Consider the following 56,334-nt stretch of genomic DNA (forward strand, 5'->3'; position numbering starts at 1 on the left):
ACCGTCACCGGGACGAAGAACCAACGCGGCGGCAACAGACATGCCTCATTGTCCCGCACCCACACCGTCAAATCACTTCAGACACGCCACACTAGATGCATATAGATCAATTGGGCAACCCTGGGTGGGCTGCCGTCGATGTCAGGTCGTCCATCGAAGACCGCCGGGCGGCCGATCGGGGGACGAAACCGCAGGCCGGACCATGAGACGCTCCCGCCACGCGACTGCTCGGCCCACCAAGAACAAACCGAACGGGTACAAGGTCTGAAGCCGTTCGGCCGAGGTCCCAGCTTCGAACCGGAAACCTTGAGGCCAGACAGTGGTATGAGTGCTGAGCGGCACGGAGCGCGACGAACTGCACCGGTTGCGGCGCAAGGTCGCCGAACTGGAGCCGGAGGAGGAGATCCGCCGGAAAGCGGTCGCTGCTCAACAGCGTAAGGATCCGCCTGATCAGCCACGGTCGCTCACGGAGGGGTCAAAGCGCAGGTCGGTATCGTGCCGGGGGCACGTCACAGAACTGTGCACAACGACATCGAGTGGCAGTACCTCATCACCGATGGCAAAGGACAACGGAGGAACCGATCGTCACGCCACCCTGAACCACCGTGGGGCCAAACTCACCGAATCATTCTTCCCGGATCAGCCGGTGGCACCAGCACCCCAATGGCGCTTCTTTAGGGTGTTTCCGCTGGTAGGGGTCTCACCCGGTGCAGGGTGATGGTGTGCTCTACCCGGCGGGTCGGGGGTCGATCGCCGCGGGCGGGGTAGCGGTGAGTGTGTCGGGTGGTGGCGCGAGGGCTGGTCCGTCCGGGTCGGTCGTGGACGCGGCGGCCGAGTTCGATCCAGGCGCGTTCACGAGCGTGTCGCAGGTGATGAGGGGAAAAATCCGCCGGGATCCGGGACACGGAGCGGCGGGCGGTGTGTCAAGCCCCGGGTTTGATGGAGAGTTTGTTAGCCGGTTTTCAGGGGTGCGGTGACCGGCTGGGTCATCGCGTGTAGGGCTTCGTGCTCGGCGGGTGGAACGTGCCCGAGCTCGCCGTGCAGACGCCGGTTGTTGTACCAGTCGATGTATTCCACGGTGGCCATCTCCAGGTCGTCGAGCCCGCGCCACGGACCCTTGTTCCGCACGAGTTCGGCCTTGTAAAGGGAGTTGAACGCCTCGGCCATGGCGTTGTCGTAGGAGTCACCCTTCGAGCCGACCGAGGCGAAGGCGCCGGCCTCGGCGAGCCGCTGGCTGTAGCGGATGGCTCGATATTGGACTCCCCGGTCCGAGTGGTGCACGAGTCCTTGCAGTTCAGCGCCCTGATTCTGACGGCGCCAGATCGCCATCTTCAGCGCGTCGAGGGCGAGGTCGGTGTAGAGGCTGGTGGCGACCTGCCAGCCGACGATCATGCGGGAGTACACGTCCAGGACGAACGCGGCGTACACCCAGCCCACGCCGGTGCGTACGTAGGTCAGGTCGGCGACCACAGCTGGTTCGGTCCCATGGCGGTGAAGTCACGTTTCACCAGGTCACGAGGCCGACCGGTCTCCGCGGCCGGGCGGGTCGTGCGCGGTGACTTGTCACGCAGCAGCCCGCGCAGCCCGGCGGCGCGCATCAGCCGTTCGACAGTGCACCGCGCTACCCGCACGCCGCGTCGTAACAGCTCGTGCCAGATCTTGCGGGCTCCGTAGACGCCGTAGTTCTCGGCGTGGATCTGCTTGATCATCGCGGTCAGTTCAGCGTCGCGGCGCCAGCGGGCGCTCGTGGGGCGGGTCTTGGCGGCGTAGTAGGTCGATGGTGCGATCTGTGCCGGCGTGCCTTCAAGTGCCTGCAGGACCGGCTGGACACCGTGTTCGGCCTGTTGGGAGTCGACGAAATCGACTCTCATCGCGACGGACGGTCCAGCTCCGCCGCGAAGAAACTCGCTGCGGACTTCAGGATCTGCTGCCCACCACGGTGCTGCGCCGTGGCCTGCTGGCCGGCGTCGCTGTCACCGCCACGCTGGTGTTGTCCGCCTGCGGCGGCGACTCGCCGTCCGATTCCGGCATGAACCACGGCGGGACGACCCCGGCGACCTCCGCCGCGCCGGCCTCGGCGAACGCGACGTTCAACGACGCCGATGTGACCTTCGCCCAGATGATGATCCCGCACCACCAGCAGGCCGTGGAGATGGCCGCGCTGGCCGACGGCCGCGCCGCCAACACCGAGGTCAAGGACCTCGCGGCCAAGATCAGAGCAGCGCAGCAGCCCGAGATCGACACCATGAACCAGTGGCTGACCGCCTGGGGCAAGCCCACCGCGGCACCGGACATGGGACACGGCACGTCGACGCACGGCATGATGTCGGACGCCGACCTGGCCAAGATCATGGATGCCAAGGGCGCCACCTTCGACAAGCAGTTCCTCACCATGATGATCGCCCACCACGAGGGCGCCATCACCATGGCCGACGACGAGACCGCCACGGGCGCCAGCGCCGACGCCAAGGCCCTCGCCGCGAAGATCATCGCGGATCAGCAGGCCGAGATCACCACCATGCAGGGCCTGCTCGGCAAGCTGTAGTCACAGGTGTGCGCGGCCGGGCCGGATCACGGCCGCGCACCCCTCGCCGATGAAGTCGAGGCCGGCCGGATATCACGGCGAACACCGCGCCCGGCGCGGTGACGCGCACCCCAGCGATTCCGCCGCCGCGGCGATTCGCCCACACGCGATGTCGTAACCTTGTCGGGTGAGCCGACCCCAGCCGTGCACAGCACCGCCATGGCTGCTGCGCGGGCTGCTGGTCCTGTTCACCCTGGCCGGTCTCGGCATCTGGCAGGGCGGGCACTGCATCGACGACACGTCCGCCGATCACCTGGCGAGCGCCGCCGCGCCCGGGTCGGTCACCACCCTGGCAACGGCCGGGTTCGAAGCCACGGTAGCGCCGGCGATGTCCGCGCATCACCGTGACGTGCACGCCTCAGGAGTGTCGAGCACGACCGCGGACGAGTGCTCCATCGCGCCGACCATCGTCACCCGCACCCCGGTGGCGGTTACCTCCGTGTTCCTGGCCGGCGAACGCGCCGCACCCGCAGCGTCATCGTCGCGTCCCTCGACGCCACGTTGCTTCGCGCCCGACGTCGTCCTGACTCGCCTCGGCGTCAGCCGCACGTAGGACACCCCGGCCGGTAGCCGCAGCCTGACCGCTGTGCGTCCGCATCCGGTAGACGGCCGCCTTGCGCGCCGTTTCGCCGCCTTCGCGCGGCGAGTGCCCACGTACGTCTCTCCCCGCGTCGAAGGTCGACCCATCGTCATGAACCTGTACGCCGTCCTGCTCACCGGCCTGTTCGCCGGCGGCGTGTCGTACGCCGCCGCGCCAGTCGGATCGCCCAGCGGTCTCGTCATGCGGCAACGCCACCACAGCACAACCGGCTCCCGCGACACCGACGGCTGCGTACGCGCGTTCGTCATTCCCCGCCGCGACATCCGGTGGATCCTGCCCGCAGGTGGAGACACCGTGATCGAGCTCGGCATCCTGCAACCGGGCCGGCTCGACTACTCCTGCGGCGTCGTCGCGGCGGGGCACACCGCATGAACCCCACCGGATCCGACCAGATGCTCCCTCCCCAGCGGACCACCCACACCTGGCGCAGCCCCGCCGGCGCGTGGTGCTACGACACCTGGGGCAACCACGGCCGGCCGATCGTGCTGATCCCCGCGGTCATGTTCGACCGGTCCATGTGGTGGCCCGTCGCCGCCGAACTGCGCCCGCATGCCACCGTCATCGCCGTGGACCTACCCGGGCACGGCGACTCCCCAGGCCGCGACCAGTACGACCCCGACGACCTGGTCGGCGAGCTCGCCCTGCTGCTGCACACCCTCGGCGTACGGCAGGCCCCGATCGTGGTCGGGCACGCCACTGCGGCACCCCTGGCCGTGTCCTTCGCCGCCCGCTGCGTGGTCCACGCCGTGGTCACCGTCGACCCGCCCCACCCGCACAGCCCGGTGCCGGATCTCGACCAGTACGTCGCAGGATTCGATTTCGACTCCGTCCCACCCCACTACCGGGACCTGATCACACCGTCCACCGACCCGCGGCTGCTCACCGCGTACGGCCCCGTCATGCGCCTCACCGACCCGGCCGGCAACCCACCCGCCGCGGGCCGACCGGCCCAGGTAGCGATCCACAGCCAGCAACCGCCACGATCCCCGGCAGCCGACGACCGGTGGCGCCGGCACGTCTACAACCTGCCGGGCCGATTCGCCCACCTCACCGACCAGCCCCGATTCGCCGACGACATTCGCGCCCTGCTGCGACCCGACCAGCCCGCCGCCCAGCGCCATGGAAGCCACCTGCGATGAGCACCACCACCCACACCTTCACGGTGACCGCATGCACTGCGGCAGCTGCAGCCTGCTCCGCCCACCTCGCCCCGGCCTGACCTCATGAAGGACCGATGAGTCCCGCACATCCCCATCACCACCCACCCAGCGCCCCGCACCCGGCCCGGCGTGGGCTCCTGGATCAGGAGGACTGCGGGCAGGGCTACTCGATCGTGGACTTCCAGAGATCCACACCACTGTGGCTGCTCGGCGCCGTGTTCGCCCTGGCCGTCATCGCGTTCGCCCGGGCGAACCCCGGCTACGGCTTCCGGCACCTGTACGCCGCCGCCACCCGGGTCGGCCGCGCCCACATCGCCTCGGTGATCAACACGATCGTGCTGGCCTACGCCGGAGCGTCTCTGCCGCTGATGCTGCCGTTCACCGCCGGCACCACCCCCACCGGGGAACTCCTCACCGGTGAGCTGATCGCCCAGGAACTGGTCCGCAGCGCGGTCGGCACCATCGGCCTGATCACCGCCGTGCCGATCACCACCGCGCTCGCCGCCGTCGCGGCAGTCCACCACCGCCGGCCGGCAGACGAACAGCACGACCATGACGCCGAAGCCGCCATCGAACCCGCTCAGCCGCCGACGCGACCACCGGCGGAGGACCCCTGGGCCGCGTTCGTCGAACGGCGCCCAGGTTGGCGAAACGAATAACTCCTCGTCGGACCGGACAGCCACACCGCGGCGCTCGAGGACACGGTCCGCCGTTGCCAACCACGGACGTCCCCGAAGAAAGTCACCTCCGAGCCGGTGACCGGACCTTTGATGATCTTCAGGCGCTGCTCACGGCCCGGTTCGTCCACAGCGGCGACGAGATCGTCACGATCGACGAGGACGGCACCCGCCTGGTGCGCGAGCCCGCCGTCGCCGACGGCGGGCTCAAGCTGGCCGAGGCCATCGAGAAGAAGCCGGAACTGCTGGGGAAACTTGCCGAGGCGGCGTTGGCGGATGCCCAGAAGATGGACGGCGACCTCGGGAAGACGATCCGGTTGGACGTGAAGCACCACGCCTACCTGATCCTCTCGCAGCAGTTGCCGGCCAACTCCGAGCTCGCGCGCGATTTCTTCAGCAAGGAGACGGATCCGCAGAAGCAGATGGAGGCGCTGGCCGGCTGCTTCCCCGCGGCCGGGACGTTCGGCCCGGAGGTCAGCCTCGGCTACAGCGGCAAGGTCGTGCCGAGCCACCTCAAGAAGGTCAACCTGGGCAACGGCCGAAGTGCGACGTGCTGCCTGATGACTACCGGCAAGTGGCACGCCCTCGACGGACACCTGATGTGGATCATGTTCCACGACGCGAAAACCAACACGTTCAGCTACGCCGCCTTCGGCACCGGCAAACATCCGATGCCGATCGTGGACACGCTCAACCCCATTCTCGGCGGCGCGATGATGAACACCGTGGCGAAGCGGCTCTCGGTGCTGCTCGACAAGGCGTCCACGCTCGAAGGCATGACCCCCGAGAAGATGCGCAACGTCATCAAGGCGGCCGATTCGACGCTCGACGACCAGAGTCAGGCACTGAGGGTCTTCGACGCGTTCGCCGTGCCGATCTCGGCGTACCGCGAAGAGGTCGGCGGCAACACGGTCGCCACACCGATAACCCAGTGATACGACCGCTGGTTGGGTTGGGCACCGATGGGGTGCCCAACCCACGGGCGGTCCTTGACCTTCACCCGGACCGAGGCTCGGTCCGGCTTATCCCTGGACTTGGTTGGACGCCGTGCCGATGCCGGCGATGTTCGAGGCTTTGAGGTAGAAGCCGTAGGTGTGGGTGGCGTTCGGCACTGTGGTGGTCATGGTCGTGCCGCCGGCTTGGGCGGTGCCGGCGATGGCGTTGGCGGAGGTGCCGCCGGCGGTGATGTCCCAGTAGTACGGGGTGATGTACACGCTCTTCGAGGGAAAGGTGACCTCGTTCCACGCCAGGGTGGCCGAGGTCCCGGAGCGTGCCGTCAGGCGTAGGTTGGCCGGCGCCGAGGGCACCGGAACCCGGACTGCCGCTGTCACGATGGCCGAGGGTCCTCCCCTGCCGCCTCTGGCGGCTGACGAGCAGACGTACCACTTGAAGGTGTGCCCGTTCTGGGCCCCGGCTTGGATCGGTGCCAGGTTGATGGATTGGACGGTGAGCCACAGCCCGCCGAACTGCTTGGTGAAGCCGGCAGCGCCGGAGGTGCAGTCCGGGGTGGTTCCGCAGGTCGACGCGGTGGAGTCGCACTGCCACAGGTAGCTCCACACGTCGCTGCCGGTGACCGTCCAGGACATGTCGACGGTGCCGTTGGATTTGACGGTGGCGCTGAATCCTGACGCGGGGTTGACGGTCGGGCAACTGTTCGCCCCGAGGCCGCCGGGCGACCAGTCCGTGGCTCCGCCGATGTTCGTGGCGACCTCGCGGGCGGGGGTCACGCCCGGGTAGGAGTAGGTGCCGGTCGACATGTAGGCGGCGTCGTAGGTGTTGAACCAACTGGTGGGGATGTTGACGAAGCGCGGACGGTAGATGCGGCCGTCCCAGTTGTTGGCGTCCACGCAACCGGTGTTCCTGGCATCGGTGTTGACGTTGTAGGACAGGACCAGGTTGGCTCCGGACGTCAGCCCGTTCTGGATCCGTGGTTCGTAGACCCAGTGGTAATAGGGGTAGTTGTGAGTGCCCTCAGGCGGGTCGTAGAGCGGGATCTGCCGGTCGGTGAATCCCCAGGGGGTCTGCGACGGGTGGGCTGACAGGGTGCCGACCGAGAAGGAGTTCGGATTGACGTAGTCGTCCTGGATCAGCCAGACCGTGCCGTTGATGTAATTGACGCTTCCACCGGTGGCCCCGGAGCCGATCGGCAGCGGTTTCGCTCCCGCACACGTCGTCCAGGTCGCGGTGCCCGAACCGGTGGCGGTCTTGAGGTCGCTGCCCCCGAAGAACTGCCAGCCGGAGAAGTCCGTCAGGTTCGCAGCCGATGCCCGCGCCAGGTACAGCTGATGGGGCACCGACGCGCCCGTGCCGTAGATGTAGTAGTCGCCGTCGGACCACTTCATGACCATCGTGCCCCACATGGCGTCCGGTCCCCCGGCCGCGCAGGACAGCTTCGTCGGCGTGATGGTCATGGTGGAAGCGGTGGACAGGCTCGCGGCGGACAACGTGGCCACAGCGGCGTAGTCGTTGACCCAGGCGACGTCGGTCGGTCGGCCGTGGTAGTAGAACTTCACCACGTCGGTGCCGGACACCACCTGGTCACCGGTCCAGAAGAAGCCGCCGCCGGCATCCGCCGCCGGGGTCTTGGCGTAGCGGGAGAAGAAGTCGAGGTCCTGGTTCGACTCCTGGCAGGTGTTGCCGCCGGTGATGGTCCGCATCGTCGACCCGTCCTGCACCACGATCGAGTTGCGGATCGCGGACGTCGCGAACAGATTGCGGCGGTCGGACGGTGCGCCGAGGAAGGAGTCGGAGAAGAACCACGCCCGCTTCGAGGTACCCGGGATCTGCACGGAGTTGGTCGCGTCGCCGCCGCTCCAGTCCGCGCACCCGGCGTTGTCGCCGTACGACGTGAATTGGCTGTTCAGGGTGGAATTCGAGGCGGGGGATCCGCTGCGGGTCGAACTGACCTTCGCGACCACGTAGTACGAGTCATCGACGTTGATGCGGTCCTTGAGGATGCTGTCGCTGAGGATGCTTCCCTGTTTGCTGTTGGCTTCCTTGGGGACCGGCATCGCCGAAAACGCTGACGTGCTGCTCTGCGAGGTCGTGGAGAAGGGATATTCGTCGCACTCGGTGCCGGCCCCGTCGTAGCGGAATGCCGCGTTGTTGGTGCAGGAGCGCTTGCGGTTGTCGTCGGCCTCTGTGGTGCCCGCGGCTACGCGCCTGAAGGGTGTGTCGCCCGGGCGGCCGGGGTGATCGGGTAGCCGGTCCTGGGCAAGCCGCATGTGGTGGGTGACCGGGGCCAGCTCCGGGAACTCGGCGTCGTCGAAGGTCACCGTCGGCGCGAACCGCGGGTTGACGCAGCCCGCACTTCGCACGTTCGTCAGGTTGTCGCAGCGGAACTCATCGGTGCCGTCGAACGTGAGCGAATTCGTGTTCGTCGCCGCGGGGTGAGTCAACGTGACGCGCAGGAAATCGGCGAACAGAAGGCGTTGTTGCGCCTGGTCGCTGCCGGCCAGAACCATCGTCTCGGTCCATTCGAAGGCACGGGCGATACCACGCGGCAACTCTGCGACGCTCACCGCGAGGCCGGCGCCGCTGACCTCGCATCCGTTCTGGCCGATCGGGACGGACAGTGCACACGGGTAGGGCGCGCTCAGGCTGACCCCGCGGGCCGCGCCGGCCTCCGTGGCTGCCACGCCCTCGAACATGACCCCGTGCGTGAGCGTCATGGAGTTGTACGAGGTGGCGAACCACTCGTTGACGTTGATCGTCTCGGTGCCGAGGATCTCCCGCACCCCGTTCCGGACCTGCTCGATGTAGTAGAGGGTCGAGATCGAACGGCAGCTCATCATCCGGTTCGGGTTGTACCGCCAGTACCCGACGTGGATGTCGGGCGGGAAAGCGCATTCCGGCGGCCCATAAGTGGGCGCGGCCGCCGTCCGGCTGTCTGTCGACTGCGCGCGGACTGATGCCTTGGTGTTCCGAGGAATGCGGGTCTGCGAAGCGTCAGCCGTGGTCACCGGCCGCATCTGCAGACACGTGCCGCTTGTGCAGGTCTCCGAGGTCAGATCGGCCGTGGTCGCCGGATCCAGGGGCTCGGTCGTGGGTGGTGCTGCCGGCTGGTCCCGCAACGCCTCCGGCGGCGTCAGCACGGGCTTCTCCGCCGCCGGTGCCGCCACCTCGTCCGCGGAGTTCAGTCCGCTCGGCGTGGTCACCGAACCCGGCCCGGGCGGAACATCGGCGGCCGCCGCCGCGGTCACCGGACCCGACGCACCGACCAGCAGTGCCGCCAGCACCGCAGTGACTGTTAGCCTGACGCGTACCCGACGACGACCCATGGTTTCCCCCGAATGCAGTCGTGATCGCAACCTGCTGGTGCCATTGATCGTTGTGCCCGGCGATCGGGCTCAAGCTAGCAGATCACCGGGTCGAGGAGGGGTGACACGATGACCCAGATGTACACGCTGGACCACCAGTACGTGATCACCGACGTCATGGGCGAGTACGACGCCCTGGCCATCAGCGACCTGGGCGACGGAGTCATTGCTCCACTGGGGACGGCCGTGTGCGTCTTCGCCGGCACTCCGGCAGGCATGGTCGACGTGATCCTCCGCGTCCTGGGTAACGGCGAGGAACCGCCCGAGCAGCCCGCGACGGCAGTCGCCGCGGCGTGCGACATCGACGTACCGTCTGGAACCCTCGACCTGCGGACCTCGGACAACGAGCTCGTCGAACGCCACGACTTCGGCTCGCCACAACGGTGCCGGGTCCTTGTCGCGGTGACCGGGCGCGACGAGGCATCCGATCCGGCAAACCCACCCGAGGTGCACCACGTCTGGGTCCAGGTGGTCCAGCGGCCCACCCCCCGATGGCGCAGCCAAACCTCCGACGCCACCTCGGGATACCTCAGCGGTACGGCGTGAGCTACGCCCAGTGACACGCCGGACGAATCCGCTGTCCGGACTGGGAGTACGTCACGTCGATGACGCCGCTACTACCATGCTCTCGTGCTGTTGGCCGATCAACCCAACCCCGTCGAGTACCTGTCATGGTGGGGATCTCTCGTCAGTACTCTTCTCACTGGCCTCGGTACAGTCGTTTCGATCTTCGCGGCGTATTGGACGTGGAAGCAGCAACGCGGCGATGCCGGATCGGCAAAGCCCGCTACGAGCCAGCCAGCATCAAAGAAGCCACCCATCCATGCCGCCGACGCCAAGGCCCCCGCGGTGAGGGTGCCTGTGCGCCCAGCACTCAACCGCGCCGAAGGCGCGGCGCCGGCCGCGTCCACGGCCGCGGTCGCCTCTCGCAGGCGACATTCATCGCGGCCTCGTCTCACTGCTCTTCGCGTGCTGATCGTCGTGTCCGTCACGCTGACACTGGCCTTCGTCAGCTCGATCGTCGGATTTGTGCAGGCCGCGCGGATGATCCGTGCGGTCAGCTACGGTCAATTGGCTGCCGTGTCGGGTGATCTGCCGGGACATCGCAGTGTCGATGCGTGCGGCAATGGATTCTGTCCGACAAGCGATCATTGGGTGCTGACCGACGGCCGTCGGCACATCGAGGTCGGCTTCGCCGGCCTCGACAGCGTCGATACCACCAAGGCGGGTAAGGCGACGCTCACGCTTTCGGCGCGAGGTTGCCGTCCCGGCCTGCAGATTGCCTGGCAGGCAATACTCGACGGACAGGTGTCCGCCAGCGGAACCGCAGGTCCTGAGGCCGTAACAGCAGTCCTGGACGTGAAACCGCGCCAGCGAATGACGATGATCATCGACAGCATCGCCTACCGTGGCTGCACCGTCGACGTTCAATCGTCATGGACCGTAATGTTCGCCCCGGACGAGCTGTGGAACATGCTGAAAGGCAAGTTGCCGCACGCCCCTGCCTTCCCTGAGTAACCCTCTGTTAGCGAGTTTCAGACCCAGACTGCGGCGCTCGCTATCGCCGGAACTGCGCCGGCGTGCGGTGCGGTTGTATCGGGAGTCGGATCCCAAAGCCGGTGATCCGTCGTCTGGCCGAGCAACTCGGGGTACATCCTGAGGCGTTGCGGCGACACCCGCATCGGGGAAAGTATCTGCCGCCGTGCGTGCGGGCGGCGGTCAAGTCGTGTGTCGAGCCGGGCAGCGCAGGTGAAGCCCAGTCCAGAACTCCGGCAGCACCGGGAACACGCGAACGACCGGCAGGTCACCGGGAGTGCCGTCCGGCACTTGACTCGTGACCGGAGGCCCTCGTCGGCGGCGTTCCGGCGGGTGATGGTTGGAGGCGAAGCGGGCACAGTCGCCTGGCACCGGCCGGCGCAGACATGCTGACAGCCATGGCGGTGCCCGGGCAGGCGCGGTGATCGAGGTGGCACTGGGTGCACATCACTGACAACGAGGAGCAAGGGAGCACACCGTGACAACCATGCCTGGCCATGTGTCACTTCAATTCCTCGGCGCCACCGGCACGGTGACCGGCAGCCGCTTCCTCGTCACGGCGGGCCGGGCCCGCTTGCTCGTCGACTGCGGGATGTTCCAGGGCGAACGCGCGCTGCGCCGACGCAACTGGGCACCGTTTCCCCTGCCGGCGACGGACATCGACGCGATCGTGCTCACCCACTCGCACCTGGACCACGTCGGGTGGCTGCCCCGGTTGGTGCGGCAAGGCTTCGCCGGGTCGGTGTACTGCTCGCCCTGGACGGCCAGGGTCGCGCCGATCGTGCTTCGCGACGCCGCCCACCTCCAAGAGGAGGACGCCCGGTACGCCGCGACAAATGGTCACAGCCGGCACCGCGACCCGTTGCCCCTGTTCGACAGCACCGACGCCGAACACGCCATCGGCCTGCTCCGACCGGTGCCGTTCCACCACGAGCAGCTCGTCGCTCCCGGAATCGCCGTACGCCTGAACCCCGCCGGCCACATCCTCGGCTCCTCGATCGTGCAGGTACACGCCGGGACCCGCACCCTCGGCTTCAGCGGCGACCTCGGCCGCGACGATCATCCGCTGCTCACCGGCCCGGAGCCCGCCCCCGCCGTCGACGCCCTGGTCGTGGAATCGACCTACGGCAACCGCTCACACCCACCCCGCGACCTGGAACGCCTCGCCGCTCCCATCCGGCGCGCCCTCGCCCGCGGCGGCGTCGTCGTCATCCCGGCCTTCGCGATAGACCGCACCGAAGTCTTCCTGATGGCGCTCCGCGAGCTCATGTCCGCCGGCCGGTTGCCGCAGGTACCGGTGTTCGTCGACAGCCCGATGGCACTGGCGGCGATGGAGGTGTACCGCCAGGCCGTCCGAGAAGGCGCCCCCGAGATCCGCCCGGAGATCCGCGCACGGTCGACCGATCCCTTCGACCCCGGCGATCTGCGGCTGGTCACCACCGCGCAGGAATCGATGCGGCTCAACGACCCGTCAAGCCCCTGCATCATGCTGTCCGCCTCCGGCATGGCGACCGGCGGCCGGGTGGTACACCACCTGGCGCACCTGGCCCCGGAACCACGCAACCTGATCCTGCTGCCGGGCTTCCAGGTCGCCGGGACACGCGGCCGCGCCCTGCTCGACGGCGCGCGATCCCTGAAGATGTACGGCGAGTACGTCCCGGTACGCGCAGAGGTCGCCGCGGTCGACGACATGTCCGCACACGCCGACGCGGACGGGCTCGTCGCCTGGCTGAAAAGCGCACCGACCCCGCCGCGGACCTGCTACGTGATCCACGGCGAACCGGCCGCCTCAGCCGCCCTGGCCTCCCGCATCGACGGCGAACTGGGCTGGTGCGCGGTCACACCACGAGAAACGGAACGCGTGCTGGTGTGACCCCGCAGGATCAGCGGCCTCACTCGCGCGCGATTCTCCGCCGGTGAGCATCCTGGGACGTCGACGAGGACTGGCTATCGCGAGTCGGCGTAGGCGTCGAGGACTCTGGTGGCCATGAGGGTGATCCACTGACTTGGTTGCCCGGACTTGTCCGGTGGCACGTGGGTGGCTCCCGGGTATGCCCTCGTCGCCCGCCATCGGCCGTCGGCATGTCGACGGGAGGTTAGCAGGCTCAGCGCGTCGTCGAGGCGATCGTCGTAGGTGACTCCCGGCCGGGCGGGAGCGTCGAGGCCGCGCAAGATGTCGTAGTGCCATCGCGCCGGGTGGTGCAGCCGGGTGAACTCCGGGTGGATAGCTTCGCCGGACCGCTCACCGCGATGCATGCGATGACGCAACAGGAACTCGGCCGCCTCGGCCCGGGCGGTGACGAGGTGGTCGAGCCGGTACCGGTAGCCGCTGCGCTGGTACTCGGTGATGCCCTCGATCACCGAGACCGTCGTGTGGACCGACGAGTGGCGGGCACCCGATCGATTTGCTCGGCAGTTGAACCCTCCGTCGGGCAGCTGCCACCGCAACAAGAAGTCGACGATGCTGACCAACTGCTGTTCGTCCGCGCCGAAGTAGGCGGTGTAGGTCAGCGCCATGCCGTTCACGCATACGTCGCTCTGGTTGATGCTATTGGACGGGTTCAGGCCGCCGTCTCGACCCTTCTCCGTGCCGAGGATGAGCGTGACAGTGGCACGGGGCGTACGGGGCATGGCACGACCCGGCCGTGGACCGGTGGCCCGTTCTACCTGGCCGCCGACGACGAGCAACCAGCGGCGCCCTGGGCAGGGCTGTCCACAGGTAGGCATGGCGTTTGCGGCGTAGCCGCGGTTCGCTGCGTGCGAGGGGAGGACGTTGATCGACCCTGGCGACCTCCCCGGACGCGAGTATCGACGGACGGTGCTCTGCGCGGTTCAGGCGTGGACGCTGTGGTCCCTGTCCCGGTTGACGCCGGACTCCCCCGCGGTGCGGTCGGCCCGCCCGGTCGTCATGTACTCGACGACACTCCGCCGATCGAACGCGGTCACCGAATCCTGGGCCACCAGCCGCCCCAGGTTCAGAACCGCGATGCGGTCCGCGACCGCGAACACGTCGTTCAGGTCATGCGAAATGATGAGCACGGCAAGCCCGTGTGTGCGAAGCGTCCGCACGAGCTCGAGCACCATCGCGGTCTGCGCGACGCCGAGCGCCGCGGTCGGCTCGTCCATGATCACCAGCTTGGAGTGCCACATGACGGCCTTGGCCACCGCGACCGACTGTCGCTGCCCGCCCGAGAGCGACGCGACGCGCTGCCGGATGGAGCGCACACTCGTCACGCCCAAGCCGCCAAGCGTGCCCGCGGCGGCCACCTCCATCTCGTCCTCGTCGAGCAGCCAGTGCCGCAGCTTCTCCCGGCCGAGAAACATGTTCTGCACGATGTCGAGGTTGTCGGCGAGTGCCAGATCCTGGTACACCGTCTCGATCCCGAGCTCGGCGGCGGCGCGAGCGCTGCGGATGTGCACCGGCTTGCCGTCCCAGAGGATCTGCCCACGATCGGGTTCGTAGATCCCGGCCACACACTTGATGAGGACCGACTTGCCGGCGCCGTTGTCGCCGCACAATGCGGTCACCTGGGCGGCCGGCACGTCCAGGTCGACGTCGGTCAGCGCCTCGACCGGCCCGAAGCTCTTGCAGATGCCGCGCAGACGAAGCAGCGGCACGGTGGTGTCCATTGCGACCTCTCATCCACGTCCGGATCGTTGCCGCCGCCGGGCAACGCCCGCGGCCGAGTACCTGCTCATTCAGACCTCTCTCCTTGCTATTCCCGGCGTGCGCGCGGCGCCAGAGGACAATGGCCCGACGAAAGGTGCCGACAAACCGATGGACTCGGACCGCGACCGGCGCTCGGCCCGATCCTCGACCCGGGATGCCGGTCGGCCTCAGCCGCGAAACCGGCCGCCGGCGAGTCCGGGGCCACGCGGACGTACAGTCGCGTCGGCCGAGCTATCCGGACGTGCTGCTCGAGGACAACGCCGGCTTCGTCGGGGCCTACCTCCCGGACGGCGCCGCCGGTGCTGTGGCTGCCTCAGAGCTCTCTCCGGCGCGGCAGCCCTCGGTCAACCAAAACGTGCGTCCCATGGTGAAAAGAGGACCACGGCACCGTCCGGTGTCAGTCACGCATGCCAGCTGCACCGACGATCCTTGGGTCAGGACGGCCGGCGAGGTCGCTGCGGATCCCGGGTGCGCCGCCGGGGCGCACGAGATCCTCATCGAGCGCCTGCACCAACTGCCTTCGCGCACCGCCCGTGATGCGCTCATTCATGATCGAATCCAGCGAGCGGCTCGGCGCGGACGGCCGTGCCGCCGCCGGGACGTCCCCGATGACAGCCGGCTACTTCCTGTGACGCGGCCGCTTGGTCGAGTGCCCAGCCAGATCAGGGCGATTCCCCCGGTCCTTCAGCCAGAAGCGGCGGGCATCTACGCCGAAACGAATACGACCATGCGGCTGACCTGCCTGGACGGGATGGTTGGCCCCGCAGGGTCAGTACGCCCCGGTCGCGCGGAACATCGCCGTCGGCGTCCTCAACAGGATCGACAGGTCCATCGCCAGGGTGCCTGAATCGACATAGGCCAGATCCAAGTTGATCGACTGCTCCCACGACAGGTCCGATCGCCCCATGACCTGCCAGAGCCCGGTCATACCCGGCTTGACCAGCAGCCGCCGCCGCATCGTGTCGGAGTAGTGGACGACCTCCCTCGGCAACGGGGGGCGCGGCCCGACCAGCGACATGTCACCGCGGATCACGTTGAACAATTGCGGCAACTCGTCGAGCGAGTAGCGGCGCAGGAACTGCCCGAACGGTGTGACCCGGGGGTCCGCACGCAACTTGAACAGCACCCCATCGTAGTCGTTCAGGTGTCGCAGGGCCGCCAGCCGCGCTTCGGCATCCCCGTACATCGTCCGGAACTTGTAGATCGTGAACGGGCGACCATCCAACCCGACACGCGATTGACGGAACAACGCGCGCCCCGGCGAACCGAGCCGAACAATCGACGCGATGACCAGCATCAGCGGCGCCGACAGCACAAGCAAGGCGACGCCGGCGAGGTAGTCGAACGCGGGCTTCGCCTTACGCCAGAGCGTTCTCGGAACGGCTTCGGCTTGCTGAAGGAGGCGGTCGTTCTCCGAGAAGAACTCCTCCTCCGGCTGGCGCACGTACAGGATGGACTCCGCGGGCATCAGCTCGCCGGCCAGCCTGGCTTCGAGCAGCACGAGATCGACATAGGTTCCGATGAAGGCGTGGGCCAGGGCGGCGAGCACGACGGTCGGCTCGCGACTCGGGTTGGGGGTTCGGAAGGTTGGTCTCGGCACCCACCCGGGTGCCGGGAACTGGGAGCCACCGCCGTGATCGCCGAACAGCGCCATACACGAAACGGCAGCCCGCAAGGCCGACTGTCGCGCACCGCGCCGCATCAGGACAAACTCCGCGCTCCCGCGCTGCGCGTATCTCGACCTGTCGAGCACATCCGGAAGTACCGCACAGATGCGCTGCGAACTATCGCGTAGGTCCGATTGTGCGCCGTGGTCGTACACAAATTGGCGCTGGGTTTCGGAGTATTGACGGACGAGAGCGTCGGACAGGTTCGCATGGACCAGCAGTTGACCCCCGTCCCATCCCGCCGTGTTCTCCCAGCAGTCGACTGCCAGACCACGAAGACGGCCGAGCATCTTCGCGCTTTGCGGGTCCTGCCAGAGCTCCGCAGCGGCGACGTCGGCGTTCAGCACCTGCTCCAGCGCCTGCCGGGCCATCGGCGGGGCTCCGCCCGTCCGGTACGGTTCGCGGCGCCGGCCCGCGCCACCGTCACGCAACAGCTGGGCGAACCCGACGTCCCGACCGCTGTGAGGCGGAAGGGTGGTCCAGTATGCGAGCAAGTTCCCGTTCTCACGGATTGTGGCCGAGTCAATCTCGTCGGTGTGCGGCGGTCGGTACATGAGCAACGAGGCGGTCTCGACCCGCATCCAGTCACAGAATGCGACGGCGTCGTCGAAGCGGATTCCTGTCGCGCACTCGTCCTCGGAGCCGCGCGGAAAGACCCCCTCATGCCAATGGTCGGGAATGCGAGAACGGACCTGCATCGTCGAGTCCAGGAAGTACTGGTATTCGATCCAGGTGATGCCGGTGCGGGCGATGTACCGGGAAGCCGGCAGTGCCTGGTCCTGAAAGGCTCTCAGCAGCAGGCGCACGCGTGCGGCCAGGTGCCGGCTGTCCACGTTCGTCCGAGCGTCGGGCGGGTTCAGGTAGCGGTCGAGGCGGTCACGAGTGGGCCGGCTGACCTCGTGCGCCTCCTCGACGCATTGCAGGCCGAGAGCCAGGAGCGCCGGATCGTCCCGCCGGTCGAGGCAGGCTTCCACGATGGGCGTGGCGTCGGCGATCGCCGCGTAGAGCCGCATCGTCTCGCGCCACCACGAGGTGTCCAGCCCAGCCAGGAGGACATCGACACCGCCGTGCTCGCGCAGGTGATCCGCAGCGAGGTATTCCTGGAAGGTCAGGTGCGCGAAAGCGTAGACGCCGCGTTCCTTCTCGATCAGCAGGCCGGACGAGTCCTCGGCGCTCTTGAGAAAGTCGGCGGTGCTCAGATCCGTCGAGATCCGGGCAAGCGCCTCCGCAATCCACTCTCCGGCGTCGTGTTCCCGGACCTCGGTGACCTTGTGGACCATCATCTCGAAGGCGAGCGCTCTCAGTACGGCCTGTCGCTGCCGGCCGGGCATTTCCACTACGACACCGCGCGCCTGGTGACGCTTGCCCAGGAAGACGTCACAGATCTCCTGATAGAGCTCGGCTCTGCCGCCCGGCAGGGCTCCCCGATGTCGATGCACGTTGACGACCATTGTCAACAGCAACGGGTTCACCGTCAGCTCGGACAACGCGGGCGTCTCGGCAAGCCGAGCGATGAGCTCCGCGGCACCGGTCTTCGCCGCGAATCGAGCAGACTCGTTGTCCCCGCCGTACGAGCGGATCGACACCGCCCGGTACCACTGCCGGACGAAGGCTGCGATCTGCGGCTCGGTGAACCGTTGCACCTCGACGACCATCGCACCGGCCACCGGGTTGTACCGATAGCCGAACGGGCGGCTGGTCACCACGAACGAATTCCCCGGGTGACTGCCCACCTGGCGCTCCAGCCAGTCGGACACCGATCGGCGGACGGACGACTCCGGCACCTCGTCGAGCCCGTCCAGGAGGACGAGGAAGTTGCCGCGCCGGAGATTGTGCTCGACCCAACCCGGAGGCTCAGGACGCTCGACGAAGGACAGGCTCGACCGAATGAGATCCGCCATCGTGAACGTGTGGTCGAAGAGCTTGCTGCTGTGCTCCCGCAGACTCACCAGAATCGGAAGCTTGCGCGGGGCGCCGACCGATCGAGCGGTCCGGCCGCCGCGGGCCATCGTGTACGCGACGTGCCGCAGAAGCGTCGTCTTCCCGCTCCCCGGCGGGCCGATGACTGACAGCACCGCCTGCTCATGTCGCGCACGCCGCAGCCAGATCCAGATCGATGCCACCTGCTCGCCGCCGGCGTCCTCGCCTCGGCGATCCGACGCACCGACGGGATCCGCGGAGACCTCGTGCACCAGTCTCGGCACCAGGGCCAGACGGACAAGGACGTCACGCATCTCCAGCGAGTACTCCGCATGGCTGAGGCCCTTGAGGTCCAGGTAACGGGTCGCCGCGCGGACGTAACGAACGTACGCGTTCGAGAACCGTGACATCCGGCGCCGCAGCCAGGCGTCCGTGGCGTCGGCGAGCCGGGCAGCCCAACGATGGCTCAGGTCACGCCACACCGTCGCGACGAAACCGAACGTCACCAGGGTGATCTCGTAAAGCACCACGGCGAGGGCGGTGACCCATGGCCGGTCCAGCAATTGTGGCAACTCGATGACGGCAAGCACCGGAATGCCGACGGAGATGGCGACGACAAGGACGGCAAGGCCGAACCTGACACGGCGCGCCGGAGACACCTCGGCGGCTTCCCCCGCCGATGTCGACATGGCCTGGTCACGACTGCGACCGAGCTCGATAACAGCCGACGTCACGACAAGCGCGGCGGCAAGGCTCCACACCGCCGGCGGCCACCAACTGGCCTCGATCTCCACTGTGTTGGTCGCAAGGTTGCCGACCAGCGCGAAAGCGGCACCGACCACAACCGGCGTCGCGGGAGAAGGCCTCCAGCGCAATCCACTTCCTCCCGTTGCCGGTCACTACGGCGACCGCGCACACCGTATCGTCACCCTCGCATCAGTGACCATCGGCGCGAGCGCCATCCGAGGTGCCCCGTTCGGCTGATACTTGTCACGAGACGGCGTAGTCAGGCGGCGCAGGCCGTAGGCTTGGTCCACGTCGTACCATCCGGTGCCGGCCACGCGCAGCCGGCCCGACGCCAATGCGGCCTGGAGCTGGACATGTACCCAGCTTCGCCAGCCTGCAGAAACTGCGCATGCCGATGGCGACTGGACCGGGTCGCGTGGCTCCGGCTCGGTGAGGTGGGTGAATGCCTGCTCGAACTGGTCCACCACGGCGGTGCCGCGGTGTTGCAGGGCCGCGATGGCCTCAACCTTGATGTCGCCGTCACCCCGGAGGGCCGGAATGAGACCGGCGCACAGCGACGGCGATCATCGCGGCGATGCCCAGAGCACTCAGGAAAACACGCAGGGGGCGCGCGTGTAGCCCCGCACGGCGTACGCCGCTTCCCGGTGGCCGCTACCCCGTGACAGTCATGCGGTCGGCGGGGCAGTCCCCGTCGGTGGTCGCGAACATGTCATAGCAGAAATCGGGGCGGAAGGCCGGCAGGCCGCCCTGGTACGGCCCGCGGAAAGTGTTGGCGACAAGGCTGTTGCCGTACGAGGGGGACTCCTTGGGTGTGCAGGAGCCGGCGGGAACGCAGTACCAGTCACCCAGGTAGCCGTAGTTTCCGGTGCTGGTGAACGTGTTCCGCTCAACGCCGTTGGAGTCGCTGCCGTTGCGGACCCTGATGGCGTCACCCGAGATCGAGCTGAAGTTGTTGTGGTGGATCTGATTGTTGTCCGAGTCGTGTGACAGATACACGCCGTGGATCGCCCAGGGCTCGTGCTGGCCGCCCTCGGCGTTGCGCAGGTCGACGAAGTGGTTGTTGGCGATGTCGTTCTGGCGGGAGTTGCGCAGGCTGATGCCCGCGTAGCCGAAGGGAGCGGCCGGGGCGCTGTAGTTGCCGATGTCGGTGAACATGTTGCCGTAGAAGCTGTTCCCGTCGGCGGTTCGCGGCCCTGGGCGGACGACGTCGGTGTTGAGGACCTGTCCCTCGATGCTGATCCCGCCCTGGGCGTACCCCTGGAACTGCAGGTAGGTGAAGCGGAGGTTGGTGCGCCCGGTGGAGCTGACCCGCGCGGGCCGGAAGTTGACGCCGTAGCCGGGCCGGTGCCGGCCGTCGAAGGTCGGCCGCCCACCGTGCGCGGCCACGTCGGCCCAGGCCCAGCCGGCCTGGTACTCGGCCGGCAGGAAGGTGGTCGGCTGCTGGTCGTCGAAGTAGGTCCAGTAACTGCCGGCCTCGTCGGCTGGAGAGACGTACGTGCCGGGCACGATCCGGACCTCGACCGGGCGGCCTTTGCCGGTGCAGGGTGTGCCCGGGCAGAGGATCTGCTGCACCCGCCGGAGCGTGACCACGCCGTCAGCGGCGCTGGTGCCACCGTTGCGGTCACTGCCGGCGCTGTTCATCCAGACCCGCAGCGGGGTGACCGCCGCGGCCGAAGCGGCTCCTGCCCTGACTCCGGCCGCGGCGGTCATGGTCACGGTGACCATGAGGAAGGCAGCGATCACCCGTAGAAGCCTGTGCATGACTGCCTCCTCATCCTTCATGGTGGTTACGGGTGCAGGTTTCCGATGAGCGAACCCCAGTCGCTCCAGCCCCCGGGGCTGGAGGACGTGTCACCGTCCACCGCGGGCGCCCAATACCGGTACTTGAGTTGCTTGCTGCCGTTGGGGCCGTCGCCGACACCGAAGACGAAGCGGTTGCCGCCCCGCAAGCCGGTGAACAGCGTTGAGGTCACGGCGCCGTCGAGCTTGCGCCAGTCCGTCCAGGTGGAGCCGTTGAGATACCGGTACTCCACCGTGTTGTCGCCCTTGCGGGCGAAGAGGTGCAGCTGGCCGCCCGAGGCGACCGCTTCAGGATCGGCGATCGTGTCACCACCGATGGAGAGGTTCTCCACCCACGAGCCGCCCACGGTCAGCGAGTACCGGATGGTCGCTCCCGCGCTGTTGCGGGCGAAGACCCACAACGTCTTGTTCTGCACCGCGACCGTCGGTCGTCCCACCACCGAGCCGGCCAGGCTGTGCCAAGAGGACCAGCCGTTGGCCGAGGTCCAGTTGCGGTACCGGACGTTACCCGCCGTGGACCGGTCGAAGACGTACATGGCGCCGTTGAACACCGTCACCGTCGGATCGGACGCGGCCGACTCGCCCAGCGTCTTCCAGATGCCGTCGGCGTTCCAGCCTGCCGTCGTGTGGTAACGGTATTTCACCGAGCCGTCGGCCAGCCGGACGTAGACGTACAGCGTCCCGTTCATCTCGATCAGCGCGGGCTTACCGGCCACCGCGCCCGGCAGGCTCCGCCACTCGGTCCAGCCCTCGTCCTCGCGGATCCGGTATTTCACCAGGCCGTCAGCACCCCGGGTGGTGACCCACAACGAGTCGAGGTGCTCCACGGCGGTGGGCTGGGTGGTCACACTCCCGCCGATGTCGTTGTTCTGGTCCCAGCCTGTCCCCGGCACGAAGTAGTTCAGCCGCAGTTCGTCGGAGACACCCCGAGCGAACACGTAGAACAGGCCATTGTACTCCAGCGCCGACGCGCCGACCCGGTTCACCACAGCCGGAGTCGGCGTGCCCACGTTGGACGGTTCGACATAGCCGGAGATGCGCAAACCGTCGGCTCCGGCGGTCTGGGTGACCGGATCGATCGTGCGCTTGGCCACCCGCACACCGAGGTTGCCGTCGATGGTGGTGATCGTGCCGTCGGAGTTCACCGACGCGACCACGCTCACGTGGCCACCGGTCGCGTCGGAAGGCGAGCCATAGACGGCGAGGTCGCCGGGGAGCGGGTTACCGCGCCCGCCGGAGGGACGCGCCTTCCACAGGCCGTTCTCCTGGGCCCACTGTCCCACGTCGCGCGCGACCCAGGTGGAGGGCACCTTCCGCACGCCGGCGGTCCGCCACACCCACTCCACGAACATGGCACACCACGGCAGGGACGTGCACGGTCCGTACTTCTCACAGCTGCCGTCGGTCTCCGAGTTGCCGATCTCGCCTTCGGCGACGTCGACGATGGACGCCCGCGTCACGGTTGCGGCGTTCGCGGAGGTGCCGACCGCGACGTCATAGCCGAGGGCCCCGGTGAGGGCGGTGCCGGCCAGCAGCGCCAGCAACCACACGGCGATCAGCAGCCGGGTCACGACCGGCCGTCGGACAGGAAGTTCCATGTCTCTCCTCAACTGAAGGCGCAGACGAACTTGCCGGCGCCCGCCCACTGGCCCCAGGTGCCAGTGCTCCCGAGCTTCATCCGGACGATCGGAAAGTAGATGTGTCCCAACGTGCATTTGTGCGCGAACCCGATCTCGATGGTGTCGTCCGGCCACGGCCACGTTCCGACGCCGCCGTACGGGTCGAGCTGGGATTTGCCCTCGTGGATGTAGTAGCTTCGCTGCGCCAGGATGTTGTCCTTGCCGTCGATCTGCAGGTTCACCTGGGTGTAGACGGTCTCGGCCGCGCCGTGGTTGTTTTCCATGTAGGCCCGCGAACTCCAGCCGCTGAACCCGAGCTCGGAGCCCTGCCAGTCGCAGTACGTGTAGTAGATGCTGACCCCCGGGATGTACTTCCGCACGGAGCATCCGGTGTCGGCGCGGGCCGCCCCCGGCACCAGGGCCACCGAGGCCACCACGGCCGCACCCACCGCCAGTAGTCGCTTGAGAATCTTCATTTCCCGGCCTCCTCAGGTCACACCGAATAGGGATACAGATAGGCGTTGCAGTTGTTGTTGCCGCCCCAGACCCGCATGTGGATGGTAGGAAGCAGAAAGGTGTCGTAGATGTCGATACGGGTCACCTGGTCGGGGTTCGTCAGCGGCCCGGTGCCGCCGAGGACGTTGCCGTGGCTGTCCAGGACGGTCAGCTGCAACTGCCGGATCGGTCCGGGCGAGTTCATCACGGCGTAGCGGACGTACGAGGAATTGCCGGGCTGGTCGTAGGCCGCGGAGAACTTGACCTGCCAGTTCGCGGACAGCTTGCAACTGGCGCCGGTCGTGGCGGCCTGCGCGGGGATTGCGGTGGCCGCGGTGAGCCCGGCCGTGAGCACGCTGCTCATTGCCACGGCGCTCACTGCACGCGTGAGATTCGGCACGGGATCGGCTCCTTCGTGTCGCGTACTGGTGACCTGTGACGCTACGAAGAGGCGATTACTGGACGATTACCCGACGGGTGCCGGTCCCGGTACGGCTGTGCGATGCTGGCGATCAAGCGCCCGCCGATCAGACCCGGCCCGGCTCCGTTGGGTTGGCTGATTGCAGGATCGAGGCATCGCGCAACGCAACAGAGCCCTCGGTCTGCACGAACTCGAACTGCCGGCCCGGATCGGCCACCACGGCCAGGAAGAGCAACCCGCGTTCCTAGCCGTCGTCCTCCGCGCCTGGCGGCAGGTACGGGCCGTAGGGCACGCACCGTGAAGAAGTCCTGAGCCGGGACGGGGCCGCGCCGACGCCGGCACGGCCCTGGCTCCCGGCGCCAGCCGCTCCGCAAAGGGGGTACCCGATGGGCATCGAAGATCACCCAGGATGCCGCCATGCCCGCCGCTGCCGCACCGCCACGCCCCGAATTCGACGTGACTGCCGCGTACCCCGAGTTCGGCCGGGTGCGGAACGCGCTGGCCGCCCGGGACTGGGCCGGCGTGCCCAGCGCCTGCCGGGCGTACGCCCTGGACGACGGCTGGTCGGTCGCGAAGATCGGGCCGAGCGGGCCACAGCTCTCCAGTGGCACCGGCTCGACCGGCAGTCCCCGTCGGCGACCGATGACCGCGGCGATGTCTCACCGGATCCCCCTCGTCGGCCACGGCGTGCCACGCGGTCCCGGCCTGCGCCTGCTCCAGCGCGAGTCGGAAGAGGACCACGGCGTCACGCGCGTGCACGGCCGGCCACCGCTGGGCCTCGTCGAACAACCCTCAGCCGTACGAGCGCGTTGCGGCGCCCGGCGCGGTCAGCAGATCCGCGGGAGTTGTTCCCCGACGAGCATGTCGATGATGCGCTTGCCGCCCATGAGCGTGTTCATCAGTACCCGGCCGGGATGCTCGCCGACGACCGCACCGAGGCGCACGGCGCCGACCCCTTCGGGCTGGGATCGCATCGTGGCCAGCAGGGCCTCGGCCGCGTCCGGTGCGGTGATGGCCACGAGGCAGCCTTCGTTGGCGACGTGCAGCGGATCCAGCCCGAGCAGTTCGCACGCGGCGGCGGCGGTGGGCGGTACGGGTATCGCCTGCTCGTCGATCTCGATGCCGACCCGCGACGCGGCGGCGATCTCGTTCAGCGCCGAGGCCACTCCCCCGCGGGTGGGGTCGCGCATGACGTGGAGGTCGGTACCCGCCTCGGCCAGCATCGCCGCGACGAGCCGGTGCAGGGCACGGGTGTCGGAGGCGATCTCGGTCTCGAACCCGAGCGACTCGCGGGTGCTCAGCACGGTGGTGCCGTGCGCGCCGATCGGCCCGGACAGCAGCACGACGTCTCCGGGGCGGGCGAACGCGGCCGAGATGCGGGCCGTTGGTAGGCGGCGACCGATCCCGGTGGTGGTCACGAAGATCCCGTCGGCGGCGCCCCGTCCGACGACCTTGGTGTCCCCGGTGACAACCTGCACACCGGCGGCGGCTGCGGCGGCGCCGACCGAGGCCGTGACGCGGCGCAGATCGGCGATCGGGAAGCCCTCCTCGATGACATAGGCGACGGCCAGCGCCACCGGCATGGCGCCCATCATGGCGAGGTCGTTGACGGTGCCGTGCACGGCCAGGGCGCCGATGTCACCGCCGGGGAAGAACAGGGGACTGACCACGAACGAATCGGTGCTGACGACGAGGTCGACGCCGTCGATGTCGAGGACGGCGGCGTCCTCGGGCACGCCGGCGCCGGCGCCGGCGTGCCCGAGGGCGGGGATCAGAATGTCGCGGAGCAGTTCCGCGGAGAGCTGGCCGCCGCTGCCGTGGCCGAGCAGCACCTTCTCGGTCTCCGCAGCCGGGACAGGGCAGACACCGAGCGTCGGGTCGACGGTCGTCACGATGACCTCACAGGGGTCGCAGGGAAAGGAGGCGACTGCCGTCCGGCGGTGTGGAAGGCGGCGCAGGTCCCCTCGGTGGAGACCATCGGGGCGCCGAGCGGGTTGCGCGGCGTGCACAGCGTCCCGTACGCGGTGCAGTCGGTGGGCAGGCGCGTTCCCTTGAGGATGTCACCGGCGATGCATGCGGGATGCTCCCGTGCGGTCAGGTCCGCCACGGCGAAGCGGCGCTCGGCGTCGTAGCGGGAGAACTCGTCGGTGAGGGTGAGGCCGCTGGCGGGAATGACGCCGATCCCGCGCCACGCGCGGTCGCCGATGCGGAAGACGCGCCGGATGGCGTCCTGCGCGTCGGTGTTGCCGGAGCGCAGGACCGTACGGGCGTACTGGTTCTCGACCTCGGCGCGGCCGGCCTCGAGCTGGCGGACGGCCATGAGGATGCCCTCGAGCAGGTCAAGGGGCTCGAAGCCGGTCACGACGATCGGGACGTGGTAGCGAGCGGCGATCGGCTCGTATTCGGTCCAGCCCATGACGGCGCAGACGTGCCCGGCGGCGAGGAACGCCTGGACCTGGCAGTCCGGCGCGTCGAGGATCGCGGTCATCGCCGGCGGCACGAGCACGTGGCTGACCAGCATGCTGAAGTTGGGCAGGCCGAGTTGGTGGGCGCGCAGCACCGCCATGGCGTTGGCCGGCGCGGTGGTCTCGAAACCGACCGCGAAGAAGACGACCTCCCGGTCGGGTCGTTCGGCGGCGATGCGGACCGCGTCGAGCGGCGAGTAGACCACGCGGACGTCGGCGCCGCGGGCGCGCAGCGCCAGCAGGTCGGTCGTCGACCCGGGTACGCGCAGCATGTCGCCGTACGAGGTGAAGATGACGTTGTCGCGCTGCGTGATCGCGAGGGCCTTGTCGATGAGCTCCAGCGGGGTCACGCAGACGGGGCAGCCGGGTCCGTGGATCATCCGTATCCCGGCCGGCAGGAGTTCGTCGATGCCCTGCCGGACGAGGGTGTGTGTCTGGCCGCCACACACCTCCATCAGCGCCCACGGCTGCGAGGCGACCGCCCGGATCTGGTCCAGCAGGCGGCGGGCCAGCGCGGGGTCCCGGTACTCGTCGAGGTATTTCATGCCGGTGTCCGGTTCGGTGGTGCCGGCCGGTTGGCGTCCTCGGGGGACAGCTCCTGCTGCAGAGCGTCGCCCATCGCACGCAGAACCTCCAGTGTCCGCTGAGCTTCGGCCTCGTCCACGAGGCTGATGGCGAAGCCGACGTGGACGATCACGTAGTCGCCCACCCGCGCCTGCGGTACGTAGGCGAGGCAGACCTCGCGGGAGACGCCGCCGAAGTCGGCCGTGCCCATGAGCATGCCGGCGACGTCGGTCGTCCGGGTGATTCGTCCCGGAATCCCAAGGCACATCAGGCTTCCCCTCTCTGCAGCCGGGCGGCCGCGACCGCTGCCTGGCCGTAGCTGATGCCGCCGTCGTTGGCCGGCACCCGCTCGTTGATCAACGGGTGGAGGCCGGCTCCGGACAGGCCGGCCAGCAGGCCGCCGGCGAGGAGCTGGTTCTGCATCACCCCGCCGGACAGGCAAACCGTGCGCGTCCCGTGCCGCTCGGCGATGTCGGTGCAGATGGTCACGGTGACCGCCGTGATCGTGCTGTGGAACCGGGCGGCGAGCGTCGCGACGCCGGCGCGTTCGTGCAGCCCGTGCAGCAGCGCGCGCAGCGTGGGCCACGGGTCGTAGACCAGGATGTCGTCGCGGCTGATCAGTCGCCAGGGCAGCTCGGCGTGACCGGGTCGCGCGCCGCCTGCGGCGGCTTCGAGGGCGACCGCGGCCTCGCCCTCGTAGGTGGCGTCGTCGCCCAGGCCGAGCAGCGCGGCGGCGGCGTCGAACAGCCGCCCGGCGCTGGACGCGACCGGACAGTTGACCCCACGCGCCACCATGCGCGAGACGACGGCGACCTCCCGGTCCGGGAGCCGCCGCAGGAACGGGGCGGCCAGCCGCATCCGGGCAGCGCGGGAGTCGTCCGTGAGCGGTTCGTGGTCGAGCGTCTCCGCGCCGAACAGGTAGCCCAGCGCCATGCGGGCCGGGCGGCGCACGGCGGCGGCACCGCCGGGCAGCGGCGCCCGGCCGAAGCGGGCCACCCGCCGGTACGAGGCGAGGTCGGCGACGAACACCTCGCCGCCCCACAGCGTCCCGTCGTCGCCCAGGCCCAGCCCGTCGTAGGCGACACCGATGAACGGCCCGTCGACGGCATGCTCCGCGGCGCAGGAGGCCACGTGGGCGTGATGGTGCTGAACCCCGATCCGCCGGTTCATCGACAGGCCGGCGGCGTACTGGGTCGACAGGTAGCCGGGGTGCAGATCGTGGGCGACGGCGCTCGGCTCGATGCCCACGACGCCGGACAGATGCGCGAGGTTCGCCGTGAACGCGGCCATCGTGGGCTCTTGCTCGAGGTCGCCGGTGTGCGGCCCGACGATCGCCGTGCCGCCGTGCGCGAGGGTGAAGGTGTGCTTGAGCTGGGCGCCGACGGCGAGCAGCGGCTCGGGCGCCGGGATCGGCAGGCCGATGGGTGCCGGGGCGTAGCCGCGCGCCCGCCGCACGACCGACGGGCGTCCGGCGACGACGCGGGTGACCGAGTCGTCGTAGCGGGAACGGATGCTCCGGTCGTGGCTGAGGAACCCGTCGGCCAGCGCCGCCAGGCGCTCCCGCGCGTCGGCGTCGGCGATCGTAATCGGCTCCTCCGCGAGGTTTCCGCTGGTGACGACGAGTGGCCGGGCGAGGTCGGCGAGCAGCAGGTGGTGCAGCGGCGTGCCGGGCAGGAACAGCCCCAGGCGCGGGGCGCCCCCGGCCACCGCGCCGGTCACTTCGTGGCCGGGTGCCGGTTCGAGCAGGACGACCGGCCGCGCGACCGAGGTGAGCAGCGCCGCCTCGACGTGGTCGACGCGGCAGATCCGGCCCACCGTGGCCAGGTCGGGCACCATGACCGCGAACGGCTTCGACGGACGGCGCTTGCGGGCGCGCAACCGGTCGACGGCACCCGCGTCGGCGGCGTCGCAGACTAGCTGATAGCCGCCGAGCCCCTTGACTGCGACGATGCCGCCGGCCAGGAGCAGCTCCTCGGCGGCGCGCAAGGCGTCCTCGCCGGGTACGCCCGGCGCGTCCCGCCCGGACGGCGCCCAGGCCAGCCGGGGCCCGCAGGCGGGACACGCGACTGGTTCGGCGTGAAAGCGGCGGTTGGCCGGGTCGGCGTACTCGCGCGCACAGTCGCGGCACATGCCGAACATCCACATTGTCGTGCGTTCCCGGTCGTACGGGAGCGTGTCGATGATCGTGGCGCGCGGGCCGCAGTCGGTGCAGTTGAGGAAGGGGTACCGGTACCGGCGGTCGGCCGGGTCGAACAACTCGGACCGGCACGGGTCGCACGTCGCGAGGTCGGGCGGTATCTCCCGGATCGCCGGCCCGGCCGTGACCGCGCGTCCCCGTGACCACTCGACGTGGAAACCGCAGCCGCGCCGCGGCGCGGGGCCAGACACCGCCCCGACCCGCACGTCGACGACCCGGGCGTGCGGCGGGGCTTCGGTGCGGAGCCGTGTGGCCAGCGCGGCGACCGCCTCCGGGGAACCGGCCGCCTCGATCACGACGAGGCCGTCGTCGTTGCGGACCCATCCGTCCAGGTCGAGGCTGCGGGCCAGGCGGTAGACGAAGGGTCGGAACCCGACGCCCTGCACCGTCCCGTGCACTTCGAGGCGACCCACGGTGCGCGCCGCTGCGGCGCTCAGCATCGTGCCGGCCCTTCGTCCGGGGTGCCCGCCGGGGACGGCGGGCCGGATCGGCCGCCCAGAGCCGGCGCCGCGAGCGCGGTCCGGATCGCCTGGTGCAGGGGCGGGACCCAGGACCGGGCGAGGGTCCGCGCCTGCGCCATGCTGCGCAGGGCCGCGGTATCGACCGGCAGATTGACCGATCGGAACGTGGCCAGACCGGTCAGTTCGACCCGGAAGACTGGGCGACGGCGTCCAGCGATCTCCAACGCCTCGGGAAAGGCGTCGTCCGGGGTAAAGATCAACCCGTTCACCGTCCACGGTGTCACGAGCACGAGCACGAGGGTCGGGGCGTCGTGCACGACGTCGACGTCGACGACGTCCACCGAGAGGCGGGCGTTGGCCACCGGATCGCCGAGAAACACCGCACGATGGACGCGTTCGAACGCCGCGCGCACCTGCGCCACGAGCACGTCGGTCCTCATGCCGCGCAAGTCTCGTCCGGCGCCGGCAGGCTGACCAGGGCCCTTTGGCACATACCCCCGGACGTATCGCCCCTGGGGCGTGGCGCGAAGACGTGCTTACTGTGATGGGCGTCCTCGGGTGCCGCGGCGGTTCCCGGGTCGTCGCCCTCAGGAGGCGGTGTGGTCATGACAGGCCACCACAGGCAAGAGACGTACGCCGTGCCCGAGGTCCTCTCCGGGCCCGGCGGCCGGGCAGTCGCCCCGTCACTCGCGGCCCGGCTGGCCCTGGCCGGGGTCGACCGGCGGACCTTTCTGAGGTTCTGCGCCGGGGTGACCGCCACGCTGGCGCTGCCGCCCATGTTCGCTCCGCGGGTGGCATACGCGTTGGCGAAGGTGGACCGTCCGGTGGTGCTGTGGCTGGAGTTCCAGGACTGCGCGGGCGACACCGAGGCGTTCCTGCGCTCCCGCAACCCGTCGGCCGGCGACCTCATCCTCGACCTGATCTCCCTGGACTACCACGAAACGATCATGGCCGCGGCCGGGGCCGGGGCGGAGAAGGCCCGCGACGACGCGGCCGCCAAGGGCAAGCACCTCGTGATCGTCGAGGGTTCGGTGCCCACCGGCATCGCCGGGTCCTGCACGATCGGCGGCCGCTCGGCCGAGGACATCCTACGCCGCTGCACCCGCGGCGCTGCCGGGATCATCAACGTCGGCACCTGTTCGGCGTTCGGCGGCATCCCGGCGGCCGGACCCAACCCGACCGGCGCCGTCCGGGTGCAGGACGTCGTCGACGACATCCCGGTGATCAATCTGTCCGGCTGCCCGGTCAACCCCGACAACCTCACCGCCACCATCGTGCACTACCTCACCTTCGGACACCTTCCCGCCACCGACGGCCTCGGCCGGCCGCTGTTCGCCTACGGCGAGCGCATCCACGACACCTGTCCTCGGCGCGGGCACTTCGACGCCGGGCAGTTCGCCCTGGCGTGGGGCGACGAGGGCCACCGCAAGGGCTGGTGCCTGTACCGGATGGGCTGCAAGGGACCGAGCACCTTCCACAACTGCCCCAGCATCCGCTACAACGACGGCACCTCCTGGCCGATCGCGGCCGGGCACGGCTGTGTGGGCTGCTCCGAGCCGGACTTCTGGGACACGATGTCGCCGTTCTACGACCGCCTGCCGCACGTGCGGACCGCCGGCGCCGACCTCACCGCCGACAAGATCGGCCTGGGCGTCCTCGCCGCCACCGCCACCGGTTTCGCGCTGCACGGCGCCGGAAAGCTGATCCAGCACCGGGTCGGCAATGCCCGCGACGCCCGCGCCCGGGAAGCCGGCGACACCGCCACCACCGACGAACGGAACGAGGGTTAGCAATGGCCCGTCTGGTGATCGACCCGGTGACCCGCATCGAAGGACATCTGCGGGTCGAGGTGCAGGTGGACGGTGGCGCCGTCACCGAGGCGTACTCGTCCGCCACGATGTGGCGCGGCATCGAGACCATCCTGCGCGGGCGGGACCCCCGTGACGCCTGGCTGTTCGCCCAGCGGATCTGCGGCGTCTGCACCACCGTGCACGCCCTCGCCTCCGTACGGGCGGTCGAGGACGCCATCGGCGCGACACCGCCGCTGAACGCCCGGCTCCTGCGAGACCTCATCGCGGCGTCGCAGTTCGTCCACGACCACGTCGTGCACTTCTACCATCTGCAGGCACTGGACTGGGTCGACCCGACCGCCGCGGTGAAAGCGAATCCCGCCCGTACGGCGTCCCTGGCCCAGTCCATCTCGGGCTACCCACGCGCCACCGCCGGTCTGTTCACCACCGTGCAGAACAGGTTGAAGGCGTTCCTCGCCGGCGGGAACATCGGCCCGTTCACCAACGGCTACTGGGGACACCCCGCCTACCGGCTCACCCCCGAACTGAACCTGCTCGCGTTCAGCCACTACCTGGACGCCCTGGACTTCCAGCGCGACTACGCCCGCATCCACGCCCTTCTCGGCGGGAAGAACCCGCACCCCCAGACCTACGTCGTCGGCGGCATGGCCTCGCCCATCGACCTGAACAGCCAGGACGCGATCAACAACAACACCCTGCAGGAACTCACCCAACTGCTGCGCCGCGGACTCGACTTCGTCGAGCAGGTCTACCTGCCCGACCTGTACGCGATCGGCCACGCCTACGCCGACTGGACCGGTCACGGCAAGGGCCTCGGCGCGTACCTGGTGTTCGGCGACTACACCCCGTCGCCGGCACGCAAGGGCCGTCCCCCGGAGGGCGGCCTGTTTCCCGGCGGCGTGATCCGCGGCGGCGGCCTGACCGTCGAGCCGTTCGACCCGGCCCGGATAGCCGAGTCGGTCGCCCACTCGTGGTTGAGGTACGACAGCGGCGACGCGGCGCTCCCGCCGTGGAAGGGCGAGACCACCCCGGACTACACCGGGCCGCAGCCCCCCTTCGAGCAGCTCGACGTGGACGGCAAGTACTCCTGGCTCAAGGCACCTCGCTACGACGGGATCGCCGTCGAGGTCGGCCCGCTCGCCCGGATGCTCGTCGGGTACGCCACCGACGACGCCCGGATCCGGCCGCTCGTCCAGGGCGCGCTCGACCGGCTCCGCGTCCCGCCCGCCGCCCTGATGTCCACCCTCGGCCGGGTCGTCGCCCGCGGGCTGGAGACCAAGCTGATGGCGGACTACACCCTGGAACTGGTCGACCGGCTCCGGGCCAACATCGCCGGAGGCGACCTCGCCATCGCCGACACCGAGAAGTGGGACCCTTCGACCTGGCCGCCGGGGCAGGCTCTCGGCGTGGGCTTCCACGAGGCGCCCCGCGGATCGCTGTCGCACTGGGTCAGCATCGACAACCGGCGGATCAGCAACTACCAGGCCGTCGTGCCGACGACCTGGAACGCCAGTCCCCGCGACGCCGACGGCCATCCCGGCGCGTACGAAGCCGCCCTCGTCGGCACGCCGGTCGCCGACCCGCAGCGTCCGCTGGAGATCCTGCGGACCCTGCACTCCTTCGATCCCTGCATGGCCTGCGCCGCGCACCTCTACGACGCCGACGGCCGCGACATCGTGCAGGTGCGGGTCCAATGAGCGCCCCGAGAACCACCGGACCCTCCCCCGCCCCGCCGGCCCCGGCCCGGCCCGCAGACCCGGTGCCGGCCGAGGAGACCCTCGTCCGCGTGCGAGTCTGGGACCTCCCGGTGCGGCTCGTCCACTGGCTGATCGTCCTGGCCCTGGTCGTGCTCAGCGTCACCGGCTTCCTCATCGGCAACCCCCTGCTCGACCCGGGCCACACCGCGCCCTGGGTCGCCTGGATCAAGACGGCCCACAAGGTCACGGCGTACCTGTTCATCGCCTTGGTCCTGGCCCGGCTGGCGTGGCTGTTCCTGTCGCCCAACCGCTGGTCGCGGTGGAGCGAGTGGATTCCCGCCGGCCGCGCCCGGCTCCGCCAGATCGTCCCCTCGCTGCGCTTCTACCTCTTCCTCGACCGGGAGGCGCCGCCGGTCGCCGGGCACAACCCGCTCGCCGGCCTGACCTACACCGTGCTCTACGCCATGCTGCTCGTGGAGATCCTCACCGGGCTCGCCCTGTGGGGCGTCGAGGGCACCGCCTGGGCGGCCTGGCTCACCGGATGGCTCACCGGCCTGTTCTCGCTGCCGACCATCCGCTTCCTCCACCATCTGATCATGTGGCTCGTCTGGGGATTCATGATCCACCACGTGTACAGCGCGCTGCTCGTCGACCGGGTGGAGAGATCCGGCCTGGTCTCCTCGATCTTCTCCGGGTACAAGTTCCTGCCCAGGGACCGGCGATGACCGCCGCCGGCCGGGCGCCCGTCCTGGTCCTGGGCGTCGGCAACGAACTCCTCGGCGACGACGGCGTCGGCGTGGTCGCCGCCCGCCGCCTGGCCGATCCGCCCCTACCCGGCGTGGAGGTCGTCGACGGCGGCACCCTCGGGCTCATGCTCATGCCCTACCTCGCCGGGCGGCGCGCGGTGCTCATCCTCGACGCGGTGTCGCAGGCCGGCCGGGCACCCGGCGACCTGGTCGTCCTGCACGACCACGACGTGCGCCGCGGGCACGGCGTACGAGCCACCGCGCACGACATCGGCCTCGTCGACGCCCTGTCCGCCGCCGAACTGGCCGGCTGCGCCCCACACCGGATCACGCTGGTCGGCATCGTGCCCGTATCCGTCGCCGATCGCTGGGGTCTCAGCCCTCTCCTGACCGCCCGCCTGGACGCCATGGTGACCACCGCGCGGAGCATCCTGACCGACTGGGGCGTGGAGGTGCCCACCCATGCATGAGACCGGTCTGCTCCGGACCGCGGTCGCCGCGCTCGTCGAGGCCAGCGCCGGACGACCCGTCCGGACCGTCGTCCTCGCCATCGGTCCCGGCGTCGACCCCGACACCGCTGCCGCCGCATGGCAGACCGCCGCCACCGGCACCTGCCTCGCCGGCAGCCGCGTCGACTGGCAACGCGCCACGGACCGCCTCCGCTGCTTCACCTGCGGCGACGAGTACAGCGGCGAGCCCCTCGACCCGTGCCGGGCCTGCGGCGGCAACGGCATCGTCGTCGCACCGGCCGACGAGCTGGCCGTCATCGACTGGACAACCTAGAACCGACCCGTGCGCCGTCACGGCCACCGGCGACCGAGGCGTTCGGACGTCCGTTGCGGACGTGACTTTGGGCTCTGCCGGCCGAGGGGCGGCATTCGTACGCCTGGCGGCATCTTCCGCGGAGGTGTGCCATGTCGGTGATCCGCTCACAAGACCTGCAGAACGTTGCCCGGCTGCGCGACCCGCTCGGGGTGTTGTCGGTCTATGTCACGGTCGATCCGCACCAGGACAGCCTCGGTCCGCCGCCCGGGCCGGTGCTCCTGCCGCAGCTGATGGCCGGGCTGCGTCGCCGGATCTCCGACTCCGCCGACCACGAAGTCACCGATCGCCCCGTCCGGGCTGATCCAGGTCTCCCAGGGTGTGGTGCAGGTGAGCTTGGCCGGCCCGTCGCTGGTGCAGTCCGAGAACTCGTCCGCCATGCCGAGGCTGACGCCGTCCAGGTCGCCGGACAGCTGGTAGACCGCCGTGGCGCCGGTGACGATTGTCTCCTTGTCGGAGAACAGGATCGGGGCGATCTGGGTACTGCCGCCGGCGGCGACCGTGACGTCCGGCAGGGCAATGTCGATGGCCGGAGCAGCGGCGTAGGCAGGGGTGGTGAGCGCGGCTGCGACGGCGACGGCGACACCGACGAGCACGTGCCGGCCGAGGGAGCGGTGCATGAGGGGTGTCCTCCCGGAGGGTCCTGTAAGGCGGAGCGAGGGGAGCCTAGAAGGCTGTCGCGCGCGCCACCGCCCCGCTGGGACGAACCCGTACCGCCGTTGCCAAAACGAGATCAGCCTTAGTGCCGCCCACCCGCACGACCGCCGGCTTGCGGCGCTGCGCACCACCTCGGCGTGGTGCCGTGCTGGTCCCCCGGCGCTCACCTGTTCCCACGTGGCGCGTTCGCCGAGCCGCGGACGCCCACTCCGGTGCTGGGGGGCAGCGAGCAGTGCGCCGCCGTGTTCAGCTTCGGGCCGGGCGCCGTGTCGAGCCCGTTGCGGTACGTCGTTCCCCCGTACCCGCTGGTGCATGGAAGCGGCTTGAAGAACGTGGTGACCAGCCCCATGTCGATGCCGTCCGCGGTGATGGCCGTCGATCCGGCCGCCGTCACGGCGGGGAGCGTCACCAGCGCCTGCTCCAGCCCGTCGCGGCGGATCAGCGCGATGTCCGAGGTGGTGAGCAGATTGCTCAGCAGCACGCCGAGGCCCGGATCGGTGTCGTTCAGCAGCCCGCTCACCTGATCCGCAGCCGCGGGGGCTGCGAGGATGAGGCGCCGCAGGTCCTCATCGGAGCTGTCCAGTTGGGTGGCGAGCAGGTTCAGGTCACGACTGAACGAGCGCAGCGCGTCGCTCGACTCCTGCTGCGTGCGGAGCACCACCTGACCGTTGTCGAGAAGCTGGGTCGTGGAACCGATGTTGTCCGACGCGGCCCGGGTCAGTTCCCCGCCGGTGTCCAGCAGGATCTGCAGGTTCGGGCCCTGGCCGGCCAGGGCCCGGTCCAGTTCGTCGACCACGGTGCGCAGGTCGTCCTTGGGTACGGAGGCGGCCAGGCTGTCCACCGAGGTCAGCACCGTGGTGACCGGCAGGGGAAGCCGGGTGTCCGCGTGCTCGATACGCGATCCGGCGGCCAGGTACGGTCCGCTGTCGCTCTTCGGACGCAGGTCGACGTACTGTTCTCCCACTGCCGACCGGTTGGCCACCACGGCCTGCACCGCGGCCGGGACGCGCGGCGCGGATTGGTCGATCTTGAGGTCGGCCTCGATGCCGTCGGCGGTCAGCCGCATGGCGCCGACGCGTCCGACCGTCACCCCCCGGTAGGTCACCTCCGCGTTGGTGAAGATGCCGCCGGACTCGCCCAGTTCGAGGCGGACCACGTAGTAGCCGCTGTGGCCGACGTAGCGGCCCAGGTCGGCATAGCGCAGCCCGATGAAGCCGACCACGAGCGCACCGAGGACGGCGAACAGGACGATCTTGAGCTTTGCGCCGGGCCTGAGCATCAGCCGGCACCTCCGGGGGATGGGTCCGACGGCGTCGAGGGTGTCGACGACTCGGGCGGCGAGGAACCGGTGGGCGGCGATGTCGGCGCGGACGCTGAGGGAGGGGTGGCCTGCGAAGGAGGGACGGCCTGCGAGGGCGGGCCGATCTGCGACGGTGAGGTGGCCTGCGAGGGCGTCGTGCCCCACGGTGGCGTCGAACTCACGATGGGCAGGGGCAGGGGCGGAACGCCGGCTCCGGGTGCGCTCGGCCTGGTCGAGGCCGGCGCGCGGCGACCCTGTTGCTCCCGCGCTGCGGCAGCGATGGCATCGCCGGGAGTCAGCGGCGGGATCACGGTCGTGCCGGGCGCGGCGACCAGCGACAGATACACGTTGAGGTAGTCACCCTTGATCGTGTCGAGGGCGGCGTCGGTGAAGGGGTAGGTCAGCAGGATCTGCAGCGCCTGCGGGAGGGCCTGCCCGGCGTTGCTGAGCTGGCGCAGCACCGGGTCCAGCAACTTCAGGTCGGCCACCAGGTCGGCCTGGCTCCGCTCGATGGTGTCGACCGCCGTGTGGGACAGGGAGTCGAGCGATTGCAGCATCGTGACCAGCTCACCGCGCTGCTGTTCCAGTACCCGCAACCCCGGAGAGAGGTCGTCCAGAATGGTGCCGATCTGCTGGTCTCGCTGGGCCAGCTCGCCCGCGAAGCGGTTCAGCGCGTCGATCGCGGCGGTGATGTCCGCCCGATTGTCGTCCAGACTGGACATGAGGGTGTCGATGTTCTTCAGCAGCGCCTTGATCTCGGGCTCGTTGCCGTCCAGAGCGTTGTTCAGCTCCACGGTGATGGTGCGCAGCTGGGCGATCCCGCCGCCGTTCAGGAGCATGGAGAGGGCGCCGAGGACCTCCTCGACCTCCGGGTTGCGGTTCGTTCGGGCCAACGGAATCTCGGCGCCGTCGCTGAGCGTCCCGGCGCCGGAGCCGTCGGCGGGTGCGGCCAGCTGAATGTACTTCTCGCCCAGCAGGCTGGACTGATGCAGGCGGGCCACGGCGTTGGCCGGCAGGTGGACGGATCCGTTGACTTCCATGGTGACCCGCGCGGTCCAGCTCCCGTCGGGCAGCTCGACCTTCGAAACCCGGCCGACCGGCACGTTGTTCACCCGTACCGCCGCGTGCGGCACCAGATCAAGGACATCGGCGAAGTCGGCGACGACCCGGTACGGGTGCGGTCCGAGGTCGGCGCCGCCGGGCAGCGGCAGATCGGCGGCGCCGGAGAAGGTGATCGGGCCGCAGCCGCCGAGCAGCACCGCCACGGCGGGGAGGATGAGCAGGCGGGGCCAGCGATTCATCAGCGGCCTCCCGGGGTGCCTACGGGAGGCAGAGGCAGGGCGGGCGCCGCGGCGGGCGCCTGATCCGGACCGAGCTCTCTCAGGTTTCCCCTTCCCTCGAAGGAGCCGGTGGCCGGGTTGTAGGCACCGACCACGTTGGTGAGCGCCAGCGGCACCACGTCCAGCGCCTCCTCGAGCGAGGCGCGCTGCCGCAGCAGGGTGTCCGTGATCGAAGCCAGTTTGTCGACATTGGACGTGATCCGGCCGCGGTTGTCCCGGATGAAGTCGCGCACCTGGAGCAGGGCGGTGGCGAGTTCAGTGAGCGCGGCGGCGAGTTCCTGCCGGTCGTCGGCGAGGAAGCCGGCCACGTCGCGCAGCTGGATCTCCGCCTTCCGCACCTGGTCGTCGCTGTCCCTCAGCATGGCCGTGAAGCGCTCGAGGTTGGCGATGGTGCCGAACAGGTCGTCCTGGGAACCCGAGAGCGTCCGGGTTGCCTTGCCGAGGTCGGCGATGCTGCTGCCCAGCGCTCTACCGTTTCCGTCCAGGTTGGCGGCGCCGGTGTCCAGCAGATCGGACAGTGCACCGGTGCGGTTGGCGCCGTCCGGTCCCAGCGCCGTGGCCAGCCGGTTGAGGCTCTCGTAGAGCTGATCGAGCTCGACCGGCGTGGCGGTGCGGTCGATCGGTATCTCGTCGCCGTCGGCCATCTTCGCGCCGCCGGTGTAGGCCGGGCTGAGCTGGACGTACCGGTCGCTGACGATGCTGGGCGCGACGACCGCGGCCAGCGCGCCGGCCGGCACGTCGACATCGCGGTCGATCGTGATCCCCACCCGTACCCGCGTGCCCTGCGGGCTGACCGAGGTGATGGTACCGACCGGCACGCCGAGCACCCGCACGTCCGAGCCGGCGTACACGCCGACCGCCTCGCCGAAGTACGCGACGATCTGCCTGGTGCCGAAGTCGCGCATCACGAGCCAGGCCAGCGAGCCGGTGAAGACGACCAGCACCGCGAGGGTAGCCGCGAGGATCCGGCCCGCCCGGTACGACGTCGGGCTCATCGCGTGCTCCCTGTCCTCGGTGGCATGCATCCGCTCGGCGGCGCGGTGCCGGCCGGCAGGTACGAGTCGGGCACGAGGCCGCACAGGTACGCGTCGAACCAGCGCCCGTTGCCGATGGCATTGCCCACCATCCGGTAGTACGGGCCGGCCAGGGCAAGTGCCCGGGTGAGGTTGTCCTGGTTGCGCTGCAGCACGTCGGTGACCCGGTCCAGCGCCGCCAGCGTCGGGCCCAGGGTCGCGGTGTTGTCGGCGACCAGCCCGGAGATCTGCGCGGCCAGTTGCTGAGTGCCGGTCAGCAGCGCGCCGATCGCGTCGCGCCGTCGCTGGACCTCGGCCAGCAGCAGGTTGCCGTCGGCCAGCAGCGCCTGGAACTGCGCGTTGTCGTCGGCCAGTCGCCCGGTGATCTGCCTGGTCGCCGTGAGCAGCTGGGCCAGTTGGGTGTCCCGGGAGGAGATGGTGCGCGAGAGGTCGGACAGCCCTCGCAACGCCCCCTGCACCGAATCGGGCGTGTTGCGGAAGGTCTGCGCCATCGTGGAGAAGCTGCGGGCCAGCGCGTCCGTGTCGATCTGGCTGACGGTGTCCGACAGCTGCCCGAACGCCGCGGTGACGTCGTACGGCGAGGTCGTCCGGCTGACCGGGATGGTGGTCCGCGGGTCCTGCGATGCCCCGCCGAGCGGGTCGAGGGCGAGCACCTTGTCGCCGAGCAGCGTCTTGATCCGGATGGCCACGGTGCTGGTGTCGCCGACCCAGGTGTCCTTGACCCGGAAGTCGACCCGCACCAGGCCGTCGTGCAGCGCCACGCGCGTGACGGTGCCCACCTTCACGCCGGCGACCCGCACCTCGTTGCCCGTGCGCAGTCCGGCCGCCTCGGTGAAGTCGGCGGTGTACGTGGTGCCACCGCCGACGATCGGGAGGTGATCGGCGTTGAACGCGACCAGCGCGAGCACGGCGGCCAGCACGAGGCCGAGCACGCCGGCGAGGGCGGGATGACGGCTGGGGCGGCTCATCGGCATCTCGTCTCGGTCACCGGAAGCCCGGTCGGCGGCGGGCTGCCGTCCGCGGCGGTGACCCCGCTGACCGTCGCTGAGCAGAGGTAGAAGTTCAGCCAGGAGCCGTACGAGGCGGTCCGACCGATGTTCTCCATCTTCACCGGCAGGCGCTGGAGGAACGTGTCCAGCTCGGAGCCTTCCGACAGGGTGGCCGAGACCTTGCCGAGCGACACGATGTCCCGGCGGAGCGGCTCCCGTCCGCTTCGGAGCAGGCCGGCCGTGGTGGTGGTCAGATCGCCGATCGCATCGATCGCCTGGCCGATGGGTTTCCGGTCCCGGGCCAACCCGGAGACCAGCTCCTGGAGTGTGCCGATCAGCGCGGAGAGCTTGTCGCCGCGCGCGTTGACGGTCGTCAGGACCGCGTTGAGGTTGTCGATGACCTTGCCGATCACCTCGTCCTTGGCGGCCAGGGTGGAGGTCAGTGACGCCGTGTGGGCCAGCAGGCTGTCGACGGTGCCGTCCTCCCCCTGCAGGACCTGAACGACCTCGTTGGCCAGCTGGTTGACGTCCTCGGGGGCCAGCGCCTGGAACAGCGGCTGGAAGCCGTTGAACAGCGCGGTGAGGTCCAGCGCCGGCGTGGTGCGCCCGAGCGGGATGGTCTGTCCGGGCACCAGGACCTGACCGACCGGGCCCACGCCCTGGGCCAGCGTGATGTAGCGCTGCCCCACCAGGTTGCGGTATTTGATGGTGGCGGTCACCGAGCCCGGCAGGGTACGCGCGGCATCGACGGTGAACCTCACCTCGGCCACCCGGCGGTCGACCACCCGGACGCCGGTCACCTGGCCCACCCGCACCCCGGCGATGCGGATGTCATCACCATCGGACAGGCCGGTCACATCGGTGAACTGGGCACGGTAGGTCCGGGTCTCGCCGACGCTGGTGTTGGTGATACTCAGACCGAGAACTGCCGTGGCGACCACGGTCACGACGGCGAACACGGTGCCCTTGACGGCCGGGCCGGCGATACTCCTCGTCATGGCGTCAGCGTCACCTCCTTGCCGCGGAAGACCGGGCCGACCAGCAGGCTGCTCCAGGGCGGCAGCGACCGCGGTGCCACACCGAGCGAGGCTGCCATCAGTTCGTTGAGGTACGCATTCTCCTGCGGCGTATTGGCCAGGCTGTCCGGCGTGGGATAGCAGGCGGGTCCGCTCTTGTCCCGGTACACGGGGTCGTCCTTTCCGGGCCGGTACTCCCCGCGTGAGGGGCTGACGTGCAGCCGCACGTGCAGCCCCGGCTCCGCCGTACCTTTCCCCAGGGCTTTGTCCATGTCGGACGCTGTGTCGGTCAGCTGTTGCAGGACACACGGAAACTCGGGCGCGTACTTGGCCAGCACGGTCAGCGTCGGCCGGCTGTTGGCGGACAGCCGGATGATGGTGTCCCGGTTGTCCAGCAGGAATGAGTTCAGGTCGCCTCCGGCCGAGGTCACCGAGGCGAACAGCGTGCGGAGATTGCTCTGCTGCTCGACCAGGGTCCGGCTGGTCACGCTCAGGTGGGTCAGCGCGTCGGTCAGGTCGGGTGCCGCGTCCGTGTAGCTGTTCACCACCTCCACCAGCCGGCTGATGTCCTCGTTCAGCCGTGGCAGCGACGGTTCCAGCTCCGTCAGATACGCGTTGAGATCACGCAGCGTCGTGCCGAGCTGGGCGCCACGGCCGTCCAGCGCCTGGGCGATGGCGGTGAGCGTCACGGACAACTTGTGCGGTTGCACCGCCTGCAACAGGGGCAGCAGATCCGCGAGGACCCGCTCCAGCTCGATCGCGTTGGCCGAGCGGTCCTGCTGGATGACCGCGTGTTCGGCCAGCCGGGCCGGACCGGGGCGGCGGGGCAGGACCAGGGCGACGTACCGCTCGCCGAACAGGGTGGTCGGCAGCAGCTGGGCCGAGACGTCGGCCGGCAGCAGCCGGAACTGGTCGGGCCGCAGCGCCAGTTCCAGCCGGGCGCCGTCGCCGGTCGACGTGATCCGGCGGACCTCGCCCACCACGACGCCGCGCGCCTTCACCTCGGCACGGGGGTGCAGGTTGTTGCCGGCGTTGTCGGTCTCCACGACGACCATGGCCGCCGGGGTGAACCGCCCCTGGTAGCGGGCGACGACGAACCACACCAGCAGCAGGAGGACCGCGAGGAACGCGAACCCGGCCAGGCGGCGGCTCAGCGTGGCCATCAACCGGTCACCTTCACCGTCGTCGTGGATCCCCAGATCGCCAGGCTGAGCAGGAAGTCGGTCAGGCTGATCAGCACGATGGCATTGCGGACGGCGCGACCCACGGCAACTCCCACGCCGGCCGGGCCGCCGCTGGCCCGGTAGCCGTAGTAGCAGTGGGTCAGGATCACCATGACGCTGAAGACGAGCACCTTGCCGACCGACCACAGGACGTCCTGCGGCGGCAGGAACAGCGCGAAGTAGTGGTCGTAGGTGCCGGCGGACTGCCCGTTGAACAGGATGGTCGTCCACCGGGAGGCGGCATACGAGCTGATCAGCCCCATGGCATACAGCGGGATGATGGCGACGAACCCGGCCAGTACCCGGGTGGTGACCAGGAAGGGCAGGCTGGGCACCCCCATCACCTCCAGCGCGTCCACCTCCTCCGAGATGCGCATCGACCCGAGCTGAGCGGTGAAGCCGGCGCCGACCGTTGCGGACAGGGCCAGGCCGGCCACCAGCGGAGCGATCTCCCGCGTGTTGAAGTACGCCGAGATGAAGCCGGTGAAGGCGGAGGTGCCGATCTGATCCATCGCGGCGTACCCCTGAAGTCCGACGACCGTGCCGGTGAACATGGTCATCGCGACCATCACGCCGACCGTGCCGCCGATCACGCCCAGGCCGCCACTGCCGAAGGCGACCTCGGCCAGCAGCCGCAGGATCTCCCTCGAGTAGCGGAACAGCGCCCGGGGCACCCACAGCGCCACGCGCACGTAGAAGATGAGCGAGTCGCCCAGGGTGTCCACAGGGGAGAGAAGCACCTCAGGCCCCCTTCGGTGGCACGACGCGCAGATAGATGGCCGTGATGATCAGGTTGACGAAGAACAGCAGCAGGAACGCCACCACGACGGACTGGTTCACCGCGTCACCCACCCCCTTGGGGCCGCCCTTGGCGGAGATTCCCCGGTTGGCCGCGACCACCCCGGCGATGAAGCCGAAGATGAGCGCCTTGATCTCGCTGACCCACAGGTCGGGCAGGTGCGCCAGGGCGGAGAAGCTGGCCAGGTACGCCCCCGGCGTGCCGTTCTGCATGATGACGTTGAAGAAGTACCCGCCGACGACACCGACGGTGGAGACCAGCCCGTTGAGCAGCACGGCGACGCCCATAGCGGCGTGCACCCGGGGCACGACCAGGCGCTGGACCGGCGAGATGCCCATCACCTCCATCGCATCCATCTCCTCGCGGATGGTGCGAGCGCCCAGGTCGGCGCAGATGGCCGAGCCGCCGGCGCCGGCCACGAGCAGCGCCGTCACCAGCGGGCTGGCCTGCTGGACGATGGCCAGCACACTGGCCGCCCCGGTGAACGACTCCGCGCCCAGCTGCCGGGTCAGCGAACCGACCTGGAGGGCGATGACCGCGCCGAACGGGATCGAGACCAGCGCCGCCGGCAGGATCGTCACGCTGGCGATGAACCAGAACTGCTCGACGGTCTCGCGGACCTGCGGCCGGGTGCTGAACGACAGGCGGACCACCTGAGCCGCCAGCGTGAAAACCCGGCCGGTGTCGGCGAGTGCGTTCACGGGGACACCTCGTCGAGGCCGGCCAGGATGCCCTGCTGGGCCGCGGGTGGCAGCTGGTGCAGGATCCGCAGCACGCGCTCCCGGCGACGCGCGGCCGCCTGCCGGTGCGGCTGGCCCGGGGTCGGCGTCAGCTGCGGTACGACGCCGCGGACCTCGTCCAGGTCGGTGTTGATCATTCCTTCCGCGGCGGTGGCGGCCTCGTCCTTCTCCTCGGACATCCCGATGGGTCCGCTGCGCCGGCCGTTGAGGAACTGCGCCACCACCGGTTCGTCGCTGGTGAGCAGCACCTCGCGAGGGCCGAAGGAGACCAGTTGCCGGCGGTACAGCATGCCGATGTTGTCCGGCACGGTCCGGGCCATCTGAATGTTGTGGGTGACGATCAGAATGGTCGCGTCGATCTGCGCGTTGAGGTCGATCAGCAGCTGGGACAGGTACGCGGTGCGCACCGGATCCAGCCCGGAGTCGGGTTCGTCGCACAGGATGAACTCGGGATCGAGGACCAGCGCACGGGCCAGGCCGGCGCGCTTGCGCATGCCGCCGGAGATCTCGCCGGGCAGCTTGGACTCGGCTCCGCTCAGGCCGACCATCGCCATCTTCTCCTCGACGATGGACCGGATCTCCCGCTCGTTGCGGCGGGTGTGTTCGCGCAGCGGGAAGGCGATGTTGTCGTACAGGTTCATCGAGCCGAACAGCGCACCGTCCTGGAACATCACGCCCATCAGCCGCCGGGTGCGATAGAGCTGGCGCTCCTGGCAGGAGACGATGTCCACGCCGTTGATCACGACCCGGCCGCGCTCGGGCCGGACCAGGCCGACGAGGGTCTTGAGGAAGACCGTCTTCCCGGTGCCGGAAGGACCGAGCATGACCGAGATCTCGCCGGCCGGCAGGGTCAGGGAGACGTCTCGCCACACCGTGTGCCGGCCGAAGGACTTGGTCAGACCGTCAGCCTCCACTTCGATGCCCATCGTTGTCTCCGGCCTGTCGGGAAAGGAGGTTACTCGGCGGTACGTTGCTGTCCGGCACGTTACTTCCGGCAACATCACGACACAAGAAGTCGACCACCGGACGGCTTTTGCCTGGTCAAAATTGTTAAGTATTGACAAGAGCCAATGGCTTGATTGTCACTCGACGACAAAACCTCATCGTTGCGGCGCCGGTATCTCGGGCGGGCAGCCGTTGGCGCCACCGGTACCCGGGGAGCAGAGGTTTCCCTGGATCATCTTCACGTAGTTGTTCGGCCCGGACAGCGGCGCGGTGAACAGCGGGTTCAGATCCTCCCCGTCGGCGCCCCGGCACCCGGCGAACGCACCGATGGTGGTGGTGCCGGTGAGCGGTCCACCGCGGGCGACGGTGTAGCCGGTCGGCGGGATGGTGCTGTTGTCGCCCGATCCGACGAGGGTGAAGTTGTCGGCCTCCGGCTCGGTCGTGCGGCAGTCCGCGCCGGCCGCGAGCGGCACGCCGTTCACCCTGACGTCGCTGAGCCGGATCGAGATCCGGCCGGACAGCGTGGTCGAGACGAGGGTGTGCCGGCCGTTGGCCTGCGTCGTCTCCGCCGAGCCGGCGATCGGACCGAGCAGCGAGAGGTGCATGGTCGCGCTGACCGGCACGAAGCCGAACGTCAGGAACGTCGCGGTGGCCGGCGGGAACTCCCCCTCGGACAGGCCCGGGGTGCTGCCGTTCGGCTCCAGCATGAATCGGTAGTCGGTCACGGTGTGCCGAACGCCGCCGCGGATGACGCACAGTCCGATCGGGATCGTGGCCGGCACGCAGAAGCTCCGGTTCGCGATGATGACCACGCTGGCCAGAGCCGGGTCGGGCGAGCCGAGCAGAGCCGCGCCACCGAGCTTGGTGACGTTGGAGTACCCGACCACGTACGCGCATCCCAGCGACTGGAGCTGGCCCGGAACCTGGAATGCGCTGCACGCGGCCGGGGTGGCCGGCGCGGCCCGGGCCGCCATGGGCGGACGCGCCGGGGCTGGGCGACCGGTCCGGCGATCGCTGGCCGGTGCGGCCGAGGTCAGCATGCCCGCTGCTGCGAGTAGCACCGCGACTGTGGCCGTGCGGGTCAGCCAGCGGATGCGGTTATCCAGCAAGGAATCCCCTGTCGGTGGGGCCGCGCCCCGGTCGCCGGGCGACCGGGGCGCGGCGGAGCTTCCGATCCGGACTACGGCGCCGTGATCTGCAGGGCAGTGTCGAGCACGTACGGCGTGTCGTTGCCGAACGGGTTCTCGGCGTCAGCGGTGGCGTAGTAGGCGCCGATGTCACCGTTCCGCACCTCACCGAGGCAGCCGCTGACGTTGCTGATCGTCAACGGGCCGTCCGGCAGCGTGACGTCGCCGGTGGTGGAGGTGCCGTACTCCGGCGCGATGTCCGGGGTGACGTTCAACGACTGAGTCGCGTTGTCGTAGTACACCGGCGCGTCGCCCGAGACGGTGAACGAGCAGGCCGGCATGGACACGTTGACGTTCTTGATGTGGATGTAGCCGTCCCCGTTCGCCGGGGTGACGCCGTCGGACTTCACGCCTGGGTAGTTCTGGATGACGATCTCGTACGGCGTGTCCGTCGCGATCGAGGTCACCGATCCGAGCAGGCTGGTGCAGCCGCCCGCGGTGTTGAACAGCAGGCTCTCGATGCCGGTGGCGAACGTGGCGGGCAGGCCGACGCCCGTCTGGCTGGGCAGCACACCGGCGCCCCGAGATCCGTAGTTCTGGCCGCCGCCGCTCGTACAGGTCAGCGAGATGCCGGTGCTGAGATCCAGGAACGAACTGTGCGAGGTGACGGCGCTGTACGAGCCGCCCTCCGACGGACTGCTGACGGTGATGGTGGCCGCGGCGTCCGCAGCGCGGACACCGCCGGCGCCGATCAGGACCGCCGCGCTGGTCGCGGCGGCACACGAGAACAGGATGCGGGTCACGCGGGTGCGCGTACTCATCGTTGCCTCCTCAGTGGGGGATGCATTGCCGGCTCAGCCGAGGACAGCCGGGCCGAGGGTCAGGGTGAGCGTGTTGCCCGGCCCCGGGATGGTCAGGTTGATCAACCCGGTGTTCAGCAGGCAGTGCTCGAACGGGGGGATGGTGTACGTCCCGGAGACGTCACCACCGCGAAGCACGCTGAACCCGGGCTGCGAGGTCAAGGGGATCTCGGCCGGGCGGACGGTCTGGCAGCGGCTGCCGACCGGAGCGGGTAGGCCGGCGATGGTGAGGCGAGTCAGCCGCAGGGTCATGTGCGACGTGCTCTGCATCGCGCCGGTGTTGAGGTTCAGCGACCCCGTGGTCGGCTCCGCCTCGGTGAGCTCGACCGTCGCGGTAACCGGGATGAAGCCGAGTTCCTTGAAGTTCCCGGTGGCCGGTGGCAGGGAGACACTGGCCGTGAGGGCTCCGCTGGCCAGGTTGACCGTCGCGTGCAGGCTGCCCGGACCCAGCGGCAGGTCGGAGTCGTTGGAGTTGATGTGGCTGACGCCGTTGATCGGATAGGTGGCACTGAGGTCGGCCGCGGCGGCGGCTGGTGAGGCGGTGACGCCGACTGCCGTCGCGGCCATCGCCGCGATGAGAACACTTGCTGTCCGTACGCGCATTGACACTCTCCTGTGGGAAAACCCGCGACCGGATGGCCGCCGGGCCCGGCTGTAGCCCGCTCCGCTGGTCCCTTCCCGAGCCTGCCGGCGCCGTACGCAGGACCTGGGATCGATGGCCGTCAGTCGCTCGGAGTCGGCCTCGGCGGTATGTTACTGACGGGTTACATACGGCCACAAGAAGAGACGTCGATGAATTGCTTCGGCGCCCGGCAGGCCGTAATTTCTTATCATTTACCGCAGAACGCGCCGGGGCCGATTGTCACGACTCGCGAAATTCGGCCCCGGGACCGGCCCGCCGCCGCATGTCGGATTTGTCGGCTCTGGCCGGCCCGGAGCCCACCCTGGGCCAAGTCGGTCGACATGGACTATGTTCGATGCCACGTCGAACCGGCCGCAGGGCTGTCAGGAAGGGGCAGACCTCGATGACCCGTCCACCGCAGGTCGACAGCAACGCCACGAGGAACGGCCGGGCGAAGCCGGCAGAGGTGTTCCCCCGCCACATGGCCGTCATCATGCGGGCCGAACTGCCCAGCCTGGCTGCCGAGATCATCACCGAGATCCGCGAGACCATCCCCGAGTACGCCCGCCCCATGGACGGCCCGTACGGCCAGGCCATCCGGCTGGGCGTCGAGCACGCGCTCGAGTCCTTCATCGACCAGATCGCGGACCCGTCCGCGTCCCACGACGGCTGGGACGGGGTGTTCCGGCGGCTCGGCCGGTACGAGGCGAACGAGGATCGCAGCCTGGACAGCCTCCAGGCGGCATACCGGGTCGGCGCCCGGGTGTCCTGGCAACGGGCCGTGAAGGTGGGACGGCGAGAAGGTCTGCTGTCCTCGACCATGTTCCAGCTCGCCGACACGTTGCTCGGCTACATCGACCAGTTGGCCACGCTGTCCGTCGAGGGGTACATGGAGGCGAAGGCACACACCGCCGACGCGCTGAACCAATGGCGCCGCCGGCTGCTGCGGCTGATTCTGGAGTCCCCGCCCGCCCCCGAGAGCGCGGTGAAGGACCTGGCCAACCTGGCCGGCTGGACCGTGCCCGACGAGGTGACCATGATCGCCATGGGCCACGGCACCCCGGATGCGCGGCCGCCCCTGGATGACGTGTTGTCCGATCTGGACACCGTCGAGCCATGCCTGCTGGTGCCCGGCCGGCTTTCGGCGGACCGCCGGACCCGCCTGGCCGCCGTGTTCCCCGGCAGTCGCTTGGCGGTCGGTCCCACCGTGCGGGTGAACGCGGCAGCGGACTCGCTGCGCTGGGCCCGGCAGGCGCTTGCCCTGGCCGAGTCCGGCGCGATCGAAACCGGACCGGTGATTCTGTGCGAGCAGTACCTCTGCGAGATGCTGCTGTTCTCCGACCGGGCGCTCGTCGAGCAACTCGCCGACCGCGAGTTCGCCGCGGTGCGGGAGATGACCCCCCACCGGCGGAACCGGCTGATCGAGACGCTCGAGGCCTGGCTGGAGGCGCGCGGCTCGGCGGCCAAGATCGCCGAGCGACTGCGCGTGCATCCGCAGACCGTCCGCTACCGCATGCGTCAGCTCGAGCAGAGTCTCGGCGAGCAACTCGACGATCCGGACTCCCGCTTCGCCATGGAGCTGGTGCTGCGGGCCCGGCGGCTGCACGAGCGGTCCGGCGGAGCTGCCCGATGACCCGGGCCCGCCGCCTGCTGGTTCTGTCGGCTCTCGTGCTCGCTCTGGTCGCCGCCGGCGCCGCGGGGTGGACCGGCTGGTCGTGGTGGTCGGCCGCGCACGACGACTCGCTGCGGTATTCGCAGACCCGCGACGAGGTCATGCGCACCGCCGGGCAGGCGATTCAGAATCTCAACACCCTGGACTACCGTACGGCCGAGAGCGGCATCGATCTGTGGATCGAGTCCACCACCGGCACTCTGCGCGACCAGCTCAACCAGGGCCGCCAGAACTTCCTCACGCAGATCCAGAAGGCGAAGACCAGCACCACGGCGAAGATCCTCGACGGCGCGGTGACCGAGCTGGACGATCGCGCCGGCAAGGCGAGCGTCATCGTGGCCATCGAGCTGACGGTGACTCCGGCGACCGGCCGGCCGACCACCAAGCGGGAACGGCTGGCGGGCCAGCTCACCCGCACCGGGTCGACCTGGAAGCTCAGCTCCATCGGACAGGTACCGGTATCCGCGGCCTGAGCCCGCGCACGGAAGGAACCAGCGCGCATGCCGACACCCACCCGCCCAACCCGCCGAACCTTTACCCGGCGCATGGTGCGGCGCCGGACGCTCACCAATGCCACCCCGCCGGAACCCCCGGTTGCCGGGCCTTCCCTCCGGCGGCCCGTGGCGCTTGTCCTGTCCGCCGTGGTCCTGAGTGGACTGGCCGCGTGGTTCGCTCAGCAGGCAGACCAGGTGCGCGCCGCGGCGGGCACCAACATCGCACTGACCGACAACGCCGCCACCAGCGAGGCGAACGGTCAGGTCGCCAACGCGGTCAACACGCTCTTCTCATACCGCTACAACGACCTCGACAAGACCCAGCACGCCGCCCGGAGCCTGCTGACCGGCAAGGCCGTCTGCCAGTACGACCAACTGTTCGCGGTGGTCCGGCAACATGCGCCCCGGCAACGTCTGGTCGTCACGGTCACGGTCACCAACAGCGGGGTGCAGATGTTGACCGGCAATCGCGCGCGGGTGCTCGTCTTCGCCACCCAGAGCGACACCAGCACCGCCACGAAACAGACAGCCACCGCGGGCGCGATGTTCGCCGTCAACGCGGTGCGCCAGGACGGATCCTGGAAGGTGGAGAACATCGACACCTTCAACGGGGAGGCACGCACCTCCAGCTGCGGTTGACCCCGCCGGGCGGGTCAGCGCTCCAGGATGGCGACCAGGCCCTGGCCGCCGGCGGCGCAGATGGAGATGAGGCCACGGCCGGAACCCTTCTCGGCGAGCAGCTTGGCCAGGTTCGCCACGATCCGGCCGCCGGTCGCGGCGAACGGGTGGCCGGCCGCCAGCGAGGATCCGTTGACGTTGAGCCGGTCCCGGTCGATCGCGCCGAGCTTGTCGAACTCGGGCGACTCCCAGGCCGCCAGGGTCGCCAGCACCTGTGCGGCGAATGCCTCGTGGATCTCGTAGAAGTCGAAGTCCTGCAACGTCAGGCCACGACGGGCGAGCATCCGGGGTACGGCGTACGCGGGCGCCATCAGCAGGCCCTCGTCGCCGTGCACGAAGTCGACGGCGGCGGTCTCGCAGTCGGTGAACCAGGCCAGGACCGGCAGCGAGTGCGCCCGCGCCCATTCCTCGGAGGCCAGCAGCACGGTGGACGCGCCGTCGGTCAGCGGCGACGAGTTGCCCGCGGTCATGGTGGCCCGTCCGGCGTCCCGGCCGCGGGTGCCGAAGACCGGCTTGAGCGCGGCAAGGCGGTCCAGGCTGGTGTCGGGGCGCAGGTTCTCGTCCCGGGTCAACCCCAGGTACGGCGTGACCAGGTCGTCGAAGAAGCCCCGGTCGTACGCGGCGGCGAGGCGCTGGTGCGAGGCGAGGGCCAGGGCGTCCTGCGACTCGCGATCGACGTGCCAGCGCTCGGCGGTGACGGCGGCATGCTCGCCCATCGACAGCCCGGTGCGCGGCTCGGCGTTGCGCGGAATCTCCGGGCGGAAGGCCTGCTGGGGACGGAGTTTGGCGACGGCCCGGAGCCGGGCGCCGAGGCTGCGGGCCCGGTTGAGCTCCAGCAACGCCCGCCGCATGTCCTCGTTGAGCTGCAGCGGCGCGTCCGAGGTGGTGTCCACCCCGCCGGCGATACCGACCTCCAGCTGACCCAGCGCGATCTTGTTGGCGACCAGGATGACGGCTTCCAGCCCGGTGCCGCAGGCCTGCTGGATGTCGTACGCCGGGGTGTGCGGGTCCAGCCGGGAGCCGAGGACGGCCTCGCGGGTGAGGTTGAAGTCGCGGGAGTGCTTGAGCACCGCGCCGGCGACCACCTCGCCGATCCGCTGCCCGGCAAGCCCGTACCGGGCGACCAGCCCGTCCAGGGCGGCGGTCAGCATGTCCTGATTGGTGGCGAGGGCATACCGGCTGCCGGACCGGGCGAACGGGATCCGGTTCCCGCCCAGGACGGCCACGCGGCGCGTGTTCTGCACGGCATTCCTCCAGGAGCTTCATCGGTAACCTACTGGCGAGTAGGTTACTCGCATGGGTGACAGATACGCGAGTTTCGCGAATACCGATCTTGGCCGAACCGTGGTGCGGCGGCTGGGGCTTCCCGATCCGCCCCGGTTGCGCCGCCACGAACCGGGTGCGCCACTCGCGCCCGGACTGGTGCTGCTGGGTGCGGCGCCCGGCGGGCGGCTGGGCTGCCCGGTCCGCGATCTGCTCGACCGGATCGGCGTCGACGTGAGCGGCGCCGTCGAGGGCGGCACCCGCTACGGCGCGCTGATCTTCGACGCCACCGGGATCCTCGACTCGACCGGGTTGCGGGCGCTCTACGACTTCTTCCACCCGACGGCCCGCTCGGTACTCGGCTCCGGCCGGGTGGTGGTGCTGGGCACCGCGCCCGAGATGTGCGGCTCGGCGCGGGAGGCGACCGCGCAGCGTGCGCTGGAAGGGCTGGTCCGCAGCATCGGCAAGGAGTTCGGCCGCGGTATCACCGCGCAACTCGTCTACGTGGCGCCGGGCGGCGAGGACGCCATCGAGTCGACGCTGCGCTTCCTGCTCAGCGGTCGTTCGGCGTACGTCTCGGGCCAGGTGATCCGGGTCGGCACCGGCTCGGCGACCGCGCCGGCCGACTGGGACCGGCCACTGGCCGGCAAGGTCGCGCTGATCACGGGTGCGGCGCGGGGCATCGGAGCGGCCACCGCCCGGGTCCTCGCCCGCGACGGCGCCGAGGTGATCGCGCTGGACGTGCCGGACGCCGGCGACGCTCTCGCCGGGGTGGCCAACGAGGTACGCGGCCGGGCGCTGCAACTGAACCTGACCGCGCCGGACGCCGGCGAGCGACTGGCCGCCTATCTGCCCGGCGGAGTGGACGTGGTGGTGCACAACGCGGGGATCACCCGCGACAAGACGATCGCCCGGATGGACGTCACCCGGTGGAACTCGGTGCTCGACGTGAACCTGTCCAGCCAGGAGCGGATCAACGACGTCCTGGTGGAGCGCGGGGTGCTCGGCGACGGCGGCCGGATCGTCGGCGTGGCCTCGATCGCCGGTATCGCCGGCAACCGGGGGCAGACCAACTACGCCACGTCCAAGGCGGGCGTGATCGGCCTGGTGCAGTCGTGCGCCCCGGACCTGGCCGGTCGTGGGATCACCATCAACGCGGTCGCGCCGGGCTTCATCGAGACCGCGATGACCGCCCGGATGCCGGTCCTGCTGCGCGAGGCCGGCCGGCGGATGAACAGCATGGCGCAGGGTGGCCTGCCGATCGACGTGGCGGAGACCATCGCCTGGTACGCCTCGCCCGGCTCCGGCACGGTCACCGGCACCGTGGTCAGAGTCTGCGGCCAGAGCCTGGTGGGGGCCTGAGATGGCGGTCGACCTGACGGGACGGCCCGGCCCCTCGTACGCCCGGATCGCGCTCGGCCTGCTTTCCCGCCGGCGCGGCACCTCGCTGCCCGACCGGACGGTGATCCGCCGGGCGGCGGTCATCGACCGCGAGCACCTCGCCCGCTACGACCGGGTCTGCGGCTTCCGGCTCGCCGACGCGCTGCCGGCCACCTATCCGCACGTGCTGGCCGCGCCGCTCGCGATGCGGCTGATGTCCACCCCGGACTTCCCGTTCCCGCTCGCCGGGCTGGTGCACGTCGCGAACCGCATCACGGTGCGCCGGCCGATCGACGCCGGCAGCCGGCTCGACCTGTCCGTGCGGGCGGCCGGCCTGCGCCCGCACGACCGGGGACAGCAGTTCGACGTCATCAGCTCGGCGGCTGTCGACGGGGAGGAGGCGTGGCGTGGCGTCTCCACGTACCTCCGCAAGGACCGTCCGGGCGCCGCCCGGGGCGACCGACCGCCCGGGCCGGCCGCCACCGCGCGTTGGCGGGTCCCGGTCCGGGTGGGTCGCGACTACGCCGCCGTCTCCGGCGACCACAACCCGATCCACACCTCGCGGCTGGGCGCGTACCTGTTCGGCTTCTCCCGCCCGATCGCGCACGGGATGTGGAGCAAGGCACACTGCCTGGCCGCCCTCAACGGGCGGCTGCCGGCGGCCTACCGCGTGGATGTCGCCTTCAAGCTGCCCGTCCTGCTGCCGGCGACCGTCTCCTTCGCCGCGGCGCGGGCCACCGACGGCTGGGCCTTCACCCTGCACGCGGCGGGCTCCGGGCGCCCCCACCTGGCCGGCTCGGTCACCGGGGTCACGCCGCGTCCCGGGACGTGACCGGTGGTTCGGCGCCGCCCGGGACCCAGACGTCGCCGCGGAGCAGCTGCGCGGCGCCCAGCCAGGCGACGTTCATCAGCCGTCCGGCGGTCCGGTCCGGGTCCGCGTCCGGGTGCTCGGCCAGCCAGTCGGCAAGCGATTCCCCGGCGCCGACCAGGGCGTACGCGCTGACCTCGAGATCGGTGCCGGAGATCTGGCGGCCCTCGGCCCGTACGGCCCGGTCGAGCATGCCGGCGATCACGTCGACGATGCGCCGGCGCATGGCGGCCAGTTCGGCGGCGAACGGCTCCTGCCCGCGGGCCTGCCGGTAGAGCACGGACCAGCCGTCGCGGTGTGCGCCGACGAAGGTGAAGAACGCCCGCAGGCCCGACCACAGCTGATCGCTCAGGCCGAGGGCCGGGTCGACCACGTCGGCGATCGCCGCCAGCAGCCGGGCGGCCTCGCGGCGCAGGCAGGCGATGAACAGCTCCTCCTTGGTGCCCAGGTAGGCGTAGACCATGGGCTTGGAGACGCCGGCGACCTCGGCGATCTCGTCCATCGACGCGGCGTGGAAGCCGTGCTGGGAGAAGACCCGCACCGCGGCGTCGAGCACCTGCTGCTCACGGACCTCACGGGGCAGTCGCTTGAAGGTGCGATTGGTCGACACCCTTGGCAGACTACCCATCCTCCCCGTAACTTAACGCGTGAGTAGGTTTCTCCGAGGAAAGGCTGGCTCTACCGTGGAGTTCTGGCTCGATCTGAACGAGGAACAGCGTGACCTGCGCGAGTGGGTGCACGGCTTCGCCGAAGGAGTCGTCCGCCCGGCCGCTGCCGAGTGGGACGAGCGCGAGGAGACGCCGTGGCCGGTGATCCAGGAGGCGGCGAAGATCGGCCTCTACGGATTCGAGTTCCTCGCCAACACCTGGTCCGACCCGACCGGGCTGTCGCTGCCGCTGGCCAACGAGGAGCTGTTCTGGGGCGACGGCGGGATCGCCATGGCGATCTCCGGCACCTCCCTCGCGGTCGCCGCGATCTACGGCTCCGGCACTCCCGAGCAACTCGTCGAGTGGGTCCCGCAGTGCTTCGGCGACGCCGCTGATCCCAAGATCGGCGCGTTCTGCACCAGCGAGCCGGAGGCCGGCTCGGACGTCGCCGCGATGCGCACCCGGGCCGGCTACGACCAGGCGAAGGACGAGTGGGTCCTCAACGGGCAGAAGGCGTACGCCACCAACGGCGGCATCGCCAACGTGCACGTGGTCACCGCCTCGATCGACCCGGAACTCGGCGCGCGCGGCCAGGCCGCCTTCATCGTCCCGCCCGGCACCCCCGGCCTGGCGAGCACCCGGAAACTCAGGAAACTCGGCCTGCGGGCCTCGCACACCGCGGACATCTTCCTCGACGACGTACGGGTGCCCGGCAGCTGCCTGCTCGGCGGCAAGGAGGCGCTCGACGAACGACTGGCCCGCGCCCGCTCGGGACAGCGCGCCAGCCGCCAGGCCGCCATGCGCACGTTCGAACTGTCCCGCCCGGCCGTCGGCGCCCAGGCCATCGGCATCGCCCGCGCCGCCTACGAATACGCCCTCGACTACGCCAAGACCCGGGTGCAGTTCGGCCGGCCGATCATCGAGAACCAGGCGATCGCGTTCGCCCTGGCCGACATGCGCACCGAGATCGACGCCGCCCGGCTGCTGGTCTGGCGGGCCGCCTGGATGGGCCGCAACGACCGGCCGTTCACCGCCGGCGAGGGCTCCATGTCGAAACTCAAAGCCGGCGAGGTGGCCGTGGCCGCCACCGAGAAGGCGGTGCAGATCCTCGGCGGCGCCGGCTACCTGCGCGACCACCCGGTCGAGCGGATGTACCGGGACGCCAAGATCTACACCATCTTCGAGGGCACCTCCGAGATCCAGCGGCTGGTCATCTCCCGGGCGATCTCCGGGATGCCGATCCGCTGATTCTCTCCCCCTGGAGACACACCACCGCCATCAAGATCACGCCGTTCGCCACGCCGCTACGGCCGACGCAGCCCAAGGCGTTGCGGGGCGTCACGAAGGGCACAGGTGCCACGCCGACGTGGCCTACCTGGCGGAGTTCGGCTGCAACGTCTCCCTCGACGCGGCCGACAACGTCTCCGGCGTGATCGACCGCGGCCGGTTCGACGGCCAGTTCCTGTCGACCACGACGCCGCAGAGCTACAGGCAGACCTACTACGGGACGACCCAGGGTGGCGTCCGCATCCCCGGCGAGTTGCTCGACGGCGGCCGCTCCGTCGAGACCGTGTTCGAGCTCTATCTGCTGGCACCGGCCGGTGCCTACTGGCGTGGCTGCCTCCAGATCCCCGGTCTGCGCTACCTGGCATGAGAGGGGCTCGGCACAAACCTGGTGCACATCGTGATGATCCGGTACGCCGCTCTGGGTGACTCATCGTCGGCCTCGACGCCCCGACCTCCGGCGACGTGCTGGTCAACGGCAAGCCGTACGCCTCATCGAAAGCCCCGTTTGCGCGAGATCGGCGTGCTGCTCCAGGCCAAGGCCATGCACCCTGGCCGCGCCACGGTCAGCCACCTGCTCGCCCTACCGGTACCTCAGGACGGCCGGGTGCACCGCTACCAACCCACCGGCCTGCTCATCTGCGGGCGACGCCCGTAGGGCCACTGGGTCAACCAGCGCCCGGGATACCGCTGCCGGCACGGACACGCCACCGCCCACCCGGCCGACCCCGACAGGTGTACTGGTCGCAGACACGCATCGTCGAGCAAATCTTCGACATCGCGAACTCCGAGTTGACCCGATGCGCCGACGCCGGACAACACGCCGCTTGTCTGCGCGCCCGGGACGCACTGATCGTCTCCAGTCCCGACACGGTCGCGGTCGAAGACACCATCCATGACGACACCGAACCGACGCGCGACCAGCAAACGAGATGCTGGCCAACGGCCAGCTCATCCTGCCGATAGCGACCACAACGCATCAGCCGGCCTCACCACGCCGGAAGTCCGTCAGCGCGTCAAAGGCCGAGCCTCGACAGCAAAGAACCCCCATCGAGATCCATGCATAACATGAATGATCTTTTGGGGGTCAACGTGTCCGGACGAGGACCTATTTCTGCCTTGACCCCAACCGCGGAAAGCCCCATCTGCGCACGGAGAATCAAATCGTAGCCCGGCACCCGGCAATGTGATAATTACTTGGGACTCGAACCCCGGTGAGGTCCGGCGAGACTCGAACGCCACGAGGCCGAGCCAGCACCTTATGAAAGACGGAGGCCATCAGCGATGGCCGAGATTCGGCGGACGATCCCCTCGCCCTGATGGTCGATCCGGGAAGGGTGCCCCGGGCCCCCTGCCGCGTGAGAGCTTGGGGCTGGTTCAAAACGGCGTTCGACAACCTCTTAACCTCCGTGAACAA

General features: G+C 69.7%; 54 protein-coding genes and 1 pseudogene. 22 read left to right on the top strand and 33 right to left on the bottom strand.

The features are described from left to right. Positions 1–951: 951 nt before the first annotated feature. Positions 952–1,470, bottom strand: coding sequence for an IS3 family transposase (locus ACIBQZ_RS28245; protein ID WP_396091826.1), 519 nt, complete (start codon positions 1,468–1,470; stop codon positions 952–954). After that, a complete protein-coding gene (locus ACIBQZ_RS28250) occupies positions 1,455–1,871 on the bottom strand; it encodes an IS3 family transposase (RefSeq protein ID WP_396091827.1) in 417 nt (138 codons plus the stop codon). The genes ACIBQZ_RS28245 and ACIBQZ_RS28250 overlap by 16 nt, the downstream gene beginning before the upstream one ends. A gap of 56 nt (positions 1,872–1,927) precedes the next feature. Between ACIBQZ_RS28250 and ACIBQZ_RS28255 the strand changes: the two genes are divergently transcribed. The 6 genes from ACIBQZ_RS28255 to ACIBQZ_RS28280 all read left to right on the top strand — a co-directional run bounded on the left by ACIBQZ_RS28255 (position 1,928) and on the right by ACIBQZ_RS28280 (position 5,957). Continuing rightward, positions 1,928–2,545 carry a DUF305 domain-containing protein gene (locus ACIBQZ_RS28255; protein ID WP_396091988.1) on the top strand — a complete coding sequence of 206 codons (618 nt, stop codon included), beginning with the start codon at positions 1,928–1,930 and terminating at the stop codon, positions 2,543–2,545. Positions 2,546–2,711: 166 nt separating this feature from the next. Beyond that, entirely contained in the window at positions 2,712–3,137 is a 426-nt protein-coding gene (locus ACIBQZ_RS28260; RefSeq protein WP_396091828.1) for a hypothetical protein, read from the top strand. Positions 3,138–3,275: 138 nt separating this feature from the next. Next, positions 3,276–3,557 carry a hypothetical protein gene (locus ACIBQZ_RS28265; RefSeq protein ID WP_396091829.1) on the top strand — a complete coding sequence of 94 codons (282 nt, stop codon included), beginning with the start codon at positions 3,276–3,278 and terminating at the stop codon, positions 3,555–3,557. Positions 3,558–3,577: 20 nt separating this feature from the next. Then, on the top strand, positions 3,578–4,324 hold the full coding sequence (locus ACIBQZ_RS28270) for an alpha/beta fold hydrolase (protein WP_396091830.1): 747 nt from the start codon (positions 3,578–3,580) through the stop codon (positions 4,322–4,324). 95 nt (positions 4,325–4,419) lie between these two features. Beyond that, on the top strand, positions 4,420–5,004 hold the full coding sequence (locus ACIBQZ_RS28275; protein WP_396091831.1) for a YibE/F family protein: 585 nt from the start codon (positions 4,420–4,422) through the stop codon (positions 5,002–5,004). 194 nt (positions 5,005–5,198) lie between these two features. Continuing rightward, positions 5,199–5,957 carry a hypothetical protein gene (locus ACIBQZ_RS28280; RefSeq protein WP_396091832.1) on the top strand — a complete coding sequence of 253 codons (759 nt, stop codon included), beginning with the start codon at positions 5,199–5,201 and terminating at the stop codon, positions 5,955–5,957. An 87-nt stretch (positions 5,958–6,044) separates the two neighbouring features. On the opposite strand, the gene ACIBQZ_RS28285 is transcribed toward ACIBQZ_RS28280, so the two are convergent. Further along, positions 6,045–9,302, bottom strand: a complete 3,258-nt coding sequence (locus ACIBQZ_RS28285) for a NucA/NucB deoxyribonuclease domain-containing protein (RefSeq protein WP_396091833.1) — start codon at positions 9,300–9,302, stop codon at positions 6,045–6,047. 108 nt (positions 9,303–9,410) lie between these two features. Between ACIBQZ_RS28285 and ACIBQZ_RS28290 the strand changes: the two genes are divergently transcribed. Further along, a complete protein-coding gene (locus ACIBQZ_RS28290) occupies positions 9,411–9,887 on the top strand; it encodes a hypothetical protein (RefSeq protein ID WP_396091834.1) in 477 nt (158 codons plus the stop codon). Positions 9,888–9,971: 84 nt separating this feature from the next. Continuing rightward, positions 9,972–10,859: a hypothetical protein gene (locus ACIBQZ_RS28295; RefSeq protein WP_396091835.1), complete on the top strand. Its 888-nt coding sequence runs from the start codon at positions 9,972–9,974 to the stop codon at positions 10,857–10,859. Between the two features lie 181 nt (positions 10,860–11,040). Here the strand turns inward: ACIBQZ_RS28295 and ACIBQZ_RS28300 are convergent. Continuing rightward, positions 11,041–11,127: pseudogene (locus ACIBQZ_RS28300) on the bottom strand (IS5/IS1182 family transposase); the annotation flags it as partial. A 237-nt stretch (positions 11,128–11,364) separates the two neighbouring features. Between ACIBQZ_RS28300 and ACIBQZ_RS28305 the strand changes: the two are divergent. Continuing rightward, positions 11,365–12,750: an MBL fold metallo-hydrolase gene (locus ACIBQZ_RS28305; protein ID WP_396091989.1), complete on the top strand. Its 1,386-nt coding sequence runs from the start codon at positions 11,365–11,367 to the stop codon at positions 12,748–12,750. A gap of 74 nt (positions 12,751–12,824) precedes the next feature. Here the strand turns inward: ACIBQZ_RS28305 and ACIBQZ_RS28310 are convergent, their stop codons facing one another. From ACIBQZ_RS28310 to hybE, 14 genes are all read right to left on the bottom strand, one after another. After that, positions 12,825–13,565, bottom strand: a complete 741-nt coding sequence (locus tag ACIBQZ_RS28310) for a hypothetical protein (RefSeq protein WP_396091836.1) — start codon at positions 13,563–13,565, stop codon at positions 12,825–12,827. Positions 13,566–13,709: 144 nt separating this feature from the next. After that, positions 13,710–14,507 carry an ATP-binding cassette domain-containing protein gene (locus tag ACIBQZ_RS28315; protein WP_396091837.1) on the bottom strand — a complete coding sequence of 266 codons (798 nt, stop codon included), beginning with the start codon at positions 14,505–14,507 and terminating at the stop codon, positions 13,710–13,712. A gap of 437 nt (positions 14,508–14,944) precedes the next feature. Beyond that, on the bottom strand, positions 14,945–15,097 hold the full coding sequence (locus ACIBQZ_RS28320) for a hypothetical protein (RefSeq protein WP_396091838.1): 153 nt from the start codon (positions 15,095–15,097) through the stop codon (positions 14,945–14,947). A gap of 219 nt (positions 15,098–15,316) precedes the next feature. Further along, positions 15,317–19,009, bottom strand: a complete 3,693-nt coding sequence (locus ACIBQZ_RS28325; protein WP_396091839.1) for a sugar transferase — start codon at positions 19,007–19,009, stop codon at positions 15,317–15,319. A 523-nt stretch (positions 19,010–19,532) separates the two neighbouring features. Beyond that, positions 19,533–20,642 carry a right-handed parallel beta-helix repeat-containing protein gene (locus ACIBQZ_RS28330; RefSeq protein ID WP_396091840.1) on the bottom strand — a complete coding sequence of 370 codons (1,110 nt, stop codon included), beginning with the start codon at positions 20,640–20,642 and terminating at the stop codon, positions 19,533–19,535. Positions 20,643–20,668: 26 nt separating this feature from the next. Beyond that, complete coding sequence (locus ACIBQZ_RS28335; RefSeq protein WP_396091841.1) at positions 20,669–22,279, bottom strand: CHAP domain-containing protein; 1,611 nt, start codon at positions 22,277–22,279, stop codon at positions 20,669–20,671. An 8-nt stretch (positions 22,280–22,287) separates the two neighbouring features. Further along, positions 22,288–22,776, bottom strand: a complete 489-nt coding sequence (locus ACIBQZ_RS28340; RefSeq protein ID WP_396091842.1) for a hypothetical protein — start codon at positions 22,774–22,776, stop codon at positions 22,288–22,290. Positions 22,777–22,793: 17 nt separating this feature from the next. Next, positions 22,794–23,159 carry a hypothetical protein gene (locus ACIBQZ_RS28345; protein WP_396091843.1) on the bottom strand — a complete coding sequence of 122 codons (366 nt, stop codon included), beginning with the start codon at positions 23,157–23,159 and terminating at the stop codon, positions 22,794–22,796. Between the two features lie 163 nt (positions 23,160–23,322). Beyond that, a complete protein-coding gene (locus tag ACIBQZ_RS28350) occupies positions 23,323–23,451 on the bottom strand; it encodes a hypothetical protein (RefSeq protein ID WP_396091844.1) in 129 nt (42 codons plus the stop codon). 592 nt (positions 23,452–24,043) lie between these two features. Next, positions 24,044–25,108, bottom strand: a complete 1,065-nt coding sequence (gene hypE, locus ACIBQZ_RS28355) for a hydrogenase expression/formation protein HypE (RefSeq protein WP_396091845.1) — start codon at positions 25,106–25,108, stop codon at positions 24,044–24,046. Continuing rightward, positions 25,105–26,226 (bottom strand): hydrogenase formation protein HypD, encoded by a 1,122-nt coding sequence (gene hypD, locus ACIBQZ_RS28360; RefSeq protein ID WP_396091846.1) that lies wholly within the window; start codon positions 26,224–26,226, stop codon positions 25,105–25,107. Before hypD ends, hypE begins: the two co-directional genes overlap by 4 nt. Continuing rightward, the gene (locus ACIBQZ_RS28365) at positions 26,223–26,513 is read right to left on the bottom strand and encodes a HypC/HybG/HupF family hydrogenase formation chaperone (RefSeq protein WP_396091847.1); all 291 of its coding nucleotides are present in this window, start codon (positions 26,511–26,513) and stop codon (positions 26,223–26,225) included. The genes hypD and ACIBQZ_RS28365 overlap by 4 nt, the downstream gene beginning before the upstream one ends. After that, the gene (gene hypF / locus ACIBQZ_RS28370; RefSeq protein ID WP_396091848.1) at positions 26,513–28,882 is read right to left on the bottom strand and encodes a carbamoyltransferase HypF; all 2,370 of its coding nucleotides are present in this window, start codon (positions 28,880–28,882) and stop codon (positions 26,513–26,515) included. Before hypF ends, ACIBQZ_RS28365 begins: the two co-directional genes overlap by 1 nt. Continuing rightward, complete coding sequence (gene hybE / locus ACIBQZ_RS28375) at positions 28,876–29,343, bottom strand: [NiFe]-hydrogenase assembly chaperone HybE (protein ID WP_396091849.1); 468 nt, start codon at positions 29,341–29,343, stop codon at positions 28,876–28,878. The genes hypF and hybE overlap by 7 nt, the downstream gene beginning before the upstream one ends. 165 nt (positions 29,344–29,508) lie before the next feature. On the opposite strand from hybE, the gene ACIBQZ_RS28380 reads away from it, so the two are divergent. Genes ACIBQZ_RS28380 through ACIBQZ_RS28400 form a run of 5 tightly spaced genes read left to right on the top strand, consistent with a single transcriptional unit; the run spans position 29,509 to position 33,940 of the window. After that, complete coding sequence (locus ACIBQZ_RS28380) at positions 29,509–30,693, top strand: hydrogenase small subunit (RefSeq protein WP_396091850.1); 1,185 nt, start codon at positions 29,509–29,511, stop codon at positions 30,691–30,693. Between the two features lie 2 nt (positions 30,694–30,695). Next, on the top strand, positions 30,696–32,411 hold the full coding sequence (locus tag ACIBQZ_RS28385) for a nickel-dependent hydrogenase large subunit (protein WP_396091851.1): 1,716 nt from the start codon (positions 30,696–30,698) through the stop codon (positions 32,409–32,411). After that, a complete protein-coding gene (gene cybH, locus ACIBQZ_RS28390) occupies positions 32,408–33,136 on the top strand; it encodes a Ni/Fe-hydrogenase, b-type cytochrome subunit (protein WP_396091852.1) in 729 nt (242 codons plus the stop codon). Before ACIBQZ_RS28385 ends, cybH begins: the two co-directional genes overlap by 4 nt. Further along, positions 33,133–33,627 carry a HyaD/HybD family hydrogenase maturation endopeptidase gene (locus tag ACIBQZ_RS28395; RefSeq protein ID WP_396091853.1) on the top strand — a complete coding sequence of 165 codons (495 nt, stop codon included), beginning with the start codon at positions 33,133–33,135 and terminating at the stop codon, positions 33,625–33,627. Before cybH ends, ACIBQZ_RS28395 begins: the two co-directional genes overlap by 4 nt. Beyond that, positions 33,620–33,940 (top strand): hydrogenase/urease maturation nickel metallochaperone HypA, encoded by a 321-nt coding sequence (locus ACIBQZ_RS28400; RefSeq protein WP_396091854.1) that lies wholly within the window; start codon positions 33,620–33,622, stop codon positions 33,938–33,940. The genes ACIBQZ_RS28395 and ACIBQZ_RS28400 overlap by 8 nt, the downstream gene beginning before the upstream one ends. 146 nt (positions 33,941–34,086) lie before the next feature. Here the strand turns inward: ACIBQZ_RS28400 and ACIBQZ_RS28405 are convergent, their stop codons facing one another. From ACIBQZ_RS28405 to ACIBQZ_RS28465, 13 genes are all read right to left on the bottom strand, one after another. After that, positions 34,087–34,599 carry a hypothetical protein gene (locus tag ACIBQZ_RS28405; protein WP_396091855.1) on the bottom strand — a complete coding sequence of 171 codons (513 nt, stop codon included), beginning with the start codon at positions 34,597–34,599 and terminating at the stop codon, positions 34,087–34,089. A 200-nt stretch (positions 34,600–34,799) separates the two neighbouring features. Then, on the bottom strand, positions 34,800–35,915 hold the full coding sequence (locus ACIBQZ_RS28410; RefSeq protein WP_396091856.1) for an MCE family protein: 1,116 nt from the start codon (positions 35,913–35,915) through the stop codon (positions 34,800–34,802). Next, positions 35,915–37,237, bottom strand: coding sequence for an MCE family protein (locus tag ACIBQZ_RS28415; protein WP_396091857.1), 1,323 nt, complete (start codon positions 37,235–37,237; stop codon positions 35,915–35,917). The genes ACIBQZ_RS28410 and ACIBQZ_RS28415 overlap by 1 nt, the downstream gene beginning before the upstream one ends. Then, positions 37,237–38,271 carry an MCE family protein gene (locus ACIBQZ_RS28420; protein ID WP_396091858.1) on the bottom strand — a complete coding sequence of 345 codons (1,035 nt, stop codon included), beginning with the start codon at positions 38,269–38,271 and terminating at the stop codon, positions 37,237–37,239. The genes ACIBQZ_RS28415 and ACIBQZ_RS28420 overlap by 1 nt, the downstream gene beginning before the upstream one ends. Further along, positions 38,268–39,278, bottom strand: coding sequence for an MCE family protein (locus tag ACIBQZ_RS28425; RefSeq protein ID WP_396091859.1), 1,011 nt, complete (start codon positions 39,276–39,278; stop codon positions 38,268–38,270). The genes ACIBQZ_RS28420 and ACIBQZ_RS28425 overlap by 4 nt, the downstream gene beginning before the upstream one ends. After that, entirely contained in the window at positions 39,275–40,297 is a 1,023-nt protein-coding gene (locus ACIBQZ_RS28430; RefSeq protein WP_396091860.1) for an MCE family protein, read from the bottom strand. Before ACIBQZ_RS28430 ends, ACIBQZ_RS28425 begins: the two co-directional genes overlap by 4 nt. After that, complete coding sequence (locus ACIBQZ_RS28435) at positions 40,294–41,478, bottom strand: MCE family protein (RefSeq protein WP_396091861.1); 1,185 nt, start codon at positions 41,476–41,478, stop codon at positions 40,294–40,296. The genes ACIBQZ_RS28430 and ACIBQZ_RS28435 overlap by 4 nt, the downstream gene beginning before the upstream one ends. Further along, entirely contained in the window at positions 41,478–42,278 is an 801-nt protein-coding gene (locus ACIBQZ_RS28440) for an MlaE family ABC transporter permease (RefSeq protein ID WP_396091862.1), read from the bottom strand. Before ACIBQZ_RS28440 ends, ACIBQZ_RS28435 begins: the two co-directional genes overlap by 1 nt. A 1-nt stretch (position 42,279) precedes the next feature. Further along, complete coding sequence (locus ACIBQZ_RS28445) at positions 42,280–43,038, bottom strand: MlaE family ABC transporter permease (protein WP_396091863.1); 759 nt, start codon at positions 43,036–43,038, stop codon at positions 42,280–42,282. Continuing rightward, positions 43,035–44,003, bottom strand: a complete 969-nt coding sequence (locus ACIBQZ_RS28450; RefSeq protein ID WP_396091864.1) for an ABC transporter ATP-binding protein — start codon at positions 44,001–44,003, stop codon at positions 43,035–43,037. The genes ACIBQZ_RS28445 and ACIBQZ_RS28450 overlap by 4 nt, the downstream gene beginning before the upstream one ends. Before the next feature lie 174 nt (positions 44,004–44,177). Beyond that, positions 44,178–44,996, bottom strand: a complete 819-nt coding sequence (locus ACIBQZ_RS28455; RefSeq protein WP_396091865.1) for a hypothetical protein — start codon at positions 44,994–44,996, stop codon at positions 44,178–44,180. Positions 44,997–45,202: 206 nt separating this feature from the next. After that, positions 45,203–45,970 carry a hypothetical protein gene (locus ACIBQZ_RS28460; protein ID WP_396091866.1) on the bottom strand — a complete coding sequence of 256 codons (768 nt, stop codon included), beginning with the start codon at positions 45,968–45,970 and terminating at the stop codon, positions 45,203–45,205. Positions 45,971–46,003: 33 nt separating this feature from the next. Then, the gene (locus ACIBQZ_RS28465; RefSeq protein ID WP_396091867.1) at positions 46,004–46,612 is read right to left on the bottom strand and encodes a hypothetical protein; all 609 of its coding nucleotides are present in this window, start codon (positions 46,610–46,612) and stop codon (positions 46,004–46,006) included. A gap of 422 nt (positions 46,613–47,034) precedes the next feature. Here ACIBQZ_RS28465 and ACIBQZ_RS28470 point away from each other — a divergent pair, with 422 nt between their 5' ends. The 3 genes from ACIBQZ_RS28470 to ACIBQZ_RS28480 are packed head-to-tail and all read left to right on the top strand — an operon-like array spanning position 47,035 to position 49,436. Next, entirely contained in the window at positions 47,035–48,264 is a 1,230-nt protein-coding gene (locus ACIBQZ_RS28470; protein ID WP_396091868.1) for a helix-turn-helix domain-containing protein, read from the top strand. After that, the gene (locus ACIBQZ_RS28475; RefSeq protein ID WP_396091869.1) at positions 48,261–48,776 is read left to right on the top strand and encodes a hypothetical protein; all 516 of its coding nucleotides are present in this window, start codon (positions 48,261–48,263) and stop codon (positions 48,774–48,776) included. Before ACIBQZ_RS28470 ends, ACIBQZ_RS28475 begins: the two co-directional genes overlap by 4 nt. Positions 48,777–48,803: 27 nt before the next feature. Then, complete coding sequence (locus ACIBQZ_RS28480; RefSeq protein ID WP_396091870.1) at positions 48,804–49,436, top strand: hypothetical protein; 633 nt, start codon at positions 48,804–48,806, stop codon at positions 49,434–49,436. Between the two features lie 14 nt (positions 49,437–49,450). Here ACIBQZ_RS28480 and ACIBQZ_RS28485 read toward each other — a convergent pair whose 3' ends face one another. After that, positions 49,451–50,719 carry an acetyl-CoA C-acetyltransferase gene (locus ACIBQZ_RS28485; RefSeq protein ID WP_396091871.1) on the bottom strand — a complete coding sequence of 423 codons (1,269 nt, stop codon included), beginning with the start codon at positions 50,717–50,719 and terminating at the stop codon, positions 49,451–49,453. Between the two features lie 52 nt (positions 50,720–50,771). On the opposite strand from ACIBQZ_RS28485, the gene ACIBQZ_RS28490 reads away from it, so the two are divergent. After that, entirely contained in the window at positions 50,772–52,100 is a 1,329-nt protein-coding gene (locus ACIBQZ_RS28490) for a 3-oxoacyl-ACP reductase (RefSeq protein WP_396091872.1), read from the top strand. A 1-nt stretch (position 52,101) separates the two neighbouring features. Then, on the top strand, positions 52,102–52,950 hold the full coding sequence (locus ACIBQZ_RS28495) for a MaoC/PaaZ C-terminal domain-containing protein (RefSeq protein ID WP_396091873.1): 849 nt from the start codon (positions 52,102–52,104) through the stop codon (positions 52,948–52,950). Here the strand turns inward: ACIBQZ_RS28495 and ACIBQZ_RS28500 are convergent. Next, positions 52,928–53,596, bottom strand: coding sequence for a TetR/AcrR family transcriptional regulator (locus ACIBQZ_RS28500; RefSeq protein ID WP_396091874.1), 669 nt, complete (start codon positions 53,594–53,596; stop codon positions 52,928–52,930). The genes ACIBQZ_RS28495 and ACIBQZ_RS28500 overlap by 23 nt on opposite strands. Before the next feature lie 73 nt (positions 53,597–53,669). Between ACIBQZ_RS28500 and ACIBQZ_RS28505 the strand changes: the two genes are divergently transcribed. The 3 genes from ACIBQZ_RS28505 (at position 53,670) to ACIBQZ_RS28515 (ending at position 55,575) form a co-directional block, all read left to right on the top strand. Then, positions 53,670–54,881 carry an acyl-CoA dehydrogenase family protein gene (locus ACIBQZ_RS28505; RefSeq protein ID WP_396091875.1) on the top strand — a complete coding sequence of 404 codons (1,212 nt, stop codon included), beginning with the start codon at positions 53,670–53,672 and terminating at the stop codon, positions 54,879–54,881. Positions 54,882–54,999: 118 nt separating this feature from the next. Next, entirely contained in the window at positions 55,000–55,287 is a 288-nt protein-coding gene (locus ACIBQZ_RS28510; protein WP_396091876.1) for a hypothetical protein, read from the top strand. A gap of 138 nt (positions 55,288–55,425) precedes the next feature. Next, positions 55,426–55,575, top strand: coding sequence for a hypothetical protein (locus ACIBQZ_RS28515; protein ID WP_396091877.1), 150 nt, complete (start codon positions 55,426–55,428; stop codon positions 55,573–55,575). Positions 55,576–56,334 lie beyond the last annotated feature (759 nt).

This window comes from Actinoplanes sp. NPDC049599 (genome assembly GCF_044465625.1).
Lineage (GTDB): Bacteria > Actinomycetota > Actinomycetes > Mycobacteriales > Micromonosporaceae > Actinoplanes.

Coding starts and splice junctions, on each gene's coding strand:
- ACIBQZ_RS28495 (WP_396091873.1), top strand. CDS start 52,102: ATGGCGGTCGACCTGACGGGACGGCCCGGCCCCTCGTACGCCCGGATC.
- ACIBQZ_RS28250 (WP_396091827.1), bottom strand. CDS start 1,871: ATGAGAGTCGATTTCGTCGACTCCCAACAGGCCGAACACGGTGTCCAG.
- ACIBQZ_RS28305 (WP_396091989.1), top strand. CDS start 11,365: ATGCCTGGCCATGTGTCACTTCAATTCCTCGGCGCCACCGGCACGGTG.
- ACIBQZ_RS28275 (WP_396091831.1), top strand. CDS start 4,420: ATGAGTCCCGCACATCCCCATCACCACCCACCCAGCGCCCCGCACCCG.
- ACIBQZ_RS28395 (WP_396091853.1), top strand. CDS start 33,133: ATGACCGCCGCCGGCCGGGCGCCCGTCCTGGTCCTGGGCGTCGGCAAC.
- ACIBQZ_RS28460 (WP_396091866.1), bottom strand. CDS start 45,970: ATGAGTACGCGCACCCGCGTGACCCGCATCCTGTTCTCGTGTGCCGCC.
- ACIBQZ_RS28345 (WP_396091843.1), bottom strand. CDS start 23,159: ATGAGCAGCGTGCTCACGGCCGGGCTCACCGCGGCCACCGCAATCCCC.
- ACIBQZ_RS28420 (WP_396091858.1), bottom strand. CDS start 38,271: ATGAGCCCGACGTCGTACCGGGCGGGCCGGATCCTCGCGGCTACCCTC.
- ACIBQZ_RS28270 (WP_396091830.1), top strand. CDS start 3,578: ATGCTCCCTCCCCAGCGGACCACCCACACCTGGCGCAGCCCCGCCGGC.
- ACIBQZ_RS28410 (WP_396091856.1), bottom strand. CDS start 35,915: ATGCTCAGGCCCGGCGCAAAGCTCAAGATCGTCCTGTTCGCCGTCCTC.
- ACIBQZ_RS28480 (WP_396091870.1), top strand. CDS start 48,804: ATGCCGACACCCACCCGCCCAACCCGCCGAACCTTTACCCGGCGCATG.
- hypD (WP_396091846.1), bottom strand. CDS start 26,226: ATGAAATACCTCGACGAGTACCGGGACCCCGCGCTGGCCCGCCGCCTG.
- ACIBQZ_RS28285 (WP_396091833.1), bottom strand. CDS start 9,302: ATGGGTCGTCGTCGGGTACGCGTCAGGCTAACAGTCACTGCGGTGCTG.
- hypF (WP_396091848.1), bottom strand. CDS start 28,882: ATGCTGAGCGCCGCAGCGGCGCGCACCGTGGGTCGCCTCGAAGTGCAC.
- ACIBQZ_RS28465 (WP_396091867.1), bottom strand. CDS start 46,612: ATGCGCGTACGGACAGCAAGTGTTCTCATCGCGGCGATGGCCGCGACG.
- ACIBQZ_RS28425 (WP_396091859.1), bottom strand. CDS start 39,278: ATGAGCCGCCCCAGCCGTCATCCCGCCCTCGCCGGCGTGCTCGGCCTC.
- ACIBQZ_RS28335 (WP_396091841.1), bottom strand. CDS start 22,279: ATGGAACTTCCTGTCCGACGGCCGGTCGTGACCCGGCTGCTGATCGCC.
- ACIBQZ_RS28320 (WP_396091838.1), bottom strand. CDS start 15,097: ATGAATGAGCGCATCACGGGCGGTGCGCGAAGGCAGTTGGTGCAGGCG.
- ACIBQZ_RS28340 (WP_396091842.1), bottom strand. CDS start 22,776: ATGAAGATTCTCAAGCGACTACTGGCGGTGGGTGCGGCCGTGGTGGCC.
- ACIBQZ_RS28450 (WP_396091864.1), bottom strand. CDS start 44,003: ATGGGCATCGAAGTGGAGGCTGACGGTCTGACCAAGTCCTTCGGCCGG.
- ACIBQZ_RS28380 (WP_396091850.1), top strand. CDS start 29,509: ATGACAGGCCACCACAGGCAAGAGACGTACGCCGTGCCCGAGGTCCTC.
- ACIBQZ_RS28365 (WP_396091847.1), bottom strand. CDS start 26,513: ATGTGCCTTGGGATTCCGGGACGAATCACCCGGACGACCGACGTCGCC.
- cybH (WP_396091852.1), top strand. CDS start 32,408: ATGAGCGCCCCGAGAACCACCGGACCCTCCCCCGCCCCGCCGGCCCCG.
- ACIBQZ_RS28315 (WP_396091837.1), bottom strand. CDS start 14,507: ATGGACACCACCGTGCCGCTGCTTCGTCTGCGCGGCATCTGCAAGAGC.
- hybE (WP_396091849.1), bottom strand. CDS start 29,343: ATGAGGACCGACGTGCTCGTGGCGCAGGTGCGCGCGGCGTTCGAACGC.
- ACIBQZ_RS28330 (WP_396091840.1), bottom strand. CDS start 20,642: ATGCACAGGCTTCTACGGGTGATCGCTGCCTTCCTCATGGTCACCGTG.
- ACIBQZ_RS28475 (WP_396091869.1), top strand. CDS start 48,261: ATGACCCGGGCCCGCCGCCTGCTGGTTCTGTCGGCTCTCGTGCTCGCT.
- ACIBQZ_RS28265 (WP_396091829.1), top strand. CDS start 3,276: ATGAACCTGTACGCCGTCCTGCTCACCGGCCTGTTCGCCGGCGGCGTG.
- ACIBQZ_RS28430 (WP_396091860.1), bottom strand. CDS start 40,297: ATGACGAGGAGTATCGCCGGCCCGGCCGTCAAGGGCACCGTGTTCGCC.
- ACIBQZ_RS28385 (WP_396091851.1), top strand. CDS start 30,696: ATGGCCCGTCTGGTGATCGACCCGGTGACCCGCATCGAAGGACATCTG.
- ACIBQZ_RS28435 (WP_396091861.1), bottom strand. CDS start 41,478: ATGGCCACGCTGAGCCGCCGCCTGGCCGGGTTCGCGTTCCTCGCGGTC.
- ACIBQZ_RS28490 (WP_396091872.1), top strand. CDS start 50,772: ATGGGTGACAGATACGCGAGTTTCGCGAATACCGATCTTGGCCGAACC.
- ACIBQZ_RS28400 (WP_396091854.1), top strand. CDS start 33,620: ATGCATGAGACCGGTCTGCTCCGGACCGCGGTCGCCGCGCTCGTCGAG.
- ACIBQZ_RS28405 (WP_396091855.1), bottom strand. CDS start 34,599: ATGCACCGCTCCCTCGGCCGGCACGTGCTCGTCGGTGTCGCCGTCGCC.
- ACIBQZ_RS28290 (WP_396091834.1), top strand. CDS start 9,411: ATGACCCAGATGTACACGCTGGACCACCAGTACGTGATCACCGACGTC.
- ACIBQZ_RS28415 (WP_396091857.1), bottom strand. CDS start 37,237: ATGAATCGCTGGCCCCGCCTGCTCATCCTCCCCGCCGTGGCGGTGCTG.
- ACIBQZ_RS28455 (WP_396091865.1), bottom strand. CDS start 44,996: ATGGCGGCCCGGGCCGCGCCGGCCACCCCGGCCGCGTGCAGCGCATTC.
- ACIBQZ_RS28470 (WP_396091868.1), top strand. CDS start 47,035: ATGACCCGTCCACCGCAGGTCGACAGCAACGCCACGAGGAACGGCCGG.